We start from the raw sequence: 56321 nt of genomic DNA on the forward strand, positions 1-56321 counted from the left end.
CACCCGCGCAGCAGCGCCGCGTGACGTTCGTTCCTCTGGCCCTGACGCCAACCCGACGGGCGTCTGCGGCGATCAATTGCCTCTCAGCCTCTGAGACGGCACCTGTGCCGCCGGTCACCGGCCGTCGGCGGCAGCGCGCAGCGCAGCCGCCAGCAGCGGCGCGACCGACACCACGTTGCTCGCGTGCGGCACGCAGTCGGTGCTCCAGACGTGGCGCACGCCGGCTGCGTGCAGCGACGCCACCGCATCGCCGACGAACAGCGCGTGCGTGACGGCCACGTCGACGCTGGCGGCACCGTGCGCCAGGGCCTCGCGCGCGGCCACGGCGAGCGTGTGGCCCGTGCTCGCGACGTCGTCGAGCAGCACGACGGCACGCCCGGCCAGCGCGAGCGGCGGCAACTCGATGGCGACGTCGCGGTCGCCGCGCCGGTGCTTGCGCCCGACGCCGGCCGCGAAGCCGTGCGCGCGCGCCGCCGCCTGCACCCACTGCGCAGCCTCCTCGTCGGGGCCGATCAGCACCGGCTGCTCGATGCGCGACGCGATCCACTCGCCCAGCAGCGGCGCGGCCGACAGCGCGATGCCGCACCGCCCGGGCAGCACCTCGTCGAGCGACGCGACGCGGTGCAGGTGCGGGTCGACGGTGACGACGGCGTCGAACGCGCCGGCCAGCAGCGCGCCGACGTGGCGCTGGCTGACGACCTCGCCCGGATGGAACGCCATGTCCTGCCGCATGTAGGCCAGGTACGGCGCGACCAGCGTCAGGTGGCGCGCGCCGAGCTCGCGCGCGCCGGCGGCAGCGAGCAGCAGCTCGACGAGCTTCTCGTTGGGCTGCTGCAGCCCGCGCAGCAGCACGACCTGCGGCGGCAGCGCGGCCGGCAGCGTCAGCCGCGTCTCGCCGTCGGGGAAGCGGTGGCGCGCGACGAACTGCGGCGCGATGCCGAGCGCCGCGCCGAGCGCGCGCGCGAGCGCCGCTTCGTCGTCGAACGCGAGCAGCGCCGTCACCACGCCGCCCCGTGCCCGCCGAAGCCGGCATAGTCGCGCGGCAGTTCGCTTGCGTCGCCGAGACGGTAGCCGCCGTCGCTGCCGGCGAGTTCGCGCGCGAACGCGAGGTCGGCCTCGTAGCGCGCGTGCACGCGGTACAGCGGCTCGCCGGCGGCGACGCGCTCGCCGAGCTTCTTCAGCAGCGCGATGCCGGCGTCGGGCACCTGCGGCGCGCCGGCCAGCCGCGCGATGCGCGCGATGCGCAGGTTGTCGATCGCGGTGACGACGCCGTCGCGCTCGGCGGTGACCTCGTGGGTCAGCGGCGCCGGCACCAGCGTCGGCGTGCGCCGGCCCTGCGCGTCGATGATCGCGTTCATGCGCTCGAGCGCGCGGCCCGAGTCGAGGATGTCGCGCGCGATGCGGTAGCCCTCGCCGCCGCGCACGTCGGGGTCGAACTCGATCACCCGCCCGGCCAGCCGCAGCGCCTTCTGCCGCAGGTCCGACGGCGCGTCGGGGTGGTTCTCGAGCACGAGCATCACGTCACGCGCCTCGAGCACGGGCCCGACGCCGCGGCCGATCGGCTGGCGGCCGTCGGTGATCACGGCGTCGAGCTGCAGCCCGAGGTGCGCGGCGACGTACTCGAACAGCTTCTTCAGCCGCTGCGCCTCGGGCATCGACCGGACCTTGGCGCTGGGCCCGACGGGGATGTCGAGCACGAGGTGCGTCGAGCCGGCAGCGATCTTCTTGCTCAGGATCGACGCGACCATCTGCCCCGGCGAGTCGATCGCCAGCGGCCGCTCGACCGAGATCAGGATGTCGTCGGCCGGGCTCAGCTCGGCGGTGCCGCCCCACGCGAGGCAGCCGCGCGTCTCGCGCACGATGGCCACCAGCCGCTCGAACGGCAGCGCGACCTCGGCCAGCACGTCCATCGTGTCGGCGGTGCCGGCCGGCGACGTGATCGCGCGCGACGAGGTCTTCGGGCACAGCATGCCGTGCGCCGCGACGATGGGCACCACCAGCATCGACGTGCGGTTGCCGGGGATGCCGCCGATGCAGTGCTTGTCGACCACCGGCCCGGCGCCGACCTCGTGGCGCCAGTCGAGGCGCCGCCCGACGGCGATCATCGCCTCGGTCAGGTGCAGCACCTCGTCGCGGTCGAGCTCGAACTGGTTCGTCGCGACGACGAAGGCGGCCAACTCGACCTTCGAGTACCTCGCCTGCGCGATGTCGCCGATGATCGCGTGCAGGTCGTCGCGGCCCAGCCGCTCGCCCGAGATCTTGCGGTGCAGCGCGGCGATCGAGCGCGGCGGCTCGGCGTGCGCGATCGATGCCTCGTGCCCGTCGGCCACGCCGATGCGCGCGAACGCCTCTTCGCTCAAGCCCAGTTCGCACACGTCGACGATACGCGCGTCGTCGACGACATTGAGCACCGCGAGGATCGAGCGGCCGTTGGCCTGCACCCGCACCTTGGCCAGCGCCTGGAAGCCGGCCGCGCGCACGACCGGGCAGTCGCGGTGCAGGTAGGCGACGTTCTCGCGGAACGTGTCGATGCCGACGCGGCGCAGGCGCAGGGTGGCGGTGCTCATCGGGACTCGGCGCAGGCGGTGGCGGTCGGGGTCGGCTCGGCCAGGTGCGGCGCGAGGGCTTCGGCGATCGACTGTCGCACAAGTCCGGCCAGCGCCCGGCGGTCGGCGTGCGCGCTGCCGGTGGGCGGCAGCACGCGCACGTGCACCGTCAGCTGCTCGCCGCACGCGAGCCGCCACAGGCTTTGCGCCAGCGTCGTGTCGCCGGTGAACTCGGCCGCCGGGCTGACGGCGTGCGTCGCATCGGCGTAGCGCAGCGCGACCGGCTGCACCGGCGTCGCGGTCGCGATCGCCGCCTGCAGCAGGTTGGCGTGGAACGGCAGCAGACAGTGGCCGTCGCTCGTCGTGCCCTCGGGGAACACGGCCACGGTCTGTCCAGCGGCGAGCGCCTCGGCCATCTGGTGCACGACGCGCAGCGCGTCGCGGCGCTTCTCGCGCTCGAGGTACAGCGTGCCGGCGGCGTCGACGAGGCCGTTGACGAGCGGCCAGTGGCGCACGTCGGCTTTCGAGACGAAGCGCGCCTGCGGACACACGGCGTGGATCGCCATGATGTCGAGCCACGAGACGTGGTTGGCGACGATCAGCTTGGCCGCCGGGCGGAACGTGCCCTGCACGTCCAGCCGCAGCCCGAGCGCGCGCAGCATGCCCGCCGCCCACCACGCGATGCGTGCATGGCGCCCCGCCGCGTCGAGCCACGGGAAGCGCCACAGCACGACGCCCAGCCCGTGCAGCCCGTGCACGACGGCACGCGCGAGGCGCCACGCGGCGCGCAGCCGCCTCGCCAGCGTCATGCGCCGCGCAGGGCGCGCCGCTGCCGCGCGCGTGTCATCGCGCCAGCGCCGCGTGCTCGCGCGCCTCGAACGCGACCGTGCCGGCCACGAGCGTCGCGACGACGACGCCCGGCAGCGCCATCCCCGTCGACGCGAACGCGAACGGCGTGTGCTTGCCCTGGCTCGCGAGCGCCTGCGGCGTCACGGCCCAGGTCGCGTCGGGGTCGAACACGCACACGTCGGCGACGCCGCCTTCGACCAGGCGCCCGGCGCTCGAGGCCAGCGAGCCGAGCGCGTCGCCGAGCACCGCCACCGGCCGGCTCGTCACGCGCGCGAGCGTGTCGGCCAGCGACAGGCCGGTGTCGGCGCCCCACTTCAGCGCCAGCCCGAGCAACAGCTCGAGGCCGGTCGCACCCGGCTCGGCCTCGCCGAACGGCAGCGTCTTCAGGTCGCCTTCGACCGGCGTGTGGTCCGACACCAGCGCGTCGAGCGTGCCGTCGGCCAGCCCGGCGCGCAGCGCGTCGCGGTCGGCGCTCTGGCGCAGCGGCGGCACGAGCCGCATCGCCGGGTTGAAGAAGCCGATGTCGACGTCGGTCAGGTGCAGCGAGTTGATGCTGACGTCGGCCGTCACCGGCAGCCCCTCGGCCTTGGCCGCGCGCACGAGCGCGACGCCGGCCGCGCTCGACAGCCGGCACAGGTGCACGCGGCAGCCGGTGGCGCGCACGAGCTCGAAGATCGTGTGCAGCGCGACCGTCTCGGCGGCCACCGGCACGCCCGACAGGCCCAGCCGCGTCGCCACCGCGCCGCTGGCGGCCACGCCCTTGCCGAGCCACGCGTCCTGCGGGCGCAGCCACACCGTGTAGCCGAACGTGGCCGCGTACTGCAGCGCACGCAGCAGCACCTGCGTGTCGCGCAGCGCGACGTCGGCCTGCGAGAAACCGACGCAGCCCGACTCGGTCAGTTCGGCCATCTCGGTCAGCGCCTCGCCCGCAAGCCCGCGCGTCAGCGCGCCGAGCGGGAACAGGCGGCACAGGCTGAGCTTGCGCGCGCGGAACTTGAGCATGTCGACGAGCCCCGGCTCGTCGAGCGGCGGGTCGGTGTCGGGCGGGCACACGAGGCTCGTGACGCCGCCGGCGGCGGCGGCGTTGAGCTCGCTCTCGAGCATGCCCTCGTGCTCGTGGCCCGGCTCGCGCAGCCGCGCCGCGAGGTCGACGAGGCCCGGCGCGACGACGAGGCCGGTGGCGTCGATCACGCGCTGCGGCTCGAAGTCGTGCGGCACGCTGCCGATCGCCGTGATGCGGCCGGCGGCGATCGCGACGTCGGCGATCTCGTCGCGCCCCGACGCCGGGTCGATCACGCGGCCATTGCGGATCAGGATCTTCATGCTTCGTTCCCCGCGATGATCGACATCACCGCCATGCGCACCGCGATGCCGAACGTGACCTGCGGCAGGATCACGCTGTGGCTGCCGTCGGCCACTGCGGAGTCGATCTCGACGCCGCGGTTGATCGGGCCCGGGTGCATCACGATGCAGTCGGGCTTCGCGAGCGCGAGCTTGTCGGGCGTCAGGCCGTAGTGCTTGAAGAACTCGCCGGCGCTGGGCAGCATCGCGCCGCTCATGCGCTCGTTCTGCAGCCGCAGCATGATGATCACGTCGGCGTCGCGGATGCCCTCGGCCATGTCGTGGCACACGCGCACGCCCATCGCGCGCAGGTCGCCGGGCACGAGCGTCTTCGGGCCCACCGCGCGGATCTCGGGCACACCCAGCGTCGTCAGCGCGTGGATGTCGCTGCGCGCGACGCGCGAGTGCACGATGTCGCCGACGATCGCCACCACGAGGTTCGTGAAGTCGCGCTTGTAGTGGCGGATCGTGTACATGTCGAGCAGCCCCTGCGTCGGGTGCGCGTGGCGCCCGTCGCCGGCGTTGACGACGTGCACGTGCGGCGCGCAGTGCTCGGCGATCAGGTACGGCGCGCCGCTCTCGGCGTGGCGCACGACGAACAGGTCGGCGTGCATCGCGCTCAGGTTGGCAATCGTGTCGAGCAGGCTCTCGCCCTTGGCCGTGCTGCTGCGCGCGATGTCGAGGTTGATCACGTCGGCCGACAGCCGGCTCGCCGCGATCTCGAACGTCGTGCGCGTGCGCGTCGAGTTCTCGAAGAACAGGTTGAACACGCTCTTGCCGCGCAGCAGCGGCACCTTCTTGACCTCGCGCTCGTGCACGCTCAGGAAGGTGCCCGCGGTGTCGAGGATCTGCGTGACGACGGCCTTGGGCAGGCCCTCGATCGAAAGCAGGTGGATCAGCTCGCCGTGCTTGTTGAGCTGGGGGTTGCGGCGCGACAGCATCGGGCGGGGCTTCCGGGGTGAGTCAGGCGTTGGCTTCGACGGCGAACGTGAACAGGCCCGCCGGGTCGCGCGCGAGCGAGAGTTTCTGGGACTTCGGCAGCACGACCTTGGCCGCCGCATAGCCGGCCTCGATCGGCAGCTCGCGCCCGCCGCGGTCGACGAGCACCGCGAGCTGCACGCTGGCCGGCCGGCCGAAGTCGAACAGCTCGTTGATCACGGCGCGGATCGTGCGCCCGGTGTAGAGCACGTCGTCGACGAGCACGATGTGCGCGCCGTCGACGGCAAACGGCAGCTTCGTCGCGTCGGTGCCGGCGGCCATGCCGCGCTGGCCGAAGTCGTCGCGGTGCAGCGAGCTGCTGATCACGCCGGGCGCGCCGGGCAAGCCGAGGTCGGCCTGCAGCCGCTCGGCGAGCCACGCGCCGCCCGACCACACGCCCACCAGCACGCCGCCGGGCTTGAGCAGCCGTCGCACGCCGTGCACGAGCTCGCGGTACAGCGCTTCGGCGTCGAGGGTCAGCGTCGTCATCGTGGGTGCTCCCGCAGGTACTGGTCGAGGATCAACGCGGCCGACGCCGCGTCGACGTCGGCCGCGCGGCCGGCGATCGCCTCGGTCGTCGTGTAGCGCTCGTCGACTTCGTGCACCGGCAGCCGGAAGCGTCCGTGCAGCTGGCGCGCGAAGCGCTGCGCGCGCCGCGTATTGTCGTGCGCCGCGCCGTCGGGGTGGAACGGCACGCCGACGACGAGCGCGTCGGGGCGCCACTCGTCGATCAGCCGCGCGATCGCGGCGAAGCGCGCGTCGCCCTCGGCCGCGATCGTCGTCAGCGGCTGCGCGCGCCCGAGCAGCGAGTTGCCCACCGCGACGCCCACGCGTCGGGTCCCGAAATCGAAAGCGAGAAAGCTCAGAGGCCGGGTCGTCGATGCACCCGGTGCCGTCATCGCGCCAAGCAACCGGGGAGCCGGGCGCAGCCCGCGACCCTTCCAGCGGCCGCCGTGGGTCCGGCTTTGCCGGCCCACTGGCGAGCCTTGCAGGCCGCGCCGGACCTTGCGGTCCGGCCGCTCGCCAGGCACGAAAGGTCCGCGGGACCTTTCGTGTCCGGGCTCGCCCCCCCCTCGGGGGAGGCGCCGAAGGCGCTTCGGGGGGGGGTCAGTTCATGCATGTCCCGCGTCTTGCGACAGCATGCGCGGGTCGATGCCCAGCAGGCGCACCGCGCGCTCGTAGCGCTGCTCGGCCGGTGTGTCGAAGATGATCTGCGGGTCGGCCTGCACCGTCAGCCAGCCGTTGCGGCCGATCTCGTCTTCGAGCTGGCCGGCGCCCCAGCCGCTGTAGCCCAGCGTGACGAGCACGCGCTTCGGCCCGCCGCCGGCGGACATCGCCTCGAGCACGTCGCGGCTCGTCGTCATCTCGAGCCCGCCGGGGATCTCGAGCGTCGAGTTGTACGGGCTGCCGTCGGTGCCGAGCTTCTCGTGCAGCACGAAGCCGCGTTCGGTCTGCACCGGCCCGCCGAAGTAGACCGGTTCGTCGGCGAGGTCGTCGCGATCGAGCGTGAGGTCGACCTTCTCGAACAGGTTCTTCAGCTTGATGTCGATCGGCTTGTTGATCACCAGCCCGAGCGCGCCCTTGTCGGTGTGCTCGCACAGGTAGACGACGGCGCCGGCGAACGTGTCGTCGGCCATGCCGGGCATGGCGATCAGGAACTGGTTCGTCAGGTCGATGCGGCGCTCGCCCATGCGCGGATTCTATTCACGCGTCACACTCCGGCCCATGAATCCGACTGCCGAGCGCGAGCTCGACGCCGCCCTCGTGTGGCTGCGGCGCGACCTGCGCGTCGACGACCACGCCGCGCTGTACCACGCGCTGCGCGCGGCGCGCCGCGTGTGGTGCGCGTTCGTGTTCGACACCGCGATCCTCGACGCGCTGCCGCGCGCCGACCGGCGCGTCGAGTTCATCCGCGACAGCCTCGTCGGCGTCGACGCCGAGCTGCGCGCGCTCGGCGCCTCGCACGGCGTCGACGGCGCCGGCCTGCTCGTCGCGCACGGCCGCGCCGCCGACGTGCTGCCGGCGCTGGCCGACGCGCTGCACGTGCAGGGCGTCTACGCGAGCCACGACGACGACCCCTACGCGCTCGCGCGCGACGCGCAGGTGCGCGGGCGGCTGTCGGAGCTCGGCATCGCGCTGCACACGAGCAAGGACCACGTGATCTTCGAGCGCGACGAGGTGCTCACGCAGGGCGGCAGCCCCTTCTCGGTGTTCACGCCGTACAAGAACGCGTGGCTGGCCAAGGTCGACCCGTTCTACCTGCGCGCGTACCCGGTCGCGAAGTACGCCGCCGCGCTGGCGCCGCGGCCCGCGCCGCCCGCGCTGCCCACCGGCCGCGTCTGGGCCGGCGTGCCGACGCTGGCCGAGATCGGGTTCGAAGCGACCAACCTGCACCAGCTGCGCCTGCCCACCGGCCCGGCGGGTGCCGCCGAACTGCTCGACGACTTCCTCGCCGAGCGCATCGACCGCTACCGCGAGACGCGCGACTACCCCGCCGTCAAGGGGCCGAGCTACCTCAGCACGCACCTGCGCTTCGGCACGGTGTCGATCCGGCGGCTCGCACGCGAGGCCTGGCAGCGCGCGCAGGCCGGCTCGGCCGGCGCGCAGGGCTGGCTGTCCGAGCTGATCTGGCGCGACTTCTACCACCAGATCCTGTACCACCACCCGCACGTCGTCGGCCACGCGTTCCGCCGCGAGTACGACCGCATCCACTGGGAGCACGGCAAGCACGCCGACGAGCACTTCGCCGCCTGGTGCGAAGGCCGCACCGGCTACCCGCTCGTCGACGCCGCGATGCACCAGCTCGCGCAGACCGGCTACATGCACAACCGGCTGCGCATGGTCACCGCGAGCTTCCTGACCAAGGACCTCGGCATCGACTGGCGGCGCGGCGAGGCCTGGTTCGCCGAGAAGCTCAACGACTTCGACCTCGCCGCCAACAACGGCGGCTGGCAGTGGGCCGCCTCGACCGGCTGCGACGCGCAGCCGTACTTCCGCATCTTCAATCCGGTCGCGCAGAGCGAGAAGTTCGACCCCGAGGGCCGCTTCATCCGCCGCTACCTGCCGCAGCTCGCGAAGCTGCCCGACAAGCTGATCCACGCGCCGTGGCTCGCGAGGCCGGCCGACCTCGACGCCGCCGGCGTGCGGCTCGGCATCGATTACCCGCGGCCGATCGTCGACCACGCCGCCGCGCGCGAGAAGACGCTGCAGCGCTACGCCGTTGTCAAGGCACGGCGCTGAGGCGGCTTCACGGCGTCAGGCCACCGCCTCGCCCGGCGCCGCCGGGCCGCCGATCTCGCGCCGCTTGCGGCCGAACAGGCGCCGCATGCGCTGCACCGCGTCGTCGACATAGGTGAAGACGACCGGCACGACGAGCAGGCTCAGGAACGTCGACGTGATCAGCCCGCCGATCACGACGATCGCCATCGGGCTGCGGAAGCTCGGGTCGACGCCGATGCCGAGTGCGATCGGCATCATGCCGGCGCCCATCGCGATCGTCGTCATCACGATCGGGCGCGCGCGCTTGCGGCACGCGTCGAGCACGGCGTCCCAGCGCGCGAGGCCGTGGTCACGGCGCGCGATGATCACATAGTCGACGAGCAGGATCGAGTTCTTCGTCGCGATGCCCATCAGCATGATCAGCCCGATCATGCTCGGCATCGAGATCGCCTTGCCGGTGACGAAGAGGGCCAGGAACGCGCCCGGCACCGACAGCACCAGCGCGGCGAGGATCGTCACCGGCTGCACGAAGTCCTTGAACAGCAGCACGAGCACGATGTAGATGCACAGCACGCCGGTGGCCATCGCCAGGCCGAAGCTCGCGAACAGCTCGTTCATCGCCTCGGCGTCGCCGATCGTGGTCTGGATCACGCCGGGCGGCAGCTGCTGCAGGCTCGGCAGCGCGAGCGCGCGCGCCTCGACCTCGCCGAGCGGCTGCTGGTTCAGCTCGATCTCGAAGTTCACGTTGCGCAGGCGGTCGTAGCGACTGATCACGGCCGGGCCGCTCTCGATCGCGAGCGTCGCGACGTTGCCCAGCATCACGGGCCCGCGCGCGCCGGGCACCGGCAGCCGCGCGAGCAGGTCGAGGTCGGCGCGCGCGTCGGCCGGCAGCCGCACGACGACGGGCACCTGCCGCTGCGCGAGGTTGAGCTTGGCCAGCGCCTGCTCGTAGTCGCCGGCGGTGGCGATGCGCAGCGTGTCGGCGATCGCCGCCGCCGTCACGCCGAGGTCGGCCGCGCGCGCCGGGTCGGGCCGCACGACGAGCTCGGGCCGCGTCAGCCCCGCGCTCGACGTGACGGCGCCGATGCCGGGGATCGTGCGCAGCTCCTGCTCGACGACGCGTGCGTGCTCGGCGAGCACGCGGCCGTCCTCGCCGGCGAGCACGAGCACGTACTTCTCCGACGAGCCGCCGAAGCCGACCTTCACGCGCGCACCGGGCAGCACCGCGAGCGCGTCGCGCAGCTCGGCCTCGATCTGCTGCTTGCGCACGCCGGGGCGCTCGCGCCGCGGCGTCATGTTGATCGTCAGCGTGGCCTTGCGCACCTCGGGCGCGCCGCCGGGCGTGAACGGGTCGCTGCCGGTGGCGCCGCCGCCGACCGCGGTGTAGACGAGCTGCACGTGCGGGTGACGCTGCACGATCTCGCGCGCGCGCTCGGCGGCGGCGAGCGTCTGCGCGAACGTGCTGCCCGGCGGCAGCTCGAGGCTGACCTGCGTCTGGCTCAGGTCGTCGGGCGGGATGAAGCCGGTGGGCAGCAGCGGCACGAGCGCGAACGAGCCGAAGAAGAACACCGCGGCGCCGACCAGCGTCGCGACGCGGTGCTTCAGGCACCAGCGCGCCCAGCCGAGGTACAGCGTGATCCAGCGCGGCGTGTCGTGCGCCGTCTTCGGCGCGTGCAACAGGTACGCGGCCATCATCGGCGTGAGCATGCGCGCGACGACGAGCGAGAAGAACACCGCGATCGCCGCCGTCCAGCCGAACTGGACGAAGAACTTGCCCGGCACGCCGCTCATGAACGCGGTGGGCAGGAACACGGCGATCAGCGTGAACGTCGTCGCGATCACCGCGAGCCCGATCTCGTCGGCGGCCTCCATCGCCGCCTGGTACGGCGTCTTGCCCATGCGCAGGTGGCGCGTGATGTTCTCGATCTCGACGATCGCGTCGTCAACGAGGATGCCCACCACCAGCGACAGCGCGAGCAGCGTGACGACGTTGACGGTGAAGCCCATCAGCCACATCACGCCGAAGGCCGGCAGGATCGACAGCGGCAGCGCGGTGGCCGCCACCAGCGTCGCGCGCCAGTCGCGCAGGAAGAACCAGACGACGACGATCGCGAGGAACGCGCCCTCGTAGAGCAGCCACATCGAGCCGTCGTAGTTCTCCTGCACCGGGTCGACGAAGTTGAACGCCTCGGTGAAGACGACGTCGGGGTGCTGCGCGCGCAGCGCGTCGACCTTGGCGCGCACGCCGGCGGCGACCTCGACCTCGCCGGCGCCGCGGCTGCGCGTGATCTCGAAGCCCACCACCGGCTGGCCGTTCAGCAGCGCGGCACTGCGCGGCTCGGCCACCGTGTCGGTGACGGTGGCGACCTCGGCGAGGCGGATGCGCCGCCCGTCGGCCAGCGTGACCTGCAGCTGCGCGAGCTCGTCGGCCGACGCGACGGTGGCGATCGTGCGCACCGTCTGCTCGGCGCCGCCCAAGTCGACGCGACCGCCCGAGGCCTCCTGCTGCACGCTGCGCAGCTGGCGCGAGATCTCGGCGGCGGTCGCATTGAGCGCGAGCAGCTTGGCCGGGTCGAGTTCGACGCGCACCTCGCGCGTGACGCCGCCCACGCGCGCGACCCTGCCGACGCCGGGCACCGCGAGCATCGCCTTCGTGACCCGGTCGTCGACGAACCAGCTCAGCGCCTCGTCGTCCATGCGCGCCGACGCGACCGTGTAGGTCAGGATCGGGCTGCCGCTGAGCTCCATCCTCGAGATCACGGGGTCGCGCAGGTCGCCCGGCAGGTCGGCGCGGATGCGGCTGACGGCGTCGCGCACGTCGTCGAGCGCCTCCTGCGTCGGCTTCTCGAGACGGAACTCGACGGTGATCGTCGCGGTGCCGTCCTGCACCTGGGCGTAGATGTGCTTGACGCCCTGGATCGTCGCCACCGCGTTCTCGATCTTGCGCGCGACCTCGGTCTCGAGCTGCGCCGGCGACGCGCCCGGCAGCGACGCCGTCACGGTGACGGTGGGCAGGTCGATGTCGGGGAAGTTCTGGATCTTCATCTGGCGGAAGCCCAGCAGCCCCACCAGCGTGAGCAGCACGAACAGCATCACGCCCGGGATCGGGTTGCGGATGCTCCACGCCGAAACGTTCATCGCACCCCCGTCACGGCGTCGCGACGACGCGCACCGCGTCGCCGTCGGCGAGGAACGCGCCGCCGCTGGCGACGACGCGCGCGCCGGCGTCGAGCCCGGCGCGCACCTCGATGCGGTCGCCCTGGCGGCGGCCGACCTCGACCTTGACCTGGCGCACGCGCGCGTCGTCGCCGACGACGAACACGTAGTGGAAGCCTTCGCGCAGCAGCACGGCACCCTGCGGCAGCGTCAGCGCGCTCGCGCGGCCGATCTCGAACTCGCCGCTGGCGAACATGCCGGCCTTCGCGCCGGCCGCGCCGCGCGGCAGGTCGACGTAAACGAGACCGTTGCGCGTGGCCGCGTCGACGGTGGGCGCGACGACGCGCACGCGGCCTTCGATCGGCGTGCCGCCGGCCGGCGTCACGCTCGCACGCTGGCCGGGGCGGATCGCCGCCAGGCTCGGCGCGGGCACCTCGGCGCGCCACTCGAGCCGGCCCTGGCGGATCAGGCGGAACAGCTCGGTGCCCGCCGGCAGCACGGCACCGACGGTGGCGCTGCGCGCCGAGATCACGCCGTCGTCGGGCGCACGCACCTGCGTCTGCGCCAGGCGCAGCTCCTGCGCCTTCGCCGCGGCGCGCTGCGCCTCGAGCCGCGCCTGCGCGGTGCGCTCGGCCGTCAGGTACTGGTTGATCTGCTGCGCGCTCAAGGCCCCGGTGGCCTGCAGCTCGCGCGCGCGCTGCGCGTTGGCCGACGCCTCGGCCAGCATCGCCTCGGCCTCGGCGACCGCGGCGCGGGTCTGCAGCAACTCGGCCTGCACCGTGTCGGCGGCGAACGTGGCCAGCACCTGGCCACGCTTGACGGCGTCGCCGACGTTGACCCGCACCTGCGCGAGCCGCAGCCCGTTCGCCTCGGTGCCGACGCTGGCCTCCTGCCACGCGGCGATGCTGCCGTTGGCGGTGACGACGAGCGGCCAGTCGGCGCGCTGCGGCTGCGTGACGGTGACCGTCAGCGCGGGCCTCGCGGGGGCGGCCGGCGGGCCGTTGGCGTTGTCGGCCGCGCGCACCGACAGCACGACCGTGGCGGTCACGGCGACGACGGTGGCGGCCACTGCGCCCGCCGCGAGCAGCGTGCGGCGGCGCGACGCCGGAACGGCGGGAGGCAAAAAGCGCTTGTTCATCGTGAGGGGCCGGCGACGGCGGTGCCGTCGGCGGAAGCGGATGGGGTGCCAGTGGGGGCGTCGTCGGTCGGCGCCCAGCCGCCGCCGAGCGCGCGGTACAGCGAGATCCACGCGGTGACGCGCTCGCGCTCGAGCTCGATTGCGTCGCGCCGCGCGGCCAGTGCGGTGCGGCGCGCGTCCTCGAGTTCGAACAGGCTGGCCAGTCCGCCGCGGTGCAGCCCTTCGGTGGCACGCAGCGAGGCCTCGTAGCCGTCGCTGGCGCGCTGCGCGTCGAGTGCGCGTGCGGCGGTGCCCTGCAGCGTGACGAGGGCCGATTCGACCTCACGCACCGCCTGCCGCAGCGCCAGCGCGTACTGCGCGCGCGCCTCGTCGTAGCGCGCGCGCGCCGCGTCGACGCCGGCGGCGCGGGCGCCGGCGTCGAACACCGGCAGCGTGACCTGCAGCGGCCCGAGCGACCACGTCGTGCCCTGCGTCGCGAGCGCGCCCGCATCGAGCCGCGCCGGCCCGACCGCGCCGGCCAGCGTGACACGCGGGTAGCGCTCGGCGTCGGCCTGGCCGACCTCGGCCGCGGCGGCGGCCACGCGCTGCGCGGCCGCCGCGAGGTCGGGGCGCTGCGCGAGCGCCTGCGCCGGCACGCGATCGACGGCGATCGCCGCCGGGCGCGGCACGCGGGCACGACCTTCGGCCAGCGCGTCGCGCAGCCGCGCCTCGTCGGCGCCGGTCAGCGCGACGAGCGCCTTGAGTTCGAGCTCGCAGCGCTGCTGCTGCGCCTCGGCCTGGAAGCGCGCCTGCGCCGCACTCGCACGCGCCAGGTCGGCCGCCGCCGGCGCGCGAAAACCGGCCTCGGCAGCCAACGTCGTCAGCCGCGCGGTCTCCTCGCGCGAGCGTGCGTCGGCGCGCAGCGGGTCGAGCAGCGCCTCGCAGGCGCGCAGCGCGACGTAGCTGGTGCCGACTTCGGCCGCGAGCGCGACGCGCGCGGCGTGCCAGTCGGCGTGCGTCGCGTCGACGCGGGCCCGCGCGGCGTCGTAGGCGGCGTCGAGGCGGCCGAACAGGTCGACCTCCCAGCTCGCGCGCAGTTCGGCGCCGAGCCGCGTCGCGGTCGGCGACGCGAGGTCCGGCCGGCCGCGCAAGGCGCTCGCGTTGGCGTCGAGCGCCGGCCACGCGCGCGCGTCGACGCCGGCGCGCGCGGCGCGCGCCTGTGCGATGCGCGCAGCCGCCGCGGCCAGCGTCGGGCTCGACGCCTGCGCCTCGGCGACGAGCGCGGCCAGACGCGCGTCGTCGAACTGCTGCCACCAGCGCGCGAGGTCGGCGCGCGGTGCCGCGTCGCCCGCCGCCGGCTCGGCGGGCAGGAGCGCGTGCCAGCGCGCCGGCGCCTCGGCGGTGGCCACCGGCGGGCGCGGCGCGGCGCAGCCGGCGAGCAGCACGGCGGCGGCCAGCGCGGTTGCGGCGACGGCGCGCCCGCGCGTCATCGCGCCACCCCGGGTGCGCAGCCGGCGCGACGCCGCGCTTCGGCTTCGACCATCGCGAGCGCGTAGCGCACGAGGCGGTCGGTCCAGTCGCCGACGGCCCCCGCTGCGGCGAGCAGCGACGGCGCCAGCGCATCGACGATGTCACGCCCGACGTGCAGGTGCACGCCGAGCCCGGCGATGCAGATCGCGAGGCGGTGCAATTCGTCGTCGGGCTGCGCGAGCGCGAAGTGGCGCTGCAGCGCAGCGACGAGCGCGGCGTGCATCGGTCCGATGTCGCGGCGCAGCTCTTCGTCCCACAAGCCGGTGGGCTCGAACATCTCGCGAAAGCGCAGCTTCATGCACAGCCGCGGCGTGTCACCGTCGCCCAGCGGTGCGAGCAGGTCGGCGTAGAAGGCGGCGAGCGTCTGTTCGAGCGTCAGCGCCGCGCCAGCGTCGAGCCACGCCGGCTCGCGCTCGCGCCCGCACAGCGGCTCGAAGAATGCGGCGCGGTACAGCCCGGCCTTGTCGCCGAAGTGGTAACTGATCGCCGCGACGTTGACGCCCGCGGCTTCGGCGATCTCGCGCGTCGAGGTCTTCGCGAAGCCCTGCTGCGCGAACAGGCGCAGACCGGCGCGCAGCAGACGATCGCGCGTCGCGTGGCGCTCGCCGCCGGCGGGCGCGGCAGGCAGGGCGTCGGGCGTCGATGCGGTAGCCATGACCGCATCGTAGCCCTGAATCAAACGTTTGATTGAGTTCGGGCAAAAGCCGTGGCCAGCCCCAGGGTGATCCCGGGGCCCGGCAGCGGGTCGCGGCGCCGCCGCCCCTCAGGCCGCGACCGGCAGTCGCGCGTGGCGGGCGACCAGTTCGAGCAGCTCGTCTTCCGAGTACGGCTTGCCGAGGTAATGGTCGACACCGAGTTGCGCAGCGACGTCGCGGTGCTTCTGCGCGATGCGCGAGGTGATCATGATCACCGGCAGATGGCGCCAGCGTGCGTCGGCGCGCAGGTTGCGCACGAGGTCGAAGCCGTCCATGCGCGGCATCTCGATGTCGCTGAGCACGACCGCCGGCATTTCGTCGGCCAGCCGCTCGAGCGCCTCGAGGCCGTCCTTGGCCAGCGCGACGCGGTAGCCCTCGCGCACCAGCAGGCGCTGCGTGACGCGGCGCACCGTCAGCGAGTCGTCGACGACGAGCACCAGCGGCGCGACGTCGCCGGTGCCCGCTGTCGCGGCCGCCGCGCCCTGCGACGCGCGGCCCGCGCGCATGCGCTCGCGCGCCGCGTCGCCATACACCGCGGCCAGCGCGACCGGGTTGTAGATCAGCGCCGGCATGCCCGAGGCCAGCAGCGTCATCCCCGCCAGACCGGGCAGCCGCGACAGCTGCGGGCCCAGGTTCTTGACCACCGCTTCCTGGTTGCCGACGACTTCGTCGACGTGCAGCACGACGCGCTGCTGCGCGCTGCGCACGACGACCAGCGTCGCGTTGCGCGCCGGCTGGGCGCTGCGCGCGCTCTCGTCGAGCAGCGCCCCGAGCCAGAAGAACGGCAGCCGGTCGCCGCCGAGGTCGATCGCACCTTCGCGGTACGCCGGCTCGAGCGAGTCGGCGGGCACGCGCTTGACGAGCTCGATCAGCGTCGACGGCACCGCGACGCGCGTGTCGCCGCAGCGCAGCATCACGACCTGCGTCACCGCGGTGGTCAGCGGCAGCACGAGCTTGAAGCTGGTGCCCTGGCCGGCGGCGGTGGCGGTCTCGATGCGCCCGCCCATCGCGACGACTTCGGAGCGCACGACGTCCATGCCGACGCCGCGGCCGGCGAGTTCGGTGACCTGCTCGGCGGTCGAGAAGCCGGGGGTGTAGATGAGCTGCGCGATCTCGGCGTCCGACATCTCGGCGTCGGGCGCGACGAGGCCGAGCGCGACGCCGCGCTCGCGGATGCGCGCGAGGTTCAGCCCGGCGCCGTCGTCGCGGAACTCGACGGCGACTTCGTTGCCCTCCTGCCGCAGCACGACGGTGATCTGGCCGGTGGCGTCCTTGCCGGCGGCGACGCGCGCCTCGGGCATCTCGATGCCGTGCGTGACGCAGTTGCGCAGCAGGTGCTCGAACGCCGGCGTCATGCGGTCGAGCACGCCTCGGTCGACTTCGATCGAGCCGCCGACGATGTCGAGCCGCACCTGCTTGCCGGTCTCCTTCGCGGCCTGGCGCACGACGCGGTACAGGCGCTCCGACAGGCTCTCGAACTCGACCATGCGCGTGCGCAGCAGGTCGTCCTGCAGGTCGCGCGTCAGCCGCGCCTGCGCGGCGAGGTCGTCCTCGGCCGCCTGCAGCGCGCGCTGCAGGCTGCGCTGCACGGTGGCCACGTCGTTGACCGACTCGGCCATCATGCGCGTGAGTTCCTGGAAGCGCGTGAAGCGGTCGAACTCGAGCGGGTCGAATTCCTGCGCCGCGGCCTTGGCCTGCTCCATGCGCGAGGCGATCTGCGTCTCGGCCTGCAGCTCGAGGTCGCGCAGCTGGCGGCGCAGACGCTCGAGGTTGTCGCTGAGGTCGGCGAGCGAGGCCTTGAGCGCGTTGACTTCGGCCTCGATGCGTGAGCGCGTGATGCTGACCTCGCCAGCCTGGTTGACCATGCGGTCGAGCAGCGGCACGCGCACCCGCACGGCGCCGCTGCCCGTCGTCGCCGCGGCCGCGGCCGCCTCGCCGCCGGTCGTGACGGCGCCGCCGGCGAAGCGGCTCCAGTCGATCGCGCTCGCCGCCGCGGCGGCGATCACCGTGGCGGGCGTCGGCGGCGTCGCGGCCTGCTCGACCGTCAGCGGCACGGCCGCGGCCAGCGGGACCGCCGGCGCCGTGGCCGTCGCCGGTCCGGCCGCCGCCGGCGCGCCGCCGGCGGCGCGCAGCGCCTCGAACGCCGCGCCGAGGTGGTCGGCGCGCACCTGCAGCGCCTCGACGTCGTGCGCCTGGACATCGCCGCGAGCGACCAGGCGCTCGATCGCGGTCTCGAGCCGGTGCGCCAGTTCGCCGACGCGCATCGCACCGGCCAGGCGCGCACCGCCCTTGAACGTGTGCAGCGTGCGCATGCACGCCGCCGCGCCGCCGGCATCCCCCGGGCGCTGCTGCCAGTCGCGCAGCCGCGCCGCGAGCTGTGGCAGCAGTTCGTTGGCCTCTTCCTCGAAGATCGGGAACAGCTCGGCGTCGACGGCATCGACGGCGTCGATGTCTTCCTCGCTGTCGAGCGCCTGCGCCGACACCGCACCGAGCACGGGCGGCAGCGTGTCCGGCGCCTGCGGCAGCGCGTGCAGCACCGTGGTCTCGCGCGGCGCGGCGGGCGCCTGCGGTGCCTCGTCCGGGGCCGCTGCCGCGGGTTCGGCGCTGTCCCACGTCGCTGGCGCCGCCGGCTCGGCCGCCGGTTCGGCCGGCGTCTCGATCGCGATCATCGGCACCATCGGTTCGGCCGGCTCGTCGGCCTCGACGACGTCGACCGCGAACGACGTCGTCACCGCGTCGGCCGGCGACTCGTCGCCGAGCGCCAGCCCACCGAGCGTGCCGAGATCGCCGGTCTGCGTCAGCTGCCGCAGCCGCTCGCTCGCTTCGCGTTCGTGTTCGGCCAGCCGCTCGAGCAGCTCGGCGGGCGCCGACGGCAGGAAGCCGGCGGCGAACTGGTGCAGCATGCGCCGCACCTGGTCGGCGGCTTCGACGAACAGTGCCGCGCCGGCCGGCGTCGCCTCGCCGAGCGCCTGCGTGCGCATCAGCGCATGCTCGAGCGCGCGCGCCAGGTTCGACAGCTCGTCGAAGCCCACCGTCGCCGAACTGCCGGCCAGCGAGTGGGCCTGCGCGACCGCCGCGTCGGGCAGCGCGCGGTGCAACTCGTGCGACCACTCGGCCAGTTCGGTGGCGAGGCGGCGCGACAGCTCGTCGGCCTCGTTGAGGTAGATGTTGAACAGCGCGATGCTCACGCGCAGCGGGCCGATCGCCTTGTACTGGTCGGCGTCGGTGCCCACGGCAGCCGGCGCGGGCGGCTCGGGCTCGACGACCGGCGCGGGCGGCTCGGGCTCGGCCGGCAGGTCGAGCGTGATCGGCTCGACGAGCGGGGACTCGACGAGCGGCGCCGCCGGCGTCGCCTCGGCGGCAGCGAACCCGGCGGCCGGCGACGGGACCTCGGGCACCTCGTCGGTCGGCGGCAGCGACAGCTCGAACGCCTCCAGCAGCACAGGTGCTTGCGGCGCCGCATCGGCCAGCGGCATCGGCTCCGTCTCGGCGCCCTCGTCCTGCGCCGGCGCCACCGGCTCGTCGACGGCGGCCGCCTCGACGGTCTCGATCGCGAGGCCGGCGAACGGATCGTCGATGGCCGCCTCGTCGGGCACGGATTCGACGACGTCGGTGAGCACCGGCCCGTCGTCGGCGAGCGCGGCCGGGCGCGTGTCGAGCGCGTCGTCCAGCGGCAGCTCGGGCAGTTCGTCGGCGCGCGGCACCGCGGGCGCGGCGGCGCCCGGCAGCGCCAGCGGCTCGCGCCGGCGCGCGGTGCGCATCGCGTCGGCGGCGGCGCGTACCGGCTGCGAACGGTGGCCGCCGTCGCGGCGCTGCGCGATCGCCTCGACCCAGTCGCCGAGGTAGGCCAGCGCGTCGTGCGTGAAGCCGAGCAGGTCGTCGTCGGCGCGCGGCGCCTCGGCCAGACGCGCGTTGTACAGCTGCTCGCAGGCCCAGCCGGCCTCGCCGAAGTCGTTCAGGCCGACCATGCGCGAGCTGCCCTTGAGCGTGTGGAACGCGCGGCGCACCGTGGTCAGCTCGGCGAGGTCCTCGGGCGCGCGCGACAGCGCTGCGAGCGCCTCGCGCGCGCCGGCCATCACCTCGCGCGCCTCGTCGAGGAAGATCTCGCGCATCTCGGCGTCGTCCTCGAGGCCGCTGTGCCCCTCGGCGGCGGGAGCCGCCGGCGGCGGCACCGGCACGGGCGCCGGCGCCTCGACGGCGGGGGCGGCGCTGGCCGCGACGAGGTCGGCCATCGTCTTGGCGATCTGTTCGCGCGCCTGATGGCGCGCGACGTCGTCGCCGGCGCGCGCGAGCGCGCTGCGCGCACGGCTGGCCGCCTCGGCCAGCGCGGCCTGGTCGGCCACGAGCGCCTGCTGCGACAGGCGCTCGAGCGAGCGGCGCACTTCGTCGTCGTCGACGTCGGCACGCACGGCGTCCTGCGCCAGCGACTGTGCCTGCTCGATCAGCGCAGCCTGCGGCGCCGCGTCCTCGGCGGGTACGCGCGACGGCGACGCACCGACGCGCGAGCGCAGCAGCCCCGACTCGGCGTCGAAGTGGAACAGCGACTTGGCCAGCGCCGGCTGCACGCTGAGCATGTCGATCAGGAAGCCCAGCGCACCGAGGTTGGTCGCCAGGCGGTCGACCCACGCCTGTGTGTCGCCGGCACCGGTCTCGCCGGCCACGAGCAACGCGTCGACGTCGTCGCGCATGCGCAGCACCGCCTGCGACGCCTCGTCGACGCCGAGCACCGAGAACACGCCGCGCATCGCCTGCAGCTGCGCCGGCGCGGCGGCCAGCGACGCGCGCTGCGTCGGGTCGCGGAAGTACTGGTCGATCAGCTTCTCGGCCTCGGCGAGCGAGGCGCGCAGCTCGTGCACGACGCTGCCCATCGTCTGGCGGTCCGACACGCGCCGGTACAGCTCCTCCATCCAGTCGTCGAGCATGCCGACGTCGGAGCCGGCGCGCACCAGCGCGATGCGCTGCGCCAGACGCTGCACGCGCTGCGCCTGCTGCGGGTGGTCGAATTCGCCGTCGTCGAGCGCGGCGTCGATCCACAGCAGCGCGGTGGCCACTTCCATCGCCACTTCGGGCGGCGGGGGCGCACCCCGCTCGGCGGCGTCGGCGGCGGCGCCGTGCAGCGCCTCGCCGAGCAGCTCGCCCTGCGGGAACAGGCGGCGCAGCGAGTCGGCGACGAGCGCGAACTGCTCGCCCAGTCCCATCGCGTGCTGCATCTCGCCGCCGGCGGCCGCCGACCAGGCGTCCTTGGCCGCGGCGACGCGCTTGCGCGCCTGCGCGACCCACGCCGGGTCGAAGCGCCCGAGCGAGGCGTTCTCGTAGTCGGTCGCGGCGCGCCCGGTGAGTCCGAACGCACGCCGTGCCGCGGCCAGCCGCGGCGTCTCGGCGCCGTCGCCGCCGACGCCGGCCTGGCTGCAGAAGAACAGCAGGTCGCGCCGCAGGCAGTCGAGCGCCGGGGCGGCGTCGCCGGCGCGCTCGGCCAGCCGCAGCTGCGCGAGCAGCCGCGACGCGATGCGCTTGGCGTAGACGTCGAGCGGCACCAGCCCCTTGGCCTGGCCTTCGAAGAAGGCGGCGGCGAGGTGCCACAGCGTCGCGTCGGGCTGGCCGGCGCGACCGTTGCCGAGCGCGGCGTACAGGTCGCTGATCCGCTCGGCGGCCGGGCCGCGCGGCTGGCGCAGCAGCGCCAGCGTCTGCGCCTCGACGTCGCTGCGCAAGTCGTCGCCGAAGCCGCGCGCCGGCGCGAGCGCGTCGGGGCCGAGTTCCGCGGTGCCGACCTCGTCGAACCACAGGTCCGCCGGGTGCACCCGGTCGGCACCGGCGAGCGCCTGCACGGCGCGGTACTGCGGGAACATCGACAGCGCCGACACCGGCTTGCCGGCGAGCTTGCGCGCGAGGAAGTCGAGCAGCGCGAACGAGGCCTTCTCGATCGTCTCGACCGAGGTGATGTCGGCCAGCGCCGGCTTGGCGATCAGGCGGCTGACCGCGGCCTCGCTCGCGCGCAGCAGCGTCGTCGCCGGCGGCAGCCCGACGAGCTCGAGCGCACCCACCGCCTGGTGCAGTTGCGCGCGCGCCTGGCGCAGCACCGCCGGGTCGACGGCGTCGACGTCGGACATGAACGACGACTCCGACTCGCGGATGTACCGCCGCAACGCCTTGTGCGCCGACTCGAGCGAGCGGCGCACTTCGTCGTGCACCCACGCCAGGGCGCTGAGGTCCTCGGCGGGCGGGGGAGTGATCGCGGCTGGGATCATCGCGGCGCGTCCTGACGGGTCGGGGTGCAAGGCGGTCGAAACTCGTAGACGGAAGACGGTCGCCTCAGGCGATCTTGAAGCGCGCCACCGACTGGCGCAGCTCCTCGGCGGTGGTCGACAGCTCGCGCACCATCTGCGCCGTCGAGCGCGTGCCGGCACCGGCCTGCTCGGTCACCGCGAAGATGTGCTGGATGTTCTGCGCGACGACGTTGGCCTGGTCGGCCTGCTGCAGCGCCTGCCCCGAGATCTCGGCAATCAGCGCCGAGAGCTGGCGCGTGACGCGGTCGATGTCGGCCAGCGCGGCACCGGCGGCGTCGGACAGCTTCGCACCCTCGACCACGCCCTGCGTGCTGCGCTCCATGGCCGCCACCGCGTCGGCGGTGTCGGACTGAATCGTCTTGACCAGCGCCGCGATCTGGCGCGTCGCGTCGGCCGAGCGCTCGGCCAGCCGCTGCACTTCTTCCGCGACCACCGAGAAGCCGCGGCCGGCTTCGCCGGCGGACGCGGCCTGGATCGCGGCGTTGAGCGCCAGCACGTTCGTCTGCTCGGTGATGTCGGAAATCAGCTCGGTGATCTCGCCGATCTCCTGCGAGCTCTCGCCCAGCCGCTTGATGCGCTTGGACGTGTCCTGGATCTGGTCGCGCAGCTGGTTCATGCCGCCGATCGTGTCGTTGACTGCCTTCAGGCCCGACTCGGCGGCCTGCAGCGAACGCTTCGCGACCTCGGCCGTCTGCTGCGCCTGCGCCGAGACCTCGTTGATTCGGCTGGCCATCTGCAGCACCGACTCGCCGGTCGCGCGGATCTCGCGCAGCTGCTCGGTCGACGCGGCAAGCAGTTCGACCGAGTTGGTCTCGACCTTCTCCGTCGTCTCGGTCACGCGCGCCGCGGTGGCCTGCACCTGCGCGACGAGGTTGCGCAGCTCCTCGACGGTGTAGTTCACCGAGTCGGCGATCGCCCCCGTGATGTCTTCCGTCACCGTCGCCTGCTGCGTCAGGTCGCCTTCGGCCACCGCCTGCAGCTCGTTCATCAGCCGCAGAATGGCCGCTTGGTTGGCGTCGTTGACGCGCTTGGCCTCCTGCTCCTGGCGCTCGGCCTCGAGGCGCAGGCGGTCGGCCTGCGCGGCGCGTTCGGCCAGCTCGCCGCCCGACATCTTCCACAGCCCGAGGCCGCCGGCGACGAGCAGCGCGCCGCCGGACAGCGACAGCACGAGCGGCCAGCCCTGCAGGTCCGAGTAGACGAGGCCGACGCCCAGCGCGACGACGCCGAGTGCGCCGAGCGCGAGCATGCGCTCCTGGCGGCGCACCGCGCTGGCGGCCGCGTCCATCACCGAGGCGCCCTCGTGACGCGTGTCGGGGAAGTCGCCCGGCTGCTCCGACGGCACCGCCTCGGTGATCAGCGAGGTGTCGTCTTGGAAGCGGCTGGCGGCACCGGCGCGCAGCGCGGCCTCGCGGTCGTCGTCGACGCGGTCGAACGCGTCCGGGGCGGCACCGCCGGCGCCGCCGGCGGCACCTTGCGCGCGACGCGGGGTCGCGCCTTTGACTCGGTCCAGGATGTTCATGGGGCTACCTCTTCGGGTCGGGCCTGGGGGTGATGGGGTGGAGCCGGGCAGGCGGAGGGCCGCAGACGCGTCAGGCGGCCACGGCGAGGAAACGGTCGTCTTCGGCCAGCGCGGCGAGCACGATCTCCTGCCACAGGCGGCCGTCGGCGTCGCGCCAGCGCTCGCCGGCGAACGGGGGCTGGGCGCCTGCGTCGGCGGTGTCGCGCACGAGCTGATCGGCACTGCGCAGGCCGGCCAGGCGGTCGATCAGCAGCGCGGCGTTGACACCCAGCCGCGCGTTGAGCGCGACGACGCGCGCCGACTCGCGCGCGGCCTCGGACAACGGGGCCGTCGCGACGCCGAGAAAGGTGGCCAGGTCGACGACGGTGTACAGGCTGCCACGCAGGTTGGCCACGCCGGCAAACCACGACTGGGTGTGCGGCACCGCCAGCAGCGGCGGCGGCGCGAAGATCTCGCCGGCCTGGTCGAGCGGCAGCAGCAGGCCGTGGCCGCGGCACTCGACGGCCAGCCACGACCGCACGCGCGGCTGGGACTGCGCCGAGCGCAGCCGCTCGGCGAGCCGCGTCTGCAGGTCGCGCAGGGCTTGTTTGTCGGCCATCGCAGGCAGCGCTCAGTCGAAGGCGCGGATCTTGGACAGCAGCTCGCCCGGGTTGACCGGCTTGACGACGTAGTCGCGCGCGCCCTGGCGCATGCCCCAGAGCTTGTCCGTCTCCTGGCTCTTGCTCGTGCACATGATCACCGGCACCTGCGCGTAGCGCGGGTCGCGCGTGATCGCGCGCGTGAGCTGGAAGCCGTTCTGACCGGGCATCACGACGTCCATCAGGATCAGGTCGGGCGTCTCCTCGGCGAGGCGGCGGTGGGCCTCGTCGCCGTTCTCGGCCGTGCGCACCTCGTAGCCGGCGCGTCCGAGCAGCTCGGACAGGTGATGCAGTTCGGTCTTCGAGTCGTCGACCACCAGGATCTTGCGAATCGTCATGTCGGGTCCTCCAGCGCAAGGGGTGCCGCGCGTCACGCGGCGCAGGTGCTCAGGCCGCGGCGCGGCGGTACTGCTCGACGGCGCGAAGCAGCTGCTCCTTCGTGAACGGCTTGGTCAGGTAGTCCTGCGAGCCGACCATCCTGCCGCGCGCCTTGTCGAACAGCCCGTCCTTGGACGACAGCATGATCACCGGCACGTCGGCGAAGCGGGGGTTGCGCTTGATGATCGCGCAGGTCTGATAGCCGTCCAGGCGCGGCATCAGGATGTCGCAGAAGATCAGCTCGGGCACGTGGTCGCTGACCTTGGCCAGCGCGTCGAACCCGTCCTCGGCGAGGACGACGTCGAACCCGCCCTGGCGCAGGAAGATCTCCGCGCTGCGCCGGATCGTGTTGCTGTCGTCGATGACGAGCACCTTCGTGCCTGGCGGCGGGCGGTCTGCGACAACGTTACTCACGACGCGTTCTCCTCGACGACATCCTGACCAGCATCGGCCGCACGCCGACAAAGTTAATCTTCGGTCGGCGCGCGGCGGCACGATCCAGGCATTTGCGCCAAAAAAGACGCGCAATCGCCCAGCGCTACGCGCGCAGGAACGGCGCAACGCGCCGGCGCGTCAGACCTGGACCATCTCGAAGTCTTCCTTGCGCGCGCCGCATTCCGGGCAGGTCCAGTTGATCGGCACATCGGCCCACCGGGTGCCGGGCGCGATGCCGTGCTCCGGATCGCCGACGGCCTCGTCGTAGATCCAGCCGCAGATCAGGCACATCCAAGTCTTGAACTCGTTCACGGTGGGAGCCAGTCACTACATACAATGACGAACCATTGTATGCACCGGTGCGCGCCGGCCGGCCGGCGTCGACGACGCCGCTGCGCGAGCGTGCACCGCCTCCCCGGACACGGCGTGTCGCCGTGCCGTCGACCTCCTGCCGGACCGACGCCATGACCCCTGATCCTTCCCCGTCTGGCACGACCCCCGACACCACTGCCGAGGCCCCCGCGCCGGCGTGCGTGCTCGCCTTCAACGTCAACGACCCCACCGGTGCCGGCGGCACCGGTGGCGACGTCGCGACGATCACCGCGATGGGTGCGCACCCGCTGCCGGTCGTCACCGGCGTGCTGATGCGCGACACCGCCGAGGTGTTCGACCAGCACGTGCTCGAACCCGACGCCGTCGTCGAGCAGGCGCGCAGCATCCTCGAAGACGTGACGACGGCCGCGTTCAAGGTCGGCTTCCTCGGCAGCGCCGAAGTCGTCGGCGCGGTGGCCGAAATCCTGTCGGACTACCCCGACGTGCCGCTCGTGGCCTACCTGCCCAGCCTCGCGTGGATGGGCGACGACGAGCAGCAGGCCTACGTCGACGCGTTCCGCGAACTCGTGCTGCCGGCCACCGAAGTGCTGGTGGGCAACCACAAGACGCTGACCGACTTCCTGCTGCCCGACTGGGACAGCGAGCGCCCGCCGTCGGCGCGCGAACTGGCGGTGGCCGCGGCCGAGCACGGCGCGCGCCACGTGCTCGTCACAGGCATCATGCTGTCGGCCAAGGGGCCGCAGCAGTTCATCGACAACGTCCTCGCGTCGCCGCAGGGCGCGCTGACCGGCGAGAAGTTCGAGCTGTTCGAGACCGCCTTCGTCGGCGCCGGCGACACGCTGTCGGCGGCCCTGGCCGCACTGCTGGCTTCGGGTGCCGACCTGCACGCCGCCGTCGGCGAGGCGCTGTCGTTCCTCGACCAGAGCCTCGACGCCGGCTTCCGCCCCGGCATGGGCAACGTCGTGCCCGACCGTTTCTTCTGGGCGCTGCCGCCGGCCGAAGACGATGAAGGCGACGGCGGCGAACCGACGACCGAGACCGCCCCCGAGGAACCGAAGAACGTCTCACGCCGCGTCCACTGACGCCCTGCGCATGAACAACGCCGAACTCTTCGCCCGCGCGCAGCGCGTCATCCCCGGCGGCGTCAACTCGCCGGTGCGCGCGTTCCGCGCCGTCGGCGGCACGCCGCGCTTCATCGCCCGCGCGCAGGGCCCGTACCTGTGGGACGCCGAGGGCCGGCGCTACATCGACTACATCGGCTCGTGGGGGCCGATGATCCTCGGCCACGGCCACCCGGCCGTGCTCGAGGCCGTGCAGCGCGCCGCCGCCGACGGCTTCAGCTTCGGCGCGCCGACCGAGCGCGAGATCGAGCTCGCCGAGGCGATCATCGCCCACGTGCCCAGCGTCGAGCAGGTGCGGCTCGTCTCGAGCGGCACCGAGGCGGCGATGAGCGCGCTGCGGCTGGCGCGCGGCGCCACCGGCCGGCCGATGATCGTCAAGTTCGAAGGCTGCTACCACGGCCACGCCGATGCGCTGCTCGTCAAGGCCGGCTCGGGGCTGGCCACGTTCGGCCACGCGACGAGCGCCGGCGTGCCCGCCGAAGTCGTGCAGCACACGCTGGTGCTCGAGTACAACAACGTCGAGCAGATCGAGGCCGCCTTCGCCGCGCACGGCGAGCGCATCGCCTGCGTGATGGTCGAGCCGATCGCCGGCAACATGAATTTCGTGCGCGCGAGCGTGCCGTTCATGACGCGGCTGCGCGAGCTGTGCACGCGGCACGGCGCGCTGCTCGTGTTCGACGAGGTGATGACGGGATTCCGCGTCGCGCTCGGCGGTGCGCAGAGCCTGTACGCGAAGCTCATTTCCGGCTTCGCGCCCGACATGAGCGTGTTCGGCAAAGTCATCGGCGGCGGCATGCCGCTGGCCGCGTTCGGCGGCCCGCGCCGCATCATGGAGCAGCTCGCCCCGCTCGGCCCCGTCTACCAGGCCGGCACGCTCAGCGGCAACCCGGTGGCCACCGCGTGCGGGCTGGCGACACTGCGCGAGATCGCCAAGCCCGGCTTCTTCGACGCGCTGGCGGCGAAGACGCGGTCGCTCGTCGAAGGCCTCGTCGCCGCCGCACGCGACGCCGGCGTGCCGCTGTGCGGCGACAGCGAAGGCGGCATGTTCGGCTTCTTCTTCGCCGACCACCTGCCGCAGCACTACGGCGCCGTGATGGCCACCGACAAGGAGCGCTTCAACCGCTTCTTCCACGGCATGCTCGAGCGCGGCGTGTACCTGGCGCCCGCGCTGTACGAGGCCGGGTTCGTCAGTGCTGCGCATGGCGACGACGATATCGCCGCGACTTTGAGCGCTGCGAACGCGGCATTGCGCGCCCGAAAGTGATTCAGATCCACAACCAGCCCACGCGGACACGATCCACCCGCGCGCATGCAGGCCACCGGACGCAGGACGCTCACACCGCTGCGTAGGCGATGCGGCTGCGAACACCCCGACACCCACCAGCCTCGGCGACCGCTGGGCTGGGTGACGGTCGCGCCACGCCCATGACTTGACGGTCGAAGTTTGCCGCCCCGATGGCGCCATCGGGGCCACAATGCGAGTGCCATGGAAAGGAACACCCGCCAACGCCAGGCGATCGCCGAGGCGATCGTCACGGCCGGGCGCCCGCTGCTGCCTCAGGAAATCCTAGAGCGGGCGCGCGCCGCGGTACCTTCGCTGTCGCTGGCCACCGTGTACCGCAACCTGAAGCAACTCGTCGAGGACGGCGAGCTGCGGTCGGTCGCGCTGCCGGGCGACGTGGCGCGCTACGAACCTGCGGGCAGCGCGCACCATCACCACTTCCAGTGTCGCCAGTGCGAGCGCGTGTACGACGTGCCGGGCTGTCCCGACCACCTCGGCGCGATGGTTCCGCGCGGCTTCACGGTCGAAGACCACGAGATCACGCTGTACGGGCGCTGCGCGGATTGCCAGCGCCTGGCGCGCCATGCGCGCCGGGGTAGCCGCGCCTGACGCACCCAACCGGCGTATCGCCCGCGATCGCCCCTGCGCCGCAGCCGCAGGGTTACCGAGTGACGCCTTCCGGCGGCTCGGTCTCGCGCCGCGCCGGCCATGGGTCGGCATGTGCGGGGTCGTGGAGAAAGCGCTCGTCGGTCAGCGACTCGAGGAAGGCGATCACGTCGGCGATCTCGTCGTCGGTGATCTCGAAACCCACGATCAGCTCGCTGCGCAGCGGGTTGGCACCCTGCCCCGTGTGCACCGCGTGGCCGGCGCGCGCATAGTGGGTGCGCAATACCTCGTACAACGTCGCGATCGAGCCGTCGTGCATGTACGGTGCCGTCACCGCGACGTTGCGCAGCGTCGGCGTGCGAAAGCGCCCGGCGTCGCGCGGATCGCCTGTGAACTCGACGATTCCGGGCGAACTTTTCGGGTAGGCGCCCCGGCCGTCGTCGTTGTACAGCCCTGTGTTGTGAAAGCCGATTTCGGCAAAAGGCACGCGCGCATGGCGGAGGTTGTCGGTGAAGTTGAAACCGCCGTGGCAGTGGTAGCACTCGAGCTTCTCGCCGAAGAACAGCTCCTCGCCTCGCTTCGCGGCCGCGCTGATCGCGTCGGCCTGTGCGCCGTAACGGTAGCGGTCGTAAGGGCTGTCGAAGCTCAGTAAAGAGCGCTGGAAGCTCGCCAGCGCGCGTGTCAGCGTCGCGAGCGAATACAGCGCATCGTCGCCACGGCGCGCCTCGTCGGGAAAAGCCTGCGCGAACAGGCGCCGGTACGTCGGATCGACTTTGAACAGGGCGAACAGCTGCCGCTCGCGCCCGGCCATCCCCATCTCGACCGGGTGCTCGCCAAACAGCGGGATCAACGCTTGCACTTCGAGCGAGGTCAACTGCGGGTTTTGCCACGTCAGCACCGGCAGGTAAGCGACGTTGGTGAGCGTCATGGCGCTGCGCGCGCCCGCCTCTCCAGTGACACCCTTCGAGACGGCGCGGCCGTCGGTGAAGGCGCGCGCCTGCTCGTGACAGCTCGCGCACGAGAGACTGCCGTCGCGCGACAGGCGCCGGTCGTAAAAGAGATGCCGGCCGAGCTCGACCTTCGCGGCCGTCATCGGGTTGTCGGCCGGCACCGCCGGCGGCGGGACCCAAGCGGGCAGCGGCCAATGCCAAGGCGGCGTCCCGGCGCCGAGCGTCAGCGTCGCCAGCACGATGAGGGCTGCCGTGAAGGCGCGACGCGGGGATGGCCCCGTGGCACGGGGCGTTCGCGGATCGGTGTTACTGTGCGCCGGCAGGCGCCGCGACCGCACAGCGCGCAGCGGCAGTCTCACGTCAACGCACCGTGAAGAATCGCTGCGGCCCCGGTGCCGGCATGCCGCCATAGGCCAGTCCGAAAGCGCCCATCACCCCAGGACAGTCGGCATCGTTGAGGAAGCTCATGCATCCCGGCGAAGTTCCGGGGGCGTTGACGTCGACGTTCGCCCCGGCGAGTACACTGCCGATGTCGGCCACCACGATCTGCGTCGAGGGGTCGAAGCGGTCGAGCTGCACCTGCACACGGTTGGGATTGGCGCATTCGGCTCTTGGCGCTTCGGTGCGCGACGCCGAGGCGCACAACGTACTGCCCAAGTGCACCGAAAAGCCCGACGCGTTGCCCCCGCCGCGCGGATCGGGTGGTGCGCTCGTCATCGGCTGGCCAGCAGTCGCAGTGTCGAACTTGACGAACTTGTAGCCGCCCTGCCAGTTCCAGAACATCGCCGTCAGGTTGAGCGGCGATGGCGCCACGGTCGGGTCGCCATGGTTGCGCCCGAAAGGCACGCCGAGCGTGAAGCGCAGCCCCACGTAGCGGCCTGCCGGCACCGTGCCGCGCACGGTGGTGTTGGTCGCCGGGGTGCCGTTGCGGCATGGGCCGCTGCCATTCTCGAAGTCCAGCAGTGCGATGTTCTCCAGCTGCCACATGCCGTCTTGCGTCAGCGCTACCGGCACGGCGCGGCCGCTGGTGTCGATGAGGTGGACTTCGCTGACGTACATGCGCCAATCGCTCGGCGTGATCGTCGAGCGCGTCGTCCCCACGCCTGCATAACTCTTCCCGCAAGCGAAGGGCTCGCCGTTGACCTGCGCAGCAAAGCGCAGCGTCACGGGTTGCGTACCGGACGCCGCCGAGGCGATTGGAGCCGGCGGCGTGGCGCAAGCGCCGAGCAGCGCAGCGGTAGCGGCCGCCACCAGGGTCACTGGGATCTTGCATGTCATCGGGGATCTCCTTGGGATTTGGGCCCAGCCGGTCCATGGCGATGTTCCTGGGCCGCGGCCGCGTCGCGCGGCTGCTGCACCCACACCATCACCTCGCGCTCGCCGGCTTTATCGAAGCGCAAGGTCAGCGGGAAGCGGTCGCCTTCTCGCAGCGGCTGCTTCAGCTCGATCAGCATCAGGTGGAACTCGCCCCCGTGTCGCAGGCGGACCTCGGACTTCGGGGGCAGCTCGATGGCCTCGACGGCGCGCATGCGCATCACCTGGTCGCTGCCGACGACACTGCGGTGGATCTCGACGGCACCGGCCACGGGCGCGCTGGCGCCGACGAGGCGGTCGGCCTGGTCGCCTGTGTTGCGGATGCCGCGCAAGTAGACCGCTCCCGTGCGTGCCGCCGGCGGGGTGGGCACCGCGTAGGGGTGGTCGATGCGCAACGCACCGGCTCTGAAGTCGTGCGCGGCCACGGGCGCCGCCAGCGCCGACAGCCCGAGCCACAGACACGCCAGGCGTCGTGAGATTGGTGGATGTGTCATGGGTTGTCCTTCAGCAGACGCTCGATGTCGGCCGCCACACCGGCCGCATCCTGTTCGTGCCGCACCGCCAGGCGCAGACGACCGCGCGGATCGAACACGTAACTGGTCGTCGTGTGGTCCATCGTGTAGCTGCTGCCCGTCGGCACCTTGCGGTAGAAGACCTTGAATTCGCGTGCCGTGGCTTCGGTCGTGGCCAGGTCGGCGCGCAGGCCGATGAAGCTCGGATGGAAAGCGCGCGGGTATTCGCCGAGCACGGCTGCCGTGTCGCGCTCGGGGTCGACGGTGACGAAGATGACCTGCAACCGCTGCGCCAGCGGGCCCAGGCGCTGCATCACGTCGGCGGCCCGCGCCAAAGCGGTCGGGCACACGTCAGGACACTGCGTGAAGCCGAAGAACAGCATCACGCAGCGGCCACGAAAATCGGCGAGCGTCACCGCGCGGCCCTCGGCGTCGAACAGGCGGAAGTCGCGGCCCCAGTCGGCGCCCGTCACGTCGATCGATTGAAAGCCGGTGTGGGCCCCGTGGCCGTCGCAGGCTGGCAGCAGGGGCAGCACCGCCAGCACCAGCAGTGCCCGCCGCGGCACGAATGTCGTCGACGCCAGGGTGCTCATCTCATCGCCCCTGCGCCCAAGGGGCATGTACTTCGGCGCGACGCGCCCAAGCGGGCAGTTCGGCAGCCACATCTGCGCCCGCGGCAAAGGGCGCAGGCTCCGCGGTTGAGGCGGCCTGGACCGGCGCCGCCGGCGGCGTCCGCGCTGTCTGCGGCGGCATCGGCGGGCCAGCGAACCCGTCGCCCGTGACCCATGCGAGCACGTAGACCAGGGCGAGCGCAACGCCGTGGGCGACGATGAACCAGCGCACGCGCGCCCCTTCGCCATCCCGCGCTTCGGCATCGTCCGAAGATTCGTGCGCGTTCACAGGTCGGTCTCCTTCACGTCCAGGCCGGCGGCATCGGTCGTCTTGGCGGCCTGGCCGTGACAAGGTGCTGCGCCAGCGTCGCTGCGCAGCAACAGGAAACGACCGTCGGTGACGACACCGTGCGCCAGATCGAGCGCTCGAGCCGTGTTCGGGTCGTGTCGCATCGTGGGGTTTTGGCCGGTGACGACCTGCCATCCCGACCAGGCCAGCCACGCCACCATGCCCAGTGCGGCACCGATGTTCACGTGCGTCATCAGACGCCACAGCCGCACGAGCGGATCGTGGGAAGTCATCGAAGAACTCCTGACATGCGCCTGCTGACGAGCCACGGGGGCCGAGCCGGCGCGCAAGGTGCACACACTCCGCGGCCGCCGAGGCAGGCATGCAGCCCTAACGATGGGCCGCGCGGAGGACAGTCAGTGCGTCAGGACAGGACGGGAGGCGCGCGAGAAGGCGGCGCGCGCCAGACGGGTGAGGTTGGCGGCGCGGTGAACGGACGCGAAGGCAAGCCATCGCGAAAAATCGCCGTCGGTGCGGGCGCCGCCGGCGGCGGCGGGGCCATGCCGTGGCCCAGATGACAGAACGGACAGTGATCCAGCGAGGCCGCGACAGCATCGGCTGGTGCCGCGGGCTGCTCGCCGTCCAGGTCGGCGATATCGACCCAGCGCGAACCCTGGGCGGTGCACACCTCGACCCAGCGCGCGTCGCCTCCCGCTCGTGCCAACGCATGCGACACTGCCGGCGCGAGCGCGGCGAACCACATCGCCACGGTCGCGAGCCACAGCGGCCAGCGGTGAGAGCTTGTCGTGCGCATCAGCGGGAAGTGTAATGGCCCGGCTGGGTGCGGGGAACGTCCCCCGCCGAACCTGGCGGGCAATCCACGCTCAACCCGCATGCCCCGCCGACGTCGCTGCCGACCCGCGAACGACGCCGATCTTGGAAAGCGGCACGAAGGCGACCAGGAGCAGTGCCACCAGCACCGGCGCGAAAGGCTGATCGAGCGCCAACGCGAGCCAGAAAGCGGCGATATAGCTGGCCACGCCGAGGCCCGCGGCCCAGCGCTGCGCGTGACGCCAGTCGGCCGCGATACGGAACGCGATCCAGGGCGGCACGAGGATCAGCGCGAAGCTCGCCATCAGGCCGACGGTCGCCGTGCCAGCCGCGATCACCGTGGCCGCGAGCAGGTCGAAGCCGAGGTGCCAGCGCCATGACGCCGACCCGTTGGCGCGCTCACGCTCCGGGCAGAAGCGTGCCGCGACGAGCCGGGGCGTGAGCCAGCGCAGCGCAGGCAGCACGGCAAGCACGACAGCGGTATCGATCGCGAGCTCCCGCCAGCCGGCGAAGTAAAGCTGGCCATCGACGAGGGCGTGCGCCAGCGCCTCGCCGCGAGCCGTGTTGGCTGCCACCAGCAGCGTCGTCGCCCACCCTCCAAGGATCATCAGACCGTACGCCGAATTGCGCCCGTGTCCAAGCTGTTTGGCGCCAGTGCCGGCCCACGCGCCGGCGAGTGATCCGACGAAGGTGGGCAGATGCAGCGCCGTGCCGATCAGCGCGCCCGCTGCCGCCGTATGCGCCAGCCCGAGCGTGGCCAGCCACTCGTCGCGAAGACGCAGCAGATTGCCCACCAGCGGCAGCAGCATCGCCAGCAGCAGGCCCGCCACGAAAGGAACGACAAACGGACCGTCCATGCAGTCTTCATCCCGCGACGCGGGCTCGCGCCGCATCGTGCAAACCTGTGCGGTGAAGCGGCCACGCGCCCGCCGGCACCGCCGGCGTGTTCAGCTCGACGACGCGGGTGCACACCGCGGCCAGGAATGCGCGGTCGTGACTCACGACGAGCGCGGCACGCTGCGCGCGCACGGCGGCAATCGCCTCACGGGCCGTCTGAATGTGGCTGGCGTCGAGATGGTTGGTCGGTTCGTCGAGCAACACCAGCCCGGCGGGACTCGCGAGCGCGGCCCACAGCATCAGCAACTGGTACTCCCCGCCCGACCAGCGATCGATGCGCACGGCGAGCTTGGCGGCCAGTCGTGCCGGCGGGACCATGGCCCGTGCACCGACGGCTGCGAGCAGCTCTGCGCCGGACAGCGGCGCTTCGGGCAGACGCACGGGGCTTTGCGACAGATACCCGACCCGCACGCCCGGTGCGCGCTCGACGTAGCCCCCGAACCACGTGGCCGTACCCAGCACGGCCTTGACCAGCGTCGATTTGCCGACACCGTTCGGCCCGGCCAGCCCCACGACCTCCCCACGGTCGAGCGTCAGGCTCACTGGCGGCGTGACCGGGTGATCGTAACCGGCGACGGCGTCGACGAGCCTGAGGATCACCTGGCGCGCGCGAGCACGTCGACCCAGCGGTCGATCAGTTCGAAGTAGCCCTGCGCCTCGGAGCCGGCCGGCGGTTCGATCGGCAGCACGACCACCGGCCAGCCCGTCAGGGTCGCGAGCTTCTCGGCGCCTGCCGCAGGCTGGTACGGCGTGTGGACGATCACGCCCTTCTTGCCCGCGAGCCTGGCCGCCAGGGTCTGCAGGTGCGAGGCCGTGGGCGCCACACCGGGCACCGGCTCGAGCGTGCCGAGGAAAGGCACGCCGAGGAAACCTGTCAGATACACGACATCCTTGTGAAAGCTCACGACGCCGGCACTGCCCGCCGCCTTTCGCTTCCACGTCGGCACGCGGGCATCGACGGCAGCCGCGAAGCCCTGCGCCCGCTCGCGGTAGCCCGCCGCGTTCGCCGGATCGAGCTGCGCGAGCCGTTCGGCCAGCGCTTTCGAAATCGCCGCCATCCGCAGCGGATCGAGGTTGACGTGCGGATTGCCACCTGGATGCACGTCGCCCTGCGCTCGGTCGGCCGCCAACCCGGCATCAAGCAGCGGCACCTGCGCGGCCGCTTCGAAGTAACCGGGCCGCCCCGGCGCGATGGCGCCGTTGGCGGCACCGCTGATCGCTGCCGGCAGCCAGCCGATCTCGAGCTCGGCACCGACAGCGACGACCAACTGGGCATCGCGCAGCGCGCGCAGCATCGAAGGACGCGCCTGCAGCATGTGCGCATCGCGATCAGGTGGCGCCAGCTCGCTGACCTGGACCTGCGGCCCGCCGACCGTGCGAGCGAGCATGCCCATGCTGGCCGTCGTCGCCACGACTTGCAGCGCCCACGCGGGCCCCACCGCCAGAAGACCCAGAAGAACCCACAGGCGTCTCACCGGCGCCCCCTCAGAAGCTGTGCGCGCCATGCGCGCCAAGGCTGAGCTGGTACTGCAGGTACACCTGGTTGACGCTTTCGCGTTCGCCGTCGATCGCCAGCTTGGCGCTCGACGCCTGCAGCCGGAACAACGAGAAATGGTCGATGCGCCATGTCAGCGCGGCGGTCCAGCGCTCGGACGCGTCCCAGTTCCTGAGCGTGCCGCTCGGGCCATCGACCTTGTTCGTCAGGCCCGTGACGTCGTAGCGCAACCCGGCTTCCCAGTGCGGCGCGAAGCCGTAGGTGCCCTGCACGACGAAGCCGTCCTGCGTGAAGTCTCGCTTCTGGCCGACGAGCGCTCCGAGCTCGTGGAAGGCAATTTTCAAATTCTTGTTCAGCCGCAGGTACTCCCCGACGAGCTTGACATTCCCCTGCCCGCCGTAGCGGCCCGCGTCGTATTTGTAGACGGCATCCAGGCCCCAGGCCCTGCCCGTGCCTTCGAGCGCGTGCACGCTGGCCGCCGGGTTATCCAACGTGTGGTCGTGAATCTCCTGGTGCTGGCGCGATTGCGCGAGCCAGCCACCGAACTGCACGGCGTGGTTGGCACCGAGGTCAGGGCCGAGCTTGGCAAACAGCGTCAGCAGGCGCGGCCCCGCCTTGGCGGACGACAGCCCGCCCGCGGCCGTGGGCGCCAGGGGCGCGCCGTCGGCTCGCGCGGTCGGCGTCTCCTCCCCGGCGGTGGCAAAGGTCTGCTCCTTGCCTTGCAGCGCCTCGACGCCCAGTTGTGTGTACCAGTTCCCGGTCTTCGGAAGCCACGACAGACGCAGCCCGGTGTCGCTCAGGCCGTGCTCGCCGAGCAGCGTACGGTAGGGCAGGTTCTGGTCGACGAAGTCCCACTGGTGCGGGTGCTGGCTGTTCAGGTAGCCGATGCCGGAGAGGAACTTGCCGCCGCGAACCTTCAGCCCGTAGGGCAGGCTTCGCGTGTCGAAATACGCTTCCTCGAGCTCGACGTCACCGCTGGCACTGAGCGTCAGCGTGGCCCACGCGTCGAAGTGCGGACTCACCGTGGCCGAAAAGACGAGTTCGGTTTCGCGCAGGTTGAAGCCGCGCTCGAGGCCGCCGTGGTCGTGATCTCCGTGGCCGTGTCCATGGTTGATGCCGTCGAGGCTGTCAAGCAGTTCGGGGCCGGCACCCCGACGGTCGTCGTTGTAGTACACGCCGTCGAGGATCAGCGAGATCTGCGGATTGAAGGCGCTGCCGGAGCCAGACTGCGGCGCCGTCGCGGCTTCGGTTGAGCTGGCCCTCGTCGATGCCGACGCTGGCGCCGTGCTCTTGGACTCGGCGTCCTTCAGCCGCTGCTCCAGTGCAGTGATGCGCTGCTCGTAAGCCTGCCTCAGTTGCGCCATTTCAGCGCGCAGGCTGTCAATGTCGCTGTTCGCCGCAGCGGGCCAGGAAGCGAGGATGCCGGCGGTGGCCAACGCCCATACCGGGAAATGGTTCATGTCGATGCTCCAACACAACGAAGACACAGCACTTGCGGGCGAAGCCGTACTGCGAGGCAGGCCAATGGCAGACGGGAACGTCATCCGGTGTCCAGCACCAGCACGAGCCGGACATGCCCGGTACCGTCGACGCGCGGCGAGCAGTGCACGATGCAACCGTCGCACGTTTGACCGGGCGCACCACAGCCTTTGAACACCGCCACGTCCTCGGCCCGAAACGATATGGCCCGCGGCGCGTCGTCGTCCGGCCGCGACAGCACCTGTGCGCCATCGGCCGGCCTCACCCGCTGCGTGCCGGGGCCGCGGTAGGTACAGATCAATCGCTGCGGCACGCAGTCGCGGTGCCAGCGGCGACACGCGTTGTCGGTGACCATATCCAGCCGCAGACGCACGCCCGGTGCTCGCGCCAGCCTTGCGAACAGGTCCACCAAGCGCGCCATCTCCATGATGAGCGCGGCGCGTGCCTGGCCGCGGGGCGTGACACAGGCGTCGAAGCGGCCGTCGAGCCACGCGGCGGCATCCGCAGGCGCCAGCTCCAGGCGGCATGCGGGCAAGGCATCCGGCGACAGCGAATCGAGCCAGTGCACCCAAAGAGGATCCCGATCTCGCGACCAGGCGGCGAGCTCGATACCCGGTTGGTTCACGAACGTCAGCACTTCGGCCATGCGACCGATGCCCATTGCCTCCAGCGCGGGCACTGACGTGCTCTGCACCATCACAACGCGGTCGGGTTGGACCCGGCAGGCGCACCGTCGATGCCGGGTCCCAGCTGTACGCGCAGCCACGCCGCGTCCTGGTCGTGGTCGATGCACGGCTCCAGGCCACTCTGTAACCCGGCCACTCATGCCGCCCTTGTGCCACCGTACCCGGCAACTGAGGCTCCAGCCGTGCGCCTCGCGCTTGGACACGCGCACTGCAAGGCGTCGGCGTTCATCCCGCCGTGCATCGACACCGCGCGGCTCACGGCGTCGCTGGGGTGCATGGCAGCAGGACATCGGGGCCGACTTCGGGTGCGGGTTTCGGGCCGCCCTCGACCCGCTCAATGCTGCCGCGAACCGCGCCCGGGCGCCGTGCAACGGCTTGGTCGCATCGTGCTTGGCGAGCCCGCTGAGCGGCCTTGGCAGCGCCCTGCCATACGGCTGGGGGATGCAGTGTTGCCGCTGCGCGTTGCCCGGCTGGACCGATGGCACTCTCATGCCTGCACTTCCGCGATTTGCCACGACGGGAACGGGTCGGGCAAGTCGGCCCAGCCGCCGTAGCCCCTCTGTCCCTCGCGCATCTCGGTGGCGTTCAGATGCGCGGCCTTCCATGCATGCTCGATGGCGGTGCGGTCCATGCCCCGGCCGATGAAGACGACCTCGTTGAGTCGATCGCCGTGCGGTTCCTGCCAGCGTTCTTCGAGCGCCAAACGCTCGGGCGTCCCAGGTGGCGGCCAGTGGTCGCGCGGCGCGGCGGCCCACCAGCGGCCCACCGGTTCGTGTGTGGCCGTGTTTCCGGTGCGCGAGTAGCTAACGACCCAGTCCGGCCGGCTGGCGAGCCACACATAGCCCTTTGCGCGCAGCAGGCCAGGCAGCGGCATGTCCATGAAGGTGCTGAACCGCCAGGGGTGCAGAGGCTCGCGGCTGCGCAGCACGAAGCTCCCGATGCCGTAGGCCTCGGTCTCGGGCGTGTGCTCGCCTTCGAGCGCGCGCACCCAGCCAGGCGTGCGGCTGGCACGCTCCATGTCGAAAAGCTCCGTGCCGAGGACTTCCTTCAGAGGCACCCGCCCGTGATCGGCGTAGAGGATTCTCGCCACCGGGTTCAGCGCCTTGATCACCGCGGTAACCTCGCCGCACCGCGCCGCGTCGACCTTGTCGATCTTGTTGACGACGACGACGTCGGCGAACTCGATCTGCTCGGCGAGCAGCGCGGCCAGCGTGCGCGTGTCGTCAGGACCGGCACTGCCACCGCGCTGCTCGAGCAGATCGGTGCTGGTGTAGTCGGCAAGCAGGTTGCACGCGTCGACGACGGTGACCATCGCGTCGATGCGCGCCACGTCATTGAGCGACACCCCGTGCTCGTCGGTGAAATCGAACGTCGCCGCCACCGGCAGCGGCTCACCGATACCGGTGGACTCGATCAACAGATAGTCGAAACGTCCTTCTGCGGCCAGCTTGCGCACTTCGAGCAGCAGGTCCTCGCGCAGCGTGCAGCAGATGCAGCCGTTGCTCATCTCGACAAGCTTCTCTTCCGTGCGCGACAGCGCCGCGCCGACGTTCCCCGCACTGCGCTCGACGAGCGAGGCGTCGATGTTGACCTCGCTCATGTCGTTGACGATCACTGCCACGCGCAGACCCTCGCGGTTGGCGAGCACATGGTTCAGAAGCGTGGTTTTGCCGGCGCCGAGGAAGCCGGACAGCACGGTGACGGGCAGACGGGGCAGGTTCATGGTCAGTTTGAAGGGCTGCTTTCGACGCTGTGCTGCAGCCGCTTGAGCTTCACTCGACTCATATACTAATGCACTCTTGTTCGCATTAAAATGATAAACTGTGAATCGTCACACGGCCCCTTTGACGTCAACCAAAGCGCACGCTGCTGTCAGAGCCATACGAACATGAACACCCGATCGCATCCCCACCGCACTGGCCACGCCCCACCGGTGCCGCGCCGGTTGGTGCTGGGGGCACTCGCAACACTCGCGACGGCCCCTTGGGCCAGCTCGCGGGCGAAAGCGAGCGAGCCACTGCGGGTGGCGGTCGGCGTGCTGCCGTACAAGCAGGTCGTCGAGCGTGTCGGCGGCCCAGCGGTGCAGGTGGACATCCTCGTGCGCCCCGGTCAGGACGTACACACTTATGAGCCGGCCCCGTCGCAGGTCGCGGCGCTGATGCAGGCGCGCGTCTTCTTTCGCGTCGGCATGCCGTTCGAAGACCGACTGGTGGCGCGGCTCGACAAGTCATCGCCGCGGGTGCCCGTTGTTGACCTGCGCCAAGGCATCGAGCTGCGGCCGATGGCCGATCGCGATCACTCGCACGGCCACGACCACCGCCACACCGGGGCGCAGCCAGGCCCGACGCTCGATCCTCACATCTGGAACAGCCCGCGCCTGGTGCGCAGGCAGGCGGCAACGGTGCGCGATGCACTGATCGCGCTGCGACCCACCGAGCGCGAACGCTTCGACAGCGGGTACACCGCTTATGCGCGAGAACTCGACACGCTCGACGCCGAATTGCAACGGCTTTTCTCTGGCAAGACCGGGCGCCGGTTCATGGTGTTCCACCCTTCGTGGGGCTACCTCGCGAGCGATTACGGGCTCGAGCAGGTGTCGATCGAGGTCGAGGGCAAGGAGCCGCCACCGAAGGCACTCGCACGCATCATCGAACGCGCCCGAGCCGACGACATCCGCGTCGTCTTCGTGCAACCTCAATTCAGCCGCAAGGCTGCCGAGCAGGTCGCGCGGGCGATCGGTGGCGAAGTGGTGACGATCGACCCGCTGGCCGAGGACCTTCTCGGCAACCTGCGGCTCGTCGGCGAGGCGATCGCGCGCAGCCTGCGATGACTGGCCGAGCCTACGCACTCGAGTTCGACCACGTCGAGTTCACGTACGGCGAGCACACGGTGCTCGCCGACGTCAGCCTGCATGTGGCAGCACACGAGTTCGTCGCGCTCATCGGCCCGAATGGGGGCGGCAAGAGCACGCTGGTGCGGCTTGCCCTCGGACTGCTCGAGCCCGACTGCGGTACGGTACGTGTGCTCGGGCTGCCGCCGGTACAGGCACGCCCGCGCGTGGGCTATGTCCCGCAGTTCGCTACGTTCCGGCGCGACTTCCCGATCAGCGTTCGCGAAACCGTCCTGCACGGTCGGCTTGGGCGTCGCGCATGGTGGCGCCGGCCGACACCCGAGGACCACGCGGCAGCGGCTGACGCGATGACCGTCACCGGCGTTCGAGATCTGGCTTCACGCGCGATCTCGCGACTGTCGGGGGGCCAGCTTCAGCGCGTCCTCATCGCGCGTGCGCTGGCCACCGAGCCGGCGCTGATGCTGCTCGACGAACCGACGGCGCACGTCGACACGCGCGCCGAACACGGGCTGTTCGATCTGCTGTCGCAGCTGCGCGATCGGATGGCGATCGTGGTGGTCTCACACGACATTGGTCTCGTTTCGCGACACGTCGACCGCATCGCGTGCCTGAACCGCACGCTGACCTGCCACCCGGCGCTGCCTCTGGCCGTTGGTGCTCTCGAGCGGCTGTACGGCATGCCGGTACAGCTGGTCGACCATGCCGACGCCACGGCCCCAGTGCATCGGTCATGAGCTTCGTCCAGGCCCTGATCGCCCACGACTTTCTGCGCACCGCACTCGTGGCCGGACTGCTGGCCGCCGTGGGGTGCGCCGTCGTCGGCACGCTGGTCGTCGTCAAGCGCATCACGTTCATGGCTGGCGGAATCGCACACGCGGTGCTTGGTGGCATGGGGCTGGCGCACTGGCTCGGCCGCGATCCGCTGACCGGTGCCGCCGTCGCCGCCGTCGTCGCGGCGCTGCTGGTGGGCTGGATCGCACGCCGCGGCGCCGAGCGCGAGGACATGCTGATCGGCGCCGTGTGGGCGGTGGGCATGGCGGTGGGCATCGTCGCGATCGCGCGCACGCCCGGCTACAGCACCGACCTGATGAGCTACCTGCTGGGCAACCTGCTGCTGGTCTCCCCTGGACAGGTGGTGATGATGGCCGCACTCGACGCACTCATGCTGCTGGCCGTCTGGTTGGGCTGGCGCGCGCTGGTGGCGACGACGTTCGACGAAGAGTTTGCCCGCCTGCGCGGGTTGCCGACGCTCGCGATCGAAATCGCCGTGCTCGTGACGGTGGCGCTGGCCGTCGTGTTTCTCATGCAAGCCGTGGGCCTCGTGCTGGTGATGGCGCTGCTGACGCTGCCGGCCGCGACCGCCTTGCTGCTGTCGGATGCAATCGGCCGCGCGATGGTGCTGACCGGGGCCATCGCCGCCGCCGAGATCGTGTTGGGTCTTGGTCTCGCTTTCGAGACCGACACACCCGCAGGCGCCGTCGTCGTGCTGAGCAGTGCCGCGGTCTACCTCGCTACGCTGGCGTGGCGACGGCGACACGCGCCAGCACGGCAAGGCCGGGCCGCCTCGTCCCCTCCACCTACCGCACAAGGAGCATCACGATGACTTCGAAGCCGCTCGAGGGCCCAGAACTGCAGGACCACCGCGATCACCTGCGCCACGAGCAGGAGCACCTGCAATGGAACGCCGATCACATGCGTGCCTTGGCCGTGCTGCGCCGCGCCGAGGCGCAGCTGTACGCGCACGAAGCCGAGATCGCCGCCCACCGCGCCGAGATCGCTCGCCACGAGGAGGCGCTGGCTCATGGGGCAGAGCACGCACCCGCACCCCCGGCCCGCGATCACCAGCTGGCCCGCGCGGCCCACGCGAGCCACAGCGCCAGACACGCCCAACTGATTGCGGCCATCCTGTCTCTGGGCGAACTCCTCTGAGGCAGCGCGGTCAGCGCTCGCCGAGCGACACCCCGATCTGCCGCGCGCAGGTCAGCAAAGGGTGCCCGGCCGGCACGCGGCGGTTGCGGCCGGCGACGTCAGCCAGCGGCACACTGCCGAGTTCGGCGCCGGCCAGCGTGACCATGCGGCCGAACTCGCCGCGCTGCACGAGGTGCGCGGCCTCGTTGCCGAAGCGCGTCGCGAGCACGCGGTCGAACGGCGTCGGCGCGCCGCCGCGCTGCACGTGGCCGAGCACGGTGGCGCGCACCTCGCTCTTGAGGTGCGGCTGCAGCTGCGCGCGCAGCACGTGGGCGACGCCGCCCAGGCGCACCGGGTCGGGGCTGTCGGTGAGCCGCCGCTCGATCGTCATCTCGCCGCTGCGCGGCTTCGCGCCTTCGGCGATGCAGATCACGGTGTAGCGCTGGCGCTGCTCGCGCTCGCGGCACACGGCAGCCACTGCGTCGACGTCGTAGTCGATCTCGGGCAGCAGGATCACGTCGGCGGCGCCGGCGATGCCGGCCTCGAGCGCGATCCAGCCCGCGTAGCGGCCCATCGTCTCGACGATCATCACGCGGCCGTGGCTCTGGCCGGTGGTCTGCACGCGCTCGAGCGCCTCGGTGACGATGGCCACCGCGGTGTCGAAGCCGAAGCTGCGGTCGCAGCCCTCGATGTCGTTGTCGATCGTTTTCGGCACACCGACGATTTTCAGGCCGTGCGGCTCGAGCCCGCCGGCGATCGCCATCGTGCCGTCGCCGCCGATCGCGACGATGCCGTCGAGCCGCCACTCGCGCGCATGGCGCAGTGCTGCCTCGAGGGTCTCCGCCGAGCCGAGGGGGTTGGCGCGGTTGCTCGTGCCGAGGATGGTGCCGCCGGTGGCGAGGATGCCGCTCACCGCGCGCCAGTCGAGCACACGCATGCGGCCGTCGATCAGGCCCTGGAAGCCGTCCTCTATGCCGATCACCTCGGCGCTGCAGGTGCCGATCAGCGACTTCGTGACGGCGCGGAGCACCGCGTTCAACCCCGGGCAGTCGCCGCCGCCCGTCAGCACCCCGATGCGCATCGTCGCCCCCTCTTGCCCAAGCGTTCGCCGAGCAGTGTAGGGGGCGGCGCCGCCGTCGGGCTCGTCGCTCAAACCGGCGACGATCGCAGGCCGTCGGCGCGGCCGCCGATCCAGGCGTACACGGCACGCAGCACGGCGTCGCCCTTCTCGCCGGCGAACGTGATGCCAGCCCGTCGACCGGCGCGCTTTGCACCGGCAGCGGCCGGCTCGCGAGGTCGGCCAGCAGCTTCAGGCCAGCGTCGAGCTCGAGGTCGAACTCGACGTGCGGGTTGCGCCAGTCGACCTTCAGGGCCTTGCCCGACAGGAGGATCGGCCAGTTCTGGTCGAAGCTGCTCCGGCCGTGATGGGCAAAGGCGGGCAGCGCGAACGCACCGGCGGCGGCGTTCAGTCAGGCGAGCATCAGCGACGTCATCTACAACGCGAACGTGTTGCTCGCCAGAGGTTGCGCCGGCTGCGTCGCGAACGGCAACAGGCTGCTCGCCGCCGCGAGCGCGAAGCTGGTGATCGTCACGGGCAGCGCGAGCCGCGCCAGTGGCCTCACTGGGCGGGGGGGGGGGGGGGGGTCGCCCCCCGCACGCGTGGCTCGACGGTCGGCAGGCCGCCGGGCATCGCCGCGATGCCGGCCAGGTGCATCGCCCCGATCCGCGGATGAGCGAACGCGTGCCCGGCGATCCACGCCAACGGGGCACGATCCATGCTTGGACCCTGACGCACCGGGCTTGCCCGAGGGGCGACTCCTAGAATGTCGTGCCATGCACCTCCACGTCCTCGGCATCTGCGGCACCTTCATGGGCGGGCTCGCGGCGCTCGCGCGCGAGGCCGGCCATCGCGTGACGGGCTGCGACGCCAACGTCTACCCGCCGATGAGCGATCAGCTGCACGCGCTGGGCATCGAGCTGATCGAGGGCTGGGGCGCCGACCAGCTCGCGCTCGCGCCCGACGTGTTCGTCGTCGGCAACGTCGTCAGCCGCGGCAACCCGCTGATCGAGGCGATCCTCGACGTCGGCGCGCGCTACACGAGCGGGCCGCAGTGGCTCGCCGAACACGTGCTGCCCGGCCGCCACGTGCTCGCGGTGGCGGGCACGCACGGCAAGACGACGACGACGTCGATGCTCGCGTGGATCCTCGATGCCGCCGGCCTGCAGCCGGGTTTCCTCGTCGGCGGCGTGCCGATGAACTTCGGCGTCTCGGCGCGGCTGGGCGCGACGGCACCCGGTACGCCGTTCGTCATCGAGGCCGACGAGTACGACACCGCGTTCTTCGACAAGCGCAGCAAGTTCGTCCACTACCGGCCGCGCACCGCGATCCTCAACAACCTCGAGTACGACCACGCCGACATCTTCCCCGACCTGGCGGCGATCGAGACGCAGTTCCACCACCTCGTGCGCACCGTGGCCGGCCGCGGCCGGCTCGTCGTCAACGCGCGCGACGAGGCGCTCGCGCGCGTGCTCGCGCGCGGCTGCTGGAGCGGCGTCGAGCGCTTCGGCGCGCTGCGCGAGGAACCCGGCGTCTGGCGTGCGCGCGGCGAGCCGCACGCGTTCGACGTGCTGCGCGGCGGCCTGAAGGTCGGCCGCGTCGACTGGGCGCTGCTGGGCGAGCACAACCAGCTCAACGCGCTGGCCGCGGTGGCCGCCGCCGAGCACGTCGGCGTCGCGCCCGAGGCCGCCTGCGCAGCGTTGGCGCGCTTCGGCAACGTGCGCCGGCGCCTCGAGCTGCGCGGCGAGGCCGGCGGGGTCAGGGTCTACGACGACTTCGCGCACCACCCGACCGCGATACGCACGACGGTCGACGGACTGCGCCGGCGCATCGGCCCGAGCGAGCGCATCCTCGCCGTGTTCGAGCCGCGCTCGAACACGATGAAGCTCGGCACGATGAAGGCGCAGCTGCCGTGGGCCCTCGAAGAGGCCGACCTCGTGTTCTGCCACGCCGGCGGCCTCGGCTGGGACCCGCGCGAGGCACTGGCGCCGGTCGAGCCACCCGCCGTCGTCGCCGACACCGTCGACGCCCTGGTGGCCGAGATCCGCCGTGCCGCGAAGCCGGGCGACCACGTGCTCGTGATGAGCAACGGCGGCTTCGGCGGCATCCACGACAAGCTGCTCGCCGCGCTCGCGCGCCGCTGAGCGCGGCGCGCGCCTACTGCCGCACGAACGACGCGCGCAGCGCCTCGCCGAGCAGCGCGAGGCTGTCGGCCAGGTGCGCGCGCGTCTCGACCGACAGGCCCGCGGCGGCGCGGCCCACCGCGCGCTGGAGGTCACGCTGCAGCTCGGTGGCCAGCAGCCGCTGCAGGCTCAGCGCGTCCGAAGGCAGCCCGAGCGGCCGCGTCAGCGCGGCCTGCAGCCGGCGCAGGTGCTCGCGCTGCAGGTCGCGGCGCAGGCGGTCGATCTCGCCGCCGGTAGCGAGCTCGCGCCACACCGCGTGCTGCACCGTCGCATAGACCTCGTGCAGCGACAGCGCGGTGCTGCGCTCGGACTCGGGCAGGTACAGCGGCAGCTCGAGCAGGCGCTGCGCGGTGCCGGGGTCGAGCAGCCGGTCGAGCGCCGACGTCTGCAGCTGCAGCACGGCCTGCGGGATGCTCACCGGCCCGCCGCGACCGGCACCGAACTCGGCATAGTCCGGCGGCAGGCTGGCGAGGAACTCGGGCTTGAAGCGGAAGCTGTCGACGCGAAACAGCGTGTCGGTCAGCAGCGCGAGCGCCTGGCGCTGGCGCTGCGGCTCGACGGGGCGGTACGCCGGCCGGCCGTCGCCCGGACGGTCGCGCTCGGCATACATGCCGCCGACGTGTTTGGCGGCCAGCGCCGGCAGCTCGCGCAGCTGGCGGAACCCGGCCAGCAGCGTGCGCCGCAGCCGCAGCGGGTCGTCGCCGGGCTGCCAGCCGCGCTGCTGCGTGCGCTGCCACAGCTCGTGCGTCAGCGCGATGCGGCGCTCGACGAAGGCCAGCGCGTCGTCGCCGAGGTCGAAGCGGTTGACGCGCGGGTCGAGGCCGCCGGCGTCGATGTCGTCGCCGAAGGCGAGCGCCGGGTCGTCGCGTGCGCGCGCTGCGATCGCCTCCAGCGCCGCCTTCTCGTCGGCTTCGGGCAGCGGCGCGTAGGCGTACTCGATCGCCCAGTGGTCGTACGCGCCGAGCCCGCCTTGCACCAGCGCGGCCATCGGCTCGCCCGCCAGCGGCAGGTTGATCGGGTTGTAGTCCATCACCGACGCCGAGATGCCGTGCGCGCGCGTGTGCGCCGCATCGCGCAGCAGCGCGTGGGCGACCGCGCTCGACGCACGGAAGTTGTGCGTCAGCCCGAGCACGTGGCCGACTTCGTGCGTGACGACGTCCTTGATCACCGCGCGCACGAAGGCCTCGGCCTCGGGCCCGTCGGGGGCGACGTCGCCGCGCGCTTCCAGCAGGTCGAGCGCGAAATGCAGGTCGGCCGCCGCGTCGAGCAGGTACGTGCACGCCTGCGGCGCGCCGGCGCCCTGCCACTGCGTGGCCAGTGACGCCAGCCGTTCGTCGCTGCCGCTGGCTGACGACGCGCCCCCGACCTGCTCGACGAAGATGCGGCGCGCGCCGCGGCCGAAGGCGTCGGTGATCGTGATGTCGCCGTCGAGGATCTCGCCGGTGCGCGGGTCGGCGTGGCTCGGCCCGCGCGCGAATCCGGCGTCGACACCGAGCAGCCAGCGGATCGACGCGTGCGCGCCGTCCATCGTGTCGAACGCCGCGTCGTCGGGCTGCTGGCGCACGACGATCGCGTCGCGAAAGCCGATGCGCTCGAAGGCCTTGTTCCACTCGAGCACGCCGTCGGTCACCGCGCTGCGGTAGCGCGGCGGCACGTTGCGGTCGATCCAGAACACGATCGGCTGCACCGGCTCGCTCACGGGCGCGGCCGGGTCCTTCTTCTCGAGCCGCCAGCGGTTGACGAGGCGCACGCGCGCGTCGGCGGCGATGTCGCGGCTGAAGTCGGTGTACGTCGTCGTGAAGTGCCCGACGCGTGGGTCGGCGGCGCGCGGTCGCATCGGCTGTGCGGGCAGCGCCATCAGGCTGACGACGGTGCCGACGAACAGGCTGCGCGCGTCGGGCGTCGTCGACGGCGGCGTCGGCAGCGCCGCGCCCGGTGCCGGCGACGCGGGCGGCGCCGGGATGCGCGGCGCGGCGTAGTGCAGCTTCGTGTGCAGCACCGTCACACGCGGGTCGGCGCGCACCGACTCGAACGACGAGTTGGCACGGTCGAGCCCGTACGGGATGCGAAACGCCCGCTCGAGCGCCGTCGCGTAGCCGGCCAGGTCCGACAGCAGGAACGCCGCGTCGACGAGGAACGACTGCCGCTGCGGGTGCGCCGCGCTGGCCACCGCGCCGTGGGCGATCAGGCTCTCCGAGAAGCCCTGCGCGACGGCGCGCTGCAGCGCTGCGTCGCCGTCGGCGCGAAAGCGCGTGTTGCGCGCGACGAGCTGCAACGTGTTGCCGACGCGGCGGAACTCGACGAGCCACACCGGCCCCATCTGGCTCGCGTACAACCCGCGCTCGCCGACCGAGCTGGCGACGTTGACCGACAGCAGGAACGGCTGGTTCAGGCGCTCGGGCGCGATCTCGAGCCACACGCGCTCGTCCCTGCGCCACAGCGGCACGAAGCCGTCGATGCGCTGCGCGTCGCGCACGACGTCGGCGAATGGGCGCAGCGGTGCCGGGTCGGGCCGCGGCGCCGCGGGCGACGGCGACGTCGCTGCCGATGCCGCCGGCGTCGTCGCGCTCGGCGCGGGCGTGCCCGCGGTGGCCGCACGCGCCATCGGCGTGGCCGCGCCCGCCGCCGTCGGCCGCCCACCGGTGGCCTGCGGCAGCCCTGCGCATCCGGCCAGCCACACCGCCGCGACGAGCGCCAGCGGCACGCCTGCACGGCGCCGTGTCGCGACGCACCTCGGTTCGGAATCGGTCTGCATGCCGGTGAGGGTAGCAAGCCGGCGCCGACCCGCGCGTGCCGTCGGCGATCGGCCCGGCGCCGGCCGTGCGGTCGTGCCGCGCCGATAGACTGCCGGCATGTCCGTGACCCCGACCGCGCTGCCGCCGACGCACCTGCTGTACCTGCACGGCTTCCGCTCGTCGCCGAAGTCGTTCAAGGCGCAGCGCCTGCACGCGTGGCTGCGCCACCACCGGCCCGACGTGCACTGGGCGTGCCCGCAGCTGCCGCCGTCGCCGGCCGATGCGATCGCGCTCGTCGAGCGCCACATCGCCGCGTGGCCGCGTGCGTCGATGGCGGTCGTGGGCAGCTCGCTCGGCGGCTTCTACGCGACCTGGGTCGCCGAGCGCACCGGCTGCCCGGCCGTGCTGCTGAACCCTGCCGTGAACCCGGCGCGCGACCTCGCACAGCACATCGGCGAGCAGACCGGCTTCCACGACCCCGACGAGCACTTCTTCTTCCGCGTCGAGTACATCGAGGAACTGCAGCGGCTGACGCTGCCGGCGATCACGCAGCCCGCACGCTACTTCGCCGTCATCGCCAAGGGCGACGAAGTGCTCGACTGGCGCGAGATGGTCGCGCGCTACCGCGGCGCGACGGTCAAGCTGCTCGAAGGCGGCGACCACGCGCTGTCCGATTTCGACGACCACCTCGCGGACCTCGTCCGCTTCCTGCACCTGGAACCCACCGCATGAGACTCCAGCACAAGATCTGCATCGTCACCGGCGCCGCGCAGGGCATCGGCCTGGCCACGGCGCTCAAGTTCGCGCGCGAGGGCGCCACCGTCGTCGTCTGCGACCTGCGCGCCGACGCCGTCGAGGCTGCGGTGGCGCAGTGCCGCGCCGCCGCGCCCGACAAGCACGCGAGCACCAAGGCCGAGGGCCACGTCGTCGACGTCACCGACCGCGCCACCGTCGACGCGATGGTGCAGGCCGTGATGGCACGCCACGGGCGCATCGACGTGCTCGTCAACAACGCCGGCATCACGAAGGACGCGCGGCTCGTGAAGATGACGCTGGCGCAGTTCGACGCCGTCATCGACGTGAACCTGCGCGGCGTGTTCCACTGCGCGCAGGCGGTGGCGCCGATCATGATCGAGCAGGGCCACGGCGTGATCCTCAACGCCAGCAGCGTCGTCGGCATCTACGGCAACTACGGCCAGACCAACTACGCGGCGAGCAAGTTCGGCGTCATCGGCTTCACGAAGACGTGGAGCCGCGAACTCGGCCCCAAGGGGATCCGCGTCAACGCGGTCGCACCGGGCTTCGTCGAGACGCCGATCCTCGCGACGATCCCCGACAAGGTGATGCAGCACATGAAGGAGCAGGTGCCGCTGCACCGGCTGGGCAAGCCGGAGGAGATCGCCAACGTCTACGCCTTCCTCGCCAGCGACGAGGCGAGCTACGTCAACGGGGCGGTGATCGAGGTCTCGGGCGGGATGACGCTGTAGCGGCCGCTCGCCGCGGCGCGGCGCCGCAGCCCACGCGCGGCGACAATCACCGCATGTACGTGCTCTTCGACGACGCCGGCAAGTTCGCCGCGGGCCGCGTGATGTCCGAGTCCGACGCGTCGCTGCAGGTCGAGCTCGACTCGGGCAAGCGCGTGAAGGTCAAGGCGGCGAACGTGCTGCTGCGCTTCGACAAGCCGTCGCCGGCCGAGCTGATCGCCGCCGGCCAGAAGCTCGCCGCCGAGATCGACCTCGACCTCGCGTGGGAATTCGCGCCCGACGGCGACTTCGGCTTCGCGCAGCTGGCGCGCGACTATTTCGACGCCGGCGCCGGCGTCGAGAAGCAGGCCGCCGCGCTGTTCCGGCTGTTCGACGCGCCGCACTACTTCCGCCGCGTCGGCAAGGGGCTGTTCCGCAAGGCGCCGGCCGAGACGGTGCAGGCGGCGCTCGCGGCGATCGAGAAGAAGAAGCAGGTGGCCGCGCAGATCGACGCCTGGGCCGCCGAACTGGTGGCCGGCCGCTGCCCCGAGCCGGTGCGCGAGCAGCTGTACAGGATCCTCTTCAAGCCCGACAAGAACGCGCCGGAGTACAAGGCCGTCGTCGAGGCCGCCCGGCGCAGCCAGCGCGCGCCGCTGGAGCTGCTGAAGGCCACCGGCGCGATCGCGAACCCGTACCAGTTCCACTGGCGGCGCTTCCTGTTCGAGCAGTTCCCGAAGGGCACCGGCTTTCCCGCGCTCGAAGTGCCGCCGGTGGCCGACGAGCTGCCGCTCGCACCGGTGCGCGCGTTCTCGATCGACGACTCGTCGACGACCGAGATCGACGACGCGCTGTCGGTTACCGGGCTGGGCACCGGCGTCGTCGTGCTCGGCATCCACATCGCCGCGCCGGGGCTCGCGATCGCGCCCGACTCGGCGCTCGACCGCGTCGCGCGCGAGCGGCTGTCGACGGTCTACATGCCGGGCTGGAAGATCACGATGCTGCCGCCGGCGGTGGTGGCGGCCTACACGCTCGACGAAGGGCAGGCGTGCTTGGCAGTGAGCCTGTACGTGACGCTCGACGAAGCCACGCTCAAGGTGCGCGAGCGCGCGACGCGCGTCGAGCGCGTGACGGTGGCGGCCAACCTGCGCCACGACGAGCTCGACGAAGTCGTCACCGAGGCCACCCTCGTCGGCGACGCGGTGCCCGAGTACCCGTTCGCCGCCGAACTGGCGTTCTGCTTTCGCCTCGCGAAGCACCTGAAGGCGCAGCGCGAGCAGGTGCGCGGCAAGCCCGAGACCTTCACGCGCCCCGACTACAGCTTCCGCCTCGACACCGACGGCGAGCACGAGCCCGACGGCAGCGAGCGCGTCGACATCCGCGTGCGCCGGCGCGGCGCGCCACTGGACCTGATCGTCTCGGAAGCGATGATCCTGGCCAACAGCACCTGGGGCGGCTGGCTGGCCGAACTCGGGGTGCCGGGCATCTACCGCAGCCAGGCGGCGCTGGCGCCAGGCGTCAAGGTGCGCATGGGCACCAAGCCGCTGCCGCACGCCGGCATGGGGGTGGCGCAGTACGCGTGGGCGACGTCGCCGCTGCGCCGCTACGTCGACCTCGTCAACCAGTGGCAGATCATCGCGTGCGCGCGTCACGGGCGCACCGCGGCGCTGGCGGCGCCGTTCAGGCCGAAAGATGCCGTGCTTTTCTCGATCATCTCGGCCTTCGATGCCGCCTACAGTGCCTACAACGACTTCCAGCACGGCATCGAGCGCTTCTGGACGCTGCGCTGGCTGGAGCAGAACGCGGTCTCGGAACTCGAAGCGACGGTGATGAAGGACGGCCTGGTGCGCGCCGACACCCTGCCGCTGGTGCTGCGCGCCAGCGGCTGCGAGGCGCTGCCGCGCGGCACGCGCGTGCGCGTGCGCGTGACGGGCGTCGACCTGCTGACGCTCGACGCGCACGCGAGCCTGCTCGAGCGGCTCGACACCGTCGCCGCGCTCGCCGAGGACGAGATCGACACCGAAGGCGACGACGCCGCGGCGGCCGCGCCGCTGGCGCTGGCGATCGACGTCGACGAGCCGGCGGCCACGCCGGCCGCGCCGGCCTGAGCGCATGCGCGGTTTGCTCGCGTCGTGGGAGCTGACCACGCTGCACTGGGCGGTGGCGGTGTCGGTCGTCGTGCACGGCGCGCTGCTGACGGTGCGCTTCGTCGATCCCGCGGGCTTCGAGCGCGTGTGGCGCGACACGCCGCTCGAGGTCATCCTCGTCAACGCGCGCTCGACCGAGCCGCCGGTGCAGGCGCAGGCGATCGCGCAGGCCAGCCTGGCCGGCGGCGGCGACGCCGAGCGCGGGCGCGCGACGTCGCCGCTGCCGCCGTCGCTAGTCGTCGAGAGCGGCGACGCCCCCGACGAGGCGCGGCGCAAGATCGAGCAGATGCAGCAGTACCAGCAGCAGCTGCTGGCGCAGATCCGCCGCGAGATGGCGCTGCTGCCGCCGCCGGATCCGCGGCGCGACGCCGGCGACCCACAGGCGCTCGAGCGCGAGGAGCGCCGCCGCCAGCTGCTGCGGCTGCTGGCCGAGATCGAGAAGCGCATCAACGAGGAAAATGCTCGCCCGAAAAAGCGCTACATCAGCCCGGCCACGCGCGAACAGGTCTATGCGCTGTACTACGACCAGCTGCGCCGGCGCATCGAGGAGCGTGGCACGCGCGACTTCCCGACCCACCAGGGGCGCAAGCTGTACGGAGAGCTGATCATGAACGTGACGGTCGACGCGATGGGGCGCGTCGTCGAAGCCGAGGTGGTGCAGCCGTCGGACACGCCGATGCTCGACCGCCGCGCCGTCGCGATCGTGCAGGCGGCGTCGCCGTTCGGCCCGTTCACCGCGGCGATGCGCCGCGAGGCCGACCAGATCGTCGTCACGTCGCGCTTCCGCTTCACGCGTGACGACGCGATGGAGGCGCAGATGCTCGAATCGCAACGCTGACCATGACCGCTGCGCCGCCCCCGGCCGACGAGCCCGACCTGTACGCCGTCATCGGCAACCCCGTGGCGCACAGCCAGTCGCCATTCATCCACGCCGAGTTCGCGCGGCAGACGGGGCAGCACATCGAGTACGTGCGCGTGTGGTGCCCGCTCGACGGCTTCGCCGAGACGGTGCGCGACTTCGCGCGCGGCGGCGACGGGCGCTACCGGCGCGCGCGCGGCTGCAACGTGACGGTGCCGTTCAAGTTCGAGGTGCCGCACCTGGCGACGCGGCTGAGCGAGCGCGCCGCGCTGGCGCGCGCGGCCAACGTGCTGCGCTTCGACCCCGACGGGTGGAGCGCCGACAACACCGACGGCATCGGCCTGCGCCGCGACATCGAGGTCAATGCCGGCGTGCCGCTGCGCGGCAAGCGCGTGCTGCTGATCGGCGCCGGCGGCGCCGCGGCGGGCGTGCTCGGGCCGCTGATCGAGGCCGGCCCGGCGGCGGTGACGGTGGTCAACCGCACGCCGGACAAGGCCCACGTCCTCGTCGAGCGCCACCGGGACTGGGCGGCTCGCCACGGCGTGCGGCTGGCCGAGGCCGCACTCGACGCGCCGGGCGAGCGCTTCGACGTCGTCATCAACAGCAGCGCGAGCAGCCTCGCCGGCGCGCCGGTGCCGGTGCCGGCCACCGTGCTGCGCGAGGGGGCGCTGGCCGTCGACCTGATGTACGGCGCCGCCGCCGACGGCTTCGTCGCGTGGGCGCAGGCGCACGGCGCGCACGGGCGCGACGGGCTGGGCATGCTCGTCGAGCAGGCCGCCGAGGCGTTCGTCGTCTGGCGCGGTGTGCGCCCCGACACGGCGCCGGTGCTGGCCGCGCTGCGCGCACGGCTCGCGGCGCAGGAGGGCTGAGCGCGGTGGGCGGCGCGTGGCGCCGCGCGCGCACCGAAGCCGTGCGGCTGCTGGTGCTGGCGCTGCTGGCCTTCGTCGCGCTGCAGCTGTACTTCGCCGCCCGCGTCGCGCTGATGACGGTGGTCGACCCGGCATCGACGAGCTTCCAGCGCAGCGAGGCGTGGCGCCTGCTGACGACGCGCGGGCGCATCGTCTGGAGCCAGACCTGGGTCGACGACGCGCGCATCTCGCCGCACCTCAAGCGCGCCGTGATCGCGAGCGAGGACGCCGGCTTCGTCGAACACAGCGGCGTCGAGTGGGACGCGATCGAGAAGGCCTGGGAGCGCAACCTGCGCGAGCTGGCGCGCCGCCAGCAGCGCCCCGGTGCGCGCCCGCCGCGCGTCGTCGGCGGCTCGACGATCACGCAGCAGCTGGCCAAGAACCTGTTCCTGGACAGTGAGCGCACGCTCGCGCGCAAGGCGCAGGAGTTCGTCGTCACGCAGTGGCTCGAGCTGCTGCTGTCCAAGCGGCGCATCCTCGAGATCTATTTGAACCACGTCGAGTGGGGCGAGGGCGTGTTCGGCGCGCAGGCCGCCGCGCGGCACTACTTTCGCGTCGACGCGGCGCAGCTCGGCGTGATGCCCGCCGCGCAGCTGGCCGTGATGCTGCCGGCGCCCAAGCGCTTCGAGAAGCGGCCCGACTCGGCCTACGTGCGCGGACGTGCGGCGACGATCGCGGCACGCATGGGCGCCGTCGAACTGCCCTGAGCCGGGCGCGGACGCGCGCGACCGGCACAATGCCGCGCGTGGAGCGCAACCTGACGAGCGAAATCGCCGCCGCCGCCGCGAGGCTGGTGGTCGACGAGGGCATGGAGTACGGCGCGGCCAAGCGCAAGGCCGCGCGCGCGCTGGCTGCGCGCGCGGTGCGCAGCGCCGAGCTGCCGAGCAACGACGAGGTCGAGGACCAGGTGCGCGAGTACCTCGCGCTGTTCCACGCCGACACGCAACCCGCCGAGCTCGCGGCGCTGCGCCGGCACGCGCTGCCGTGGATGCAGCGCCTGGCCGCGTTCCGCCCGCACCTGGCCGGTGCGGCCTGGCGCGGCACCGCGACGCGGCTGTCGAGCCTGCACCTGGACCTGTTCTGCGACGACCCGAAGGCCGCCGAGATCGCGCTGATCAACCTCGGCATCGACTACGACGTGGCCAGCGCGCCCGGTGGCGCACGCGGCGAGCCGGTGCTGGTGCTCAGCGTGGCCAGCCGCTGCGCCGAGCTCGGCGAGACAGTGACGCTGCACCTGCACGTGCGCGACCTCGACGACTTGCGCGGGGCGCTCAAGCCCGACGCGCGCGGGCGCACGCTGCGCGGCGACCTCACGGCGCTGCGGCGCCTGCTCGACGGCGGCGCCGACGCGCCGCCACCGGCGTGAAGCGGCGCACCGCCCTCGCGGTGGGCGTCGGCGCCGTGGCCGCCGCCGCCGGCCTCGGCGGCGCGCTGTGGCGGCAGTCGCGCACGTCCGGGGCGCCGGCCGCGGCGCTGTGGCCGCTGCAGTTCGACCGTCCCGACGGCGGCCGGCTCGTGATGGCCGAGTTCCGCGGCCGGCCGCTGGTGCTGAACTTCTGGGCCACCTGGTGCCCGCCGTGCGTCAAGGAGATGCCCGAGCTGGACCGCTTCCACCGTGACTTCGCCGCGCGCGGCTGGCAGGTCGTCGGGCTGGCGATCGACGGGCCGACGCCGGTGCGCGAGTTCCTGCAGCGCGTCCCGGTGGGCTTCCCGATCGGGCTGGCCGGCTTCGGCGGCACCGAGCTCGGCCGCGAGCTGGGCAACGTGAGCGGTGCGCTGCCGTTCACGGTGCTGATCGGCAGCGACGGGCGCGTCGCGCACCGCAAGCTCGGCGAGACGAGCTACGCCGAGCTGGCCGGCTGGGCCCGCGCGCTGCGCTGATCGCGCGCCAGCGCCGAATTTCTTTCATCTGCTCGCTAACGGCACCGAAAAAGCGTACATTGCGCCCCTCGCGGTTGCCGCCAGCCCGATTCGCTGGCCGCAGCCGCCTCCCCGGGACAGGATGCCGGCTTGGCGCAATCGCGCATCAGCAGCCGCCCGTTTGGCCGCAGTAGGCGGCAGAAAATGCAAGAAGCCGGCCTGCCACTGGCGGCACGAGGTCCGGCGGTCATGAGGGATGCCACGATGGATTTGCGCAAGCTCAAGACGCTGATCGACCTCGTCTCGGAGTCGAACATTTCCGAGCTCGAGATCACCGAGGCCGACGGCAAGGTGCGCATCGTCAAGGCCGACGCGCGCGCCGCGGCCGCAGTGCCGATCGCGGCGGCCGTGCCGGCGATACCGACCGTGGTGCCCGCACCAGTGGCCGCCGCGCCCGCCGCGGCACCGGCGGCGGCGCCCGAACCGGCAGCGCCCACCGGCCACGTCGTCAAGTCGCCGATGGTCGGCACCTTCTACCGTGCGTCGAGCCCGGGCGCCAAGCCGATGGTCGAGGTGGGCCAGGAAGTCACCGAAGGCCAGCCGCTGTGCATCATCGAGGCGATGAAGATCATGAACGAGATCGAGGCCGACAAGGCCGGCACGGTCACGCGCATCCTGGTCGAGAACGGCCAGGCGGTCGAGTTCGGCCAGCCGCTGTTCGTCATCGAGTGAACGCGGCGACGAAAGTCGAACGCGCAACGCGGGCCGGCGCGGCGGCGCGGCCGGCGCCGCCCCAGCGCGCCGCCCGCTGAGGGCCATCGAACCGAGGCACCATGTTCAAGAAGATTCTGATCGCCAACCGTGGCGAGATCGCGCTGCGGATCCAGCGCGCCTGCCGCGAGATGGGCATCAAGTCGGTCGTCGTCTACTCCGAGGCCGACCGCGAAGCCAAGTACGTCAAGCTTGCCGACGAGGCGGTGTGCATCGGCCCGGCGCCGTCGGCGCAGAGCTACCTCAACATGCCGGCGATCATCTCGACGGCCGAGGTCACCGACGCCGAGGCGATCCACCCCGGCTACGGCTTCCTCAGCGAGAACGCCGACTTCGCCGAGCGCGTCGAGCAAAGCGGCTTCACCTTCATCGGCCCGCCGCCGGCGGCGATCCGCATGATGGGCGACAAGGTCTCGGCCAAGCAGGCGATGATCCGCGCCGGCGTGCCGTGCGTGCCCGGCTCCGAGGGCGCGCTGCCCGAGGACCCGAAG

Annotated in this window: 52 protein-coding genes and 2 pseudogenes (1 of these 54 running past the window's edge); 19 read left to right on the top strand and 35 right to left on the bottom strand. The window is 72.3% G+C overall.

Annotation, left to right across the window (positions count from 1 at the left end; translation table 11 throughout):
- Positions 1-114: 114 nt before the first annotated feature.
- The 8 genes from DRV96_RS10015 to DRV96_RS10050 all read right to left on the bottom strand — a co-directional run bounded on the left by DRV96_RS10015 (position 115) and on the right by DRV96_RS10050 (position 7405).
- Positions 115-1002: a ribose-phosphate diphosphokinase gene (locus tag DRV96_RS10015; RefSeq protein ID WP_210757012.1), complete on the bottom strand. Its 888-nt coding sequence runs from the start codon at positions 1000-1002 to the stop codon at positions 115-117.
- Positions 999-2567: a thymidine phosphorylase family protein gene (locus DRV96_RS10020; protein ID WP_119290529.1), complete on the bottom strand. Its 1569-nt coding sequence runs from the start codon at positions 2565-2567 to the stop codon at positions 999-1001. Before DRV96_RS10020 ends, DRV96_RS10015 begins: the two co-directional genes overlap by 4 nt.
- Positions 2564-3355 (bottom strand): lysophospholipid acyltransferase family protein, encoded by a 792-nt coding sequence (locus DRV96_RS10025; protein WP_119290532.1) that lies wholly within the window; start codon positions 3353-3355, stop codon positions 2564-2566. Before DRV96_RS10025 ends, DRV96_RS10020 begins: the two co-directional genes overlap by 4 nt.
- A gap of 34 nt (positions 3356-3389) precedes the next feature.
- Positions 3390-4718: a dihydroorotase gene (locus DRV96_RS10030; RefSeq protein WP_119290534.1), complete on the bottom strand. Its 1329-nt coding sequence runs from the start codon at positions 4716-4718 to the stop codon at positions 3390-3392.
- Positions 4715-5677, bottom strand: a complete 963-nt coding sequence (locus tag DRV96_RS10035) for an aspartate carbamoyltransferase catalytic subunit (RefSeq protein WP_119290536.1) — start codon at positions 5675-5677, stop codon at positions 4715-4717. Before DRV96_RS10035 ends, DRV96_RS10030 begins: the two co-directional genes overlap by 4 nt.
- Positions 5678-5699: 22 nt before the next feature.
- The gene (gene pyrR / locus DRV96_RS10040) at positions 5700-6203 is read right to left on the bottom strand and encodes a bifunctional pyr operon transcriptional regulator/uracil phosphoribosyltransferase PyrR (RefSeq protein ID WP_119290538.1); all 504 of its coding nucleotides are present in this window, start codon (positions 6201-6203) and stop codon (positions 5700-5702) included.
- The gene (gene ruvX / locus DRV96_RS10045) at positions 6200-6613 is read right to left on the bottom strand and encodes a Holliday junction resolvase RuvX (protein WP_119290540.1); all 414 of its coding nucleotides are present in this window, start codon (positions 6611-6613) and stop codon (positions 6200-6202) included. Before ruvX ends, pyrR begins: the two co-directional genes overlap by 4 nt.
- 213 nt (positions 6614-6826) lie before the next feature.
- Positions 6827-7405, bottom strand: coding sequence for a YqgE/AlgH family protein (locus tag DRV96_RS10050; RefSeq protein ID WP_119290542.1), 579 nt, complete (start codon positions 7403-7405; stop codon positions 6827-6829).
- 34 nt (positions 7406-7439) lie between these two features.
- Here DRV96_RS10050 and DRV96_RS10055 point away from each other — a divergent pair, with 34 nt between their 5' ends.
- Complete coding sequence (locus DRV96_RS10055) at positions 7440-8954, top strand: cryptochrome/photolyase family protein (protein WP_119290544.1); 1515 nt, start codon at positions 7440-7442, stop codon at positions 8952-8954.
- 15 nt (positions 8955-8969) lie between these two features.
- Here DRV96_RS10055 and DRV96_RS10060 read toward each other — a convergent pair whose 3' ends face one another.
- From DRV96_RS10060 to DRV96_RS10105, 10 genes and pseudogenes are all read right to left on the bottom strand, one after another.
- Complete coding sequence (locus DRV96_RS10060; RefSeq protein ID WP_119290546.1) at positions 8970-12071, bottom strand: efflux RND transporter permease subunit; 3102 nt, start codon at positions 12069-12071, stop codon at positions 8970-8972.
- A gap of 10 nt (positions 12072-12081) precedes the next feature.
- Entirely contained in the window at positions 12082-13227 is a 1146-nt protein-coding gene (locus tag DRV96_RS10065) for an efflux RND transporter periplasmic adaptor subunit (protein ID WP_119290548.1), read from the bottom strand.
- Positions 13224-14696: an efflux transporter outer membrane subunit gene (locus tag DRV96_RS10070; protein ID WP_119290550.1), complete on the bottom strand. Its 1473-nt coding sequence runs from the start codon at positions 14694-14696 to the stop codon at positions 13224-13226. Before DRV96_RS10070 ends, DRV96_RS10065 begins: the two co-directional genes overlap by 4 nt.
- Positions 14693-15391 (bottom strand): CerR family C-terminal domain-containing protein, encoded by a 699-nt coding sequence (locus DRV96_RS10075; protein WP_119290552.1) that lies wholly within the window; start codon positions 15389-15391, stop codon positions 14693-14695. The genes DRV96_RS10070 and DRV96_RS10075 overlap by 4 nt, the downstream gene beginning before the upstream one ends.
- Positions 15392-15499: 108 nt before the next feature.
- The gene (locus DRV96_RS10080) at positions 15500-21676 is read right to left on the bottom strand and encodes a hybrid sensor histidine kinase/response regulator (RefSeq protein WP_119290555.1); all 6177 of its coding nucleotides are present in this window, start codon (positions 21674-21676) and stop codon (positions 15500-15502) included.
- 64 nt (positions 21677-21740) lie between these two features.
- Positions 21741-22769: pseudogene (locus DRV96_RS10085) on the bottom strand (methyl-accepting chemotaxis protein); the annotation flags it as partial.
- Positions 22770-23304: 535 nt separating this feature from the next.
- The gene (locus DRV96_RS10090; protein WP_119290556.1) at positions 23305-23832 is read right to left on the bottom strand and encodes a chemotaxis protein CheW; all 528 of its coding nucleotides are present in this window, start codon (positions 23830-23832) and stop codon (positions 23305-23307) included.
- 12 nt (positions 23833-23844) lie between these two features.
- On the bottom strand, positions 23845-24210 hold the full coding sequence (locus DRV96_RS10095) for a response regulator (RefSeq protein ID WP_119290558.1): 366 nt from the start codon (positions 24208-24210) through the stop codon (positions 23845-23847).
- Positions 24211-24259: 49 nt separating this feature from the next.
- The gene (locus DRV96_RS10100; protein ID WP_119290561.1) at positions 24260-24664 is read right to left on the bottom strand and encodes a response regulator; all 405 of its coding nucleotides are present in this window, start codon (positions 24662-24664) and stop codon (positions 24260-24262) included.
- A 159-nt stretch (positions 24665-24823) separates the two neighbouring features.
- Entirely contained in the window at positions 24824-24976 is a 153-nt protein-coding gene (locus tag DRV96_RS10105) for a rubredoxin (RefSeq protein ID WP_119290642.1), read from the bottom strand.
- A gap of 173 nt (positions 24977-25149) precedes the next feature.
- On the opposite strand from DRV96_RS10105, the gene thiD reads away from it, so the two are divergent.
- The 3 genes from thiD to DRV96_RS10120 all read left to right on the top strand — a co-directional run bounded on the left by thiD (position 25150) and on the right by DRV96_RS10120 (position 28030).
- Positions 25150-26100 carry a bifunctional hydroxymethylpyrimidine kinase/phosphomethylpyrimidine kinase gene (thiD, locus tag DRV96_RS10110; protein ID WP_119290563.1) on the top strand — a complete coding sequence of 317 codons (951 nt, stop codon included), beginning with the start codon at positions 25150-25152 and terminating at the stop codon, positions 26098-26100.
- Positions 26101-26110: 10 nt separating this feature from the next.
- Positions 26111-27403 (top strand): glutamate-1-semialdehyde 2,1-aminomutase, encoded by a 1293-nt coding sequence (gene hemL / locus DRV96_RS10115; protein ID WP_119290565.1) that lies wholly within the window; start codon positions 26111-26113, stop codon positions 27401-27403.
- Between the two features lie 222 nt (positions 27404-27625).
- Entirely contained in the window at positions 27626-28030 is a 405-nt protein-coding gene (locus DRV96_RS10120; RefSeq protein WP_119290567.1) for a Fur family transcriptional regulator, read from the top strand.
- A gap of 52 nt (positions 28031-28082) precedes the next feature.
- Here DRV96_RS10120 and DRV96_RS10125 read toward each other — a convergent pair whose 3' ends face one another.
- The 13 genes from DRV96_RS10125 to DRV96_RS10180 all read right to left on the bottom strand — a co-directional run bounded on the left by DRV96_RS10125 (position 28083) and on the right by DRV96_RS10180 (position 38814).
- Complete coding sequence (locus DRV96_RS10125; protein ID WP_210757015.1) at positions 28083-29336, bottom strand: methanobactin export MATE transporter MbnM; 1254 nt, start codon at positions 29334-29336, stop codon at positions 28083-28085.
- Position 29337: 1 nt separating this feature from the next.
- Positions 29338-30255, bottom strand: a complete 918-nt coding sequence (locus tag DRV96_RS10130; protein WP_119290571.1) for an MbnP family copper-binding protein — start codon at positions 30253-30255, stop codon at positions 29338-29340.
- On the bottom strand, positions 30252-30785 hold the full coding sequence (locus DRV96_RS10135) for a copper chaperone PCu(A)C (RefSeq protein ID WP_119290573.1): 534 nt from the start codon (positions 30783-30785) through the stop codon (positions 30252-30254). The genes DRV96_RS10130 and DRV96_RS10135 overlap by 4 nt, the downstream gene beginning before the upstream one ends.
- Positions 30782-31468 carry an SCO family protein gene (locus DRV96_RS10140; RefSeq protein ID WP_119290575.1) on the bottom strand — a complete coding sequence of 229 codons (687 nt, stop codon included), beginning with the start codon at positions 31466-31468 and terminating at the stop codon, positions 30782-30784. The genes DRV96_RS10135 and DRV96_RS10140 overlap by 4 nt, the downstream gene beginning before the upstream one ends.
- On the bottom strand, positions 31398-31703 hold the full coding sequence (locus tag DRV96_RS18040; RefSeq protein ID WP_162911010.1) for a hypothetical protein: 306 nt from the start codon (positions 31701-31703) through the stop codon (positions 31398-31400). The genes DRV96_RS10140 and DRV96_RS18040 overlap by 71 nt, the downstream gene beginning before the upstream one ends.
- Positions 31700-31996: a hypothetical protein gene (locus tag DRV96_RS10145; protein WP_162911011.1), complete on the bottom strand. Its 297-nt coding sequence runs from the start codon at positions 31994-31996 to the stop codon at positions 31700-31702. Before DRV96_RS10145 ends, DRV96_RS18040 begins: the two co-directional genes overlap by 4 nt.
- A 131-nt stretch (positions 31997-32127) precedes the next feature.
- Positions 32128-32517, bottom strand: coding sequence for a DUF2946 family protein (locus tag DRV96_RS10150; protein ID WP_162911012.1), 390 nt, complete (start codon positions 32515-32517; stop codon positions 32128-32130).
- Positions 32518-32587: 70 nt separating this feature from the next.
- On the bottom strand, positions 32588-33391 hold the full coding sequence (locus tag DRV96_RS10155) for a metal ABC transporter permease (protein WP_119290582.1): 804 nt from the start codon (positions 33389-33391) through the stop codon (positions 32588-32590).
- Between the two features lie 7 nt (positions 33392-33398).
- Positions 33399-34031, bottom strand: a complete 633-nt coding sequence (locus tag DRV96_RS10160; RefSeq protein WP_210757016.1) for an ATP-binding cassette domain-containing protein — start codon at positions 34029-34031, stop codon at positions 33399-33401.
- Positions 34028-34906, bottom strand: coding sequence for a metal ABC transporter substrate-binding protein (locus tag DRV96_RS10165; protein ID WP_210757017.1), 879 nt, complete (start codon positions 34904-34906; stop codon positions 34028-34030). The genes DRV96_RS10160 and DRV96_RS10165 overlap by 4 nt, the downstream gene beginning before the upstream one ends.
- Before the next feature lie 10 nt (positions 34907-34916).
- On the bottom strand, positions 34917-36386 hold the full coding sequence (locus DRV96_RS10170; RefSeq protein WP_119290583.1) for a carbohydrate porin: 1470 nt from the start codon (positions 36384-36386) through the stop codon (positions 34917-34919).
- A gap of 80 nt (positions 36387-36466) precedes the next feature.
- Positions 36467-37051, bottom strand: a complete 585-nt coding sequence (locus DRV96_RS18045; protein WP_162911013.1) for a DUF1826 domain-containing protein — start codon at positions 37049-37051, stop codon at positions 36467-36469.
- 527 nt (positions 37052-37578) lie between these two features.
- The gene (locus DRV96_RS10180) at positions 37579-38814 is read right to left on the bottom strand and encodes a GTP-binding protein (RefSeq protein WP_210757018.1); all 1236 of its coding nucleotides are present in this window, start codon (positions 38812-38814) and stop codon (positions 37579-37581) included.
- A gap of 312 nt (positions 38815-39126) precedes the next feature.
- Here DRV96_RS10180 and DRV96_RS10185 point away from each other — a divergent pair, with 312 nt between their 5' ends.
- The 4 genes from DRV96_RS10185 to DRV96_RS10200 are packed head-to-tail and all read left to right on the top strand — an operon-like array spanning position 39127 to position 41871.
- Positions 39127-39921, top strand: a complete 795-nt coding sequence (locus DRV96_RS10185) for a metal ABC transporter solute-binding protein, Zn/Mn family (protein ID WP_210757019.1) — start codon at positions 39127-39129, stop codon at positions 39919-39921.
- Positions 39918-40676 (top strand): metal ABC transporter ATP-binding protein, encoded by a 759-nt coding sequence (locus DRV96_RS10190; protein ID WP_119290588.1) that lies wholly within the window; start codon positions 39918-39920, stop codon positions 40674-40676. The genes DRV96_RS10185 and DRV96_RS10190 overlap by 4 nt, the downstream gene beginning before the upstream one ends.
- A complete protein-coding gene (locus DRV96_RS10195) occupies positions 40673-41545 on the top strand; it encodes a metal ABC transporter permease (RefSeq protein ID WP_119290590.1) in 873 nt (290 codons plus the stop codon). Before DRV96_RS10190 ends, DRV96_RS10195 begins: the two co-directional genes overlap by 4 nt.
- Entirely contained in the window at positions 41542-41871 is a 330-nt protein-coding gene (locus DRV96_RS10200) for a hypothetical protein (protein WP_119290592.1), read from the top strand. The genes DRV96_RS10195 and DRV96_RS10200 overlap by 4 nt, the downstream gene beginning before the upstream one ends.
- Positions 41872-41881: 10 nt before the next feature.
- Here the strand turns inward: DRV96_RS10200 and DRV96_RS10205 are convergent, their stop codons facing one another.
- The 3 genes and pseudogenes from DRV96_RS10205 to DRV96_RS18710 all read right to left on the bottom strand — a co-directional run bounded on the left by DRV96_RS10205 (position 41882) and on the right by DRV96_RS18710 (position 43472).
- Complete coding sequence (locus tag DRV96_RS10205) at positions 41882-42931, bottom strand: 6-phosphofructokinase (protein ID WP_119290594.1); 1050 nt, start codon at positions 42929-42931, stop codon at positions 41882-41884.
- Between the two features lie 307 nt (positions 42932-43238).
- Positions 43239-43319: pseudogene (locus DRV96_RS18815) on the bottom strand (DUF6152 family protein); the annotation flags it as partial.
- Positions 43320-43343: 24 nt separating this feature from the next.
- Complete coding sequence (locus DRV96_RS18710) at positions 43344-43472, bottom strand: hypothetical protein (protein ID WP_259371661.1); 129 nt, start codon at positions 43470-43472, stop codon at positions 43344-43346.
- 211 nt (positions 43473-43683) lie between these two features.
- Here DRV96_RS18710 and mpl point away from each other — a divergent pair, with 211 nt between their 5' ends.
- Entirely contained in the window at positions 43684-45051 is a 1368-nt protein-coding gene (mpl, locus tag DRV96_RS10215; protein WP_119290596.1) for a UDP-N-acetylmuramate:L-alanyl-gamma-D-glutamyl-meso-diaminopimelate ligase, read from the top strand.
- A gap of 13 nt (positions 45052-45064) precedes the next feature.
- Here the strand turns inward: mpl and DRV96_RS10220 are convergent, their stop codons facing one another.
- Complete coding sequence (locus DRV96_RS10220) at positions 45065-47845, bottom strand: zinc-dependent metalloprotease (RefSeq protein ID WP_162911014.1); 2781 nt, start codon at positions 47843-47845, stop codon at positions 45065-45067.
- A gap of 97 nt (positions 47846-47942) precedes the next feature.
- On the opposite strand from DRV96_RS10220, the gene DRV96_RS10225 reads away from it, so the two are divergent.
- The 10 genes from DRV96_RS10225 to accC form a co-directional block, all read left to right on the top strand.
- Positions 47943-48557: a YqiA/YcfP family alpha/beta fold hydrolase gene (locus DRV96_RS10225; protein WP_119290601.1), complete on the top strand. Its 615-nt coding sequence runs from the start codon at positions 47943-47945 to the stop codon at positions 48555-48557.
- A complete protein-coding gene (gene fabG / locus DRV96_RS10230; RefSeq protein WP_119290603.1) occupies positions 48554-49312 on the top strand; it encodes a 3-oxoacyl-[acyl-carrier-protein] reductase in 759 nt (252 codons plus the stop codon). The genes DRV96_RS10225 and fabG overlap by 4 nt, the downstream gene beginning before the upstream one ends.
- A gap of 53 nt (positions 49313-49365) precedes the next feature.
- Complete coding sequence (locus DRV96_RS10235; protein ID WP_119290605.1) at positions 49366-51393, top strand: ribonuclease catalytic domain-containing protein; 2028 nt, start codon at positions 49366-49368, stop codon at positions 51391-51393.
- Positions 51394-51397: 4 nt separating this feature from the next.
- Entirely contained in the window at positions 51398-52270 is an 873-nt protein-coding gene (locus DRV96_RS10240; protein ID WP_119290607.1) for an energy transducer TonB, read from the top strand.
- Positions 52271-52272: 2 nt separating this feature from the next.
- A complete protein-coding gene (aroE, locus tag DRV96_RS10245) occupies positions 52273-53160 on the top strand; it encodes a shikimate dehydrogenase (protein WP_119290609.1) in 888 nt (295 codons plus the stop codon).
- A gap of 5 nt (positions 53161-53165) precedes the next feature.
- Positions 53166-53906, top strand: a complete 741-nt coding sequence (gene mtgA / locus DRV96_RS10250) for a monofunctional biosynthetic peptidoglycan transglycosylase (RefSeq protein WP_235823364.1) — start codon at positions 53166-53168, stop codon at positions 53904-53906.
- A 29-nt stretch (positions 53907-53935) separates the two neighbouring features.
- Positions 53936-54565 carry a hypothetical protein gene (locus DRV96_RS10255; protein ID WP_119290611.1) on the top strand — a complete coding sequence of 210 codons (630 nt, stop codon included), beginning with the start codon at positions 53936-53938 and terminating at the stop codon, positions 54563-54565.
- On the top strand, positions 54562-55080 hold the full coding sequence (locus tag DRV96_RS10260; protein WP_119290613.1) for a TlpA family protein disulfide reductase: 519 nt from the start codon (positions 54562-54564) through the stop codon (positions 55078-55080). Before DRV96_RS10255 ends, DRV96_RS10260 begins: the two co-directional genes overlap by 4 nt.
- 243 nt (positions 55081-55323) lie before the next feature.
- Positions 55324-55791, top strand: coding sequence for an acetyl-CoA carboxylase biotin carboxyl carrier protein (gene accB, locus DRV96_RS10265; protein ID WP_119290615.1), 468 nt, complete (start codon positions 55324-55326; stop codon positions 55789-55791).
- Positions 55792-55892: 101 nt separating this feature from the next.
- A protein-coding gene (gene accC / locus DRV96_RS10270; protein ID WP_119290617.1) for an acetyl-CoA carboxylase biotin carboxylase subunit crosses the window boundary here: on the top strand, positions 55893-56321 show its beginning. Its footprint extends 921 nt past the window's final position; 429 of the gene's 1350 nt are visible here — the first part of the coding sequence; the start codon lies at positions 55893-55895; its stop codon lies beyond the right edge, outside the window.

Origin of the sequence: Azohydromonas sediminis, from assembly GCF_003574675.1 — a bacterium.
GTDB classification, from domain to species: Bacteria; Pseudomonadota; Gammaproteobacteria; order Burkholderiales; family Burkholderiaceae_C; genus Calidifontimicrobium; species Calidifontimicrobium sediminis.

Bases quoted from the DNA above. Each gene is read 5' to 3' on its own strand.
- DRV96_RS10020 (WP_119290529.1), bottom strand. From the start codon at position 2,567: ATGAGCACCGCCACCCTGCGCCTGCGCCGCGTCGGCATCGACACGTTC.
- DRV96_RS10025 (WP_119290532.1), bottom strand. From the start codon at position 3,355: ATGACGCTGGCGAGGCGGCTGCGCGCCGCGTGGCGCCTCGCGCGTGCC.
- DRV96_RS10030 (WP_119290534.1), bottom strand. From the start codon at position 4,718: ATGAAGATCCTGATCCGCAATGGCCGCGTGATCGACCCGGCGTCGGGG.
- DRV96_RS10035 (WP_119290536.1), bottom strand. From the start codon at position 5,677: ATGCTGTCGCGCCGCAACCCCCAGCTCAACAAGCACGGCGAGCTGATC.
- pyrR (WP_119290538.1), bottom strand. From the start codon at position 6,203: ATGACGACGCTGACCCTCGACGCCGAAGCGCTGTACCGCGAGCTCGTG.
- ruvX (WP_119290540.1), bottom strand. From the start codon at position 6,613: ATGACGGCACCGGGTGCATCGACGACCCGGCCTCTGAGCTTTCTCGCT.
- DRV96_RS10050 (WP_119290542.1), bottom strand. From the start codon at position 7,405: ATGGGCGAGCGCCGCATCGACCTGACGAACCAGTTCCTGATCGCCATG.
- DRV96_RS10055 (WP_119290544.1), top strand. From the start codon at position 7,440: ATGAATCCGACTGCCGAGCGCGAGCTCGACGCCGCCCTCGTGTGGCTG.
- DRV96_RS10060 (WP_119290546.1), bottom strand. From the start codon at position 12,071: ATGAACGTTTCGGCGTGGAGCATCCGCAACCCGATCCCGGGCGTGATG.
- DRV96_RS10065 (WP_119290548.1), bottom strand. From the start codon at position 13,227: ATGAACAAGCGCTTTTTGCCTCCCGCCGTTCCGGCGTCGCGCCGCCGC.
- DRV96_RS10070 (WP_119290550.1), bottom strand. From the start codon at position 14,696: ATGACGCGCGGGCGCGCCGTCGCCGCAACCGCGCTGGCCGCCGCCGTG.
- DRV96_RS10075 (WP_119290552.1), bottom strand. From the start codon at position 15,391: ATGGCTACCGCATCGACGCCCGACGCCCTGCCTGCCGCGCCCGCCGGC.
- DRV96_RS10080 (WP_119290555.1), bottom strand. From the start codon at position 21,676: ATGATCCCAGCCGCGATCACTCCCCCGCCCGCCGAGGACCTCAGCGCC.
- DRV96_RS10090 (WP_119290556.1), bottom strand. From the start codon at position 23,832: ATGGCCGACAAACAAGCCCTGCGCGACCTGCAGACGCGGCTCGCCGAG.
- DRV96_RS10095 (WP_119290558.1), bottom strand. From the start codon at position 24,210: ATGACGATTCGCAAGATCCTGGTGGTCGACGACTCGAAGACCGAACTG.
- DRV96_RS10105 (WP_119290642.1), bottom strand. From the start codon at position 24,976: ATGTGCCTGATCTGCGGCTGGATCTACGACGAGGCCGTCGGCGATCCG.
- thiD (WP_119290563.1), top strand. From the start codon at position 25,150: ATGACCCCTGATCCTTCCCCGTCTGGCACGACCCCCGACACCACTGCC.
- hemL (WP_119290565.1), top strand. From the start codon at position 26,111: ATGAACAACGCCGAACTCTTCGCCCGCGCGCAGCGCGTCATCCCCGGC.
- DRV96_RS10120 (WP_119290567.1), top strand. From the start codon at position 27,626: ATGGAAAGGAACACCCGCCAACGCCAGGCGATCGCCGAGGCGATCGTC.
- DRV96_RS10130 (WP_119290571.1), bottom strand. From the start codon at position 30,255: ATGACATGCAAGATCCCAGTGACCCTGGTGGCGGCCGCTACCGCTGCG.
- DRV96_RS10135 (WP_119290573.1), bottom strand. From the start codon at position 30,785: ATGACACATCCACCAATCTCACGACGCCTGGCGTGTCTGTGGCTCGGG.
- DRV96_RS10140 (WP_119290575.1), bottom strand. From the start codon at position 31,468: ATGTGGCTGCCGAACTGCCCGCTTGGGCGCGTCGCGCCGAAGTACATG.
- DRV96_RS10145 (WP_162911011.1), bottom strand. From the start codon at position 31,996: ATGACTTCCCACGATCCGCTCGTGCGGCTGTGGCGTCTGATGACGCAC.
- DRV96_RS10150 (WP_162911012.1), bottom strand. From the start codon at position 32,517: ATGCGCACGACAAGCTCTCACCGCTGGCCGCTGTGGCTCGCGACCGTG.
- DRV96_RS10155 (WP_119290582.1), bottom strand. From the start codon at position 33,391: ATGGACGGTCCGTTTGTCGTTCCTTTCGTGGCGGGCCTGCTGCTGGCG.
- DRV96_RS10170 (WP_119290583.1), bottom strand. From the start codon at position 36,386: ATGAACCATTTCCCGGTATGGGCGTTGGCCACCGCCGGCATCCTCGCT.
- DRV96_RS18045 (WP_162911013.1), bottom strand. From the start codon at position 37,051: ATGGCCGAAGTGCTGACGTTCGTGAACCAACCGGGTATCGAGCTCGCC.
- DRV96_RS10180 (WP_210757018.1), bottom strand. From the start codon at position 38,814: ATGAACCTGCCCCGTCTGCCCGTCACCGTGCTGTCCGGCTTCCTCGGC.
- DRV96_RS10190 (WP_119290588.1), top strand. From the start codon at position 39,918: ATGACTGGCCGAGCCTACGCACTCGAGTTCGACCACGTCGAGTTCACG.
- DRV96_RS10195 (WP_119290590.1), top strand. From the start codon at position 40,673: ATGAGCTTCGTCCAGGCCCTGATCGCCCACGACTTTCTGCGCACCGCA.
- DRV96_RS10200 (WP_119290592.1), top strand. From the start codon at position 41,542: ATGACTTCGAAGCCGCTCGAGGGCCCAGAACTGCAGGACCACCGCGAT.
- DRV96_RS10205 (WP_119290594.1), bottom strand. From the start codon at position 42,931: ATGCGCATCGGGGTGCTGACGGGCGGCGGCGACTGCCCGGGGTTGAAC.
- mpl (WP_119290596.1), top strand. From the start codon at position 43,684: ATGCACCTCCACGTCCTCGGCATCTGCGGCACCTTCATGGGCGGGCTC.
- DRV96_RS10220 (WP_162911014.1), bottom strand. From the start codon at position 47,845: ATGCAGACCGATTCCGAACCGAGGTGCGTCGCGACACGGCGCCGTGCA.
- DRV96_RS10225 (WP_119290601.1), top strand. From the start codon at position 47,943: ATGTCCGTGACCCCGACCGCGCTGCCGCCGACGCACCTGCTGTACCTG.
- fabG (WP_119290603.1), top strand. From the start codon at position 48,554: ATGAGACTCCAGCACAAGATCTGCATCGTCACCGGCGCCGCGCAGGGC.
- DRV96_RS10235 (WP_119290605.1), top strand. From the start codon at position 49,366: ATGTACGTGCTCTTCGACGACGCCGGCAAGTTCGCCGCGGGCCGCGTG.
- DRV96_RS10240 (WP_119290607.1), top strand. From the start codon at position 51,398: ATGCGCGGTTTGCTCGCGTCGTGGGAGCTGACCACGCTGCACTGGGCG.
- aroE (WP_119290609.1), top strand. From the start codon at position 52,273: ATGACCGCTGCGCCGCCCCCGGCCGACGAGCCCGACCTGTACGCCGTC.
- DRV96_RS10255 (WP_119290611.1), top strand. From the start codon at position 53,936: ATGCCGCGCGTGGAGCGCAACCTGACGAGCGAAATCGCCGCCGCCGCC.
- accB (WP_119290615.1), top strand. From the start codon at position 55,324: ATGGATTTGCGCAAGCTCAAGACGCTGATCGACCTCGTCTCGGAGTCG.